Genomic DNA, 46,721 nt, shown 5'->3' with positions numbered 1-46,721 from the left:
GGATGAGTCGGTGCTGATCTACAACGGGGAGCGGCCGCACTTATCCCTGAAATACAAAACGCCCGATGCGGTGCATCAGGCGTTTTGAGACTGAAACAGGTGTAAACCTATTTCAGGACTAGACACGTAGGAAAAACGCCAGCGGACTATCAGGTTATGCCTTGAAATGCCGGCGGGAGGAACGCGCCATGCCCGCTTTGCCACTGATGGGCCAGGGCCCACGAGGCTAACCAATCAAAGGGGCGGGTTATGTGGAATTCAGGGGTATCAGGGTTTGCTGGCGCACGTGCGGGCGTTACCCCGGGGGGAGCGCGTGGCGAGACGCCTGCGGTGGTGCCGGTGGCCGAGGTGGCGGCGCTCAAGCAGTTGCTGAATGAACTCTTCGATGCACAGCAGGACGGCAAAAGCCAGACGGTCAGGGAGACGCGCGACAAGCTCAATGCGTTGCGCGAGAAGATAGGCGATGAGCCGTTCAAGAACCTCCTCAAAAAATTGATTGAGGACGCGGATCGCAAGTTTCTTCAATTTCTCAAGCAGTTACTGAGCGGATGGTTTCCTGAGGACGATGCGGCCTTGCCTTCACTGCCGTTGCCGGGAGGCGGCGGCTCGGGCCCGCGCGTCAGGCCTGAAAATTTCGGTTCCGTAGAATCCATGAGCAACAAGCCCTTCACCCAAGGGGCGCGTTTTACCCATTACACACCCGACAAAAGCAATCCGGGTAAAAAGCCTGGGATGGGCAGAGAGCCTGGCAATATCTGGTCCGGGTTCAGGCAAGGGCCGGATGGGAACTGCGTAACAGTTTCAGCCATAAAAAGCGCGATGATGAAGTTCGGTCAGAAGCCCACCGATATTTTCCGCGACGTGAAAGCGGCTGGCGATGGTTGGGATGTTCAGATGCGAGATGGTTTCCAGCTCCACTTGAGCAAGGGCGAATTGCAGCAGGCCGCCCAGCAGGCCCGCTTCCTGGGCGATGACCCGGCGATGATGACCGACGCCAACTTTCTGTATGCCGCGAGTGCCAAACGGGCGCAGATGGAAGGCAACAATGGCTTTGGCGAGGGCAATGATCACAATGCCCGCAGGAGCTACCTGGATGCCCTGGTAAGCCTGAACGACGGTGAACATGCCAGCGAAGGCCTGGATCGTTTGGGGCTCAAGGGGCTTTACCGGCAATCGTCGCGTGATGAGCTCGCCAGCGGCGCGTTGGGCGTTGTGAACTACGGCGGCCATTCGATGGCGGTCATTGGCGGGCAGGTGGAGTTATGGGGGGGACGAGGTGGGCGCCCACAACAGGAGCAGCGCGGTGAAGCGTACGCCTTTGTGTAGAGTGGGCGAGGCATGAAAAAAGCCCGTCAACCTTTCGGTTGACGGGCTTCGAGTGACGCGCTCAGCTTATTGGCAAGCTTCGCAATCCGGCTCATCAATGGCGCAAGCCTTTGGCACTGGCGCCGGACCGGCTGGAGCAGCCAGCACCGAATCATCACCGTGGTTGCCGCTGGAAACCGCGTTGAGCTTACCGGTGTTGATGGTCGACTTCTCGGTGCTGGTCGCGGCCAGGGCACGGAGGTAGTAAGTGGTTTTCAGGCCACGGTACCAGGCCATGCGGTAGGTCACGTCGAGCTTCTTGCCCGAAGCGCCGGCGATGTACAGGTTCAGCGACTGCGCCTGATCGATCCACTTCTGACGACGGCTGGCGGCGTCAACGATCCACTTGGTGTCCACTTCGAAGGCGGTCGCGTAGAGCTCTTTGAGCTCCTGCGGGATGCGCTCGATCTGCTGCACCGAACCGTCGTAGTACTTCAGGTCGTTGATCATGACCGAGTCCCACAGGCCGCGGGCTTTCAGGTCGCGCACCAGGTACGGGTTGATCACGGTGAATTCGCCCGACAGGTTCGATTTCACATACAGGTTCTGGTAGGTCGGTTCGATCGACTGCGACACGCCAGTGATATTGGCGATGGTTGCGGTCGGTGCGATGGCCATGATGTTGGAGTTACGAATGCCTTTTTGCACACGGGCACGTACCGGCGCCCAGTCCAGGGATTCGTTCAGGTCAACGTCGATGTACTTCTGGCCACGTTGCTCGATCAGGATCTGTTGCGAATCCAGCGGCAGGATGCCCTTGGACCACAGCGAACCCTGGAACGTCTCGTAGGCGCCGCGCTCGTCGGCCAGGTCGCAGGAAGCCTGGATCGCGTAGTAGCTGACCGCTTCCATGGACTTGTCGGCGAACTCGACCGCGGCATCCGAACCGTAAGGAATGTGCTGCAGGTACAGCGCGTCCTGGAAGCCCATGATGCCCAGACCGACCGGACGGTGCTTGAAGTTGGAGTTCTGCGCCTGTGGCACCGAGTAGTAGTTGATGTCGATCACGTTATCGAGCATGCGCACTGCGGTGTTGACGGTGCGTTCCAGCTTGGCGGTGTCCAGCTTGCCGTTGACGATGTGGTTCGGCAGGTTGATCGAGCCCAGGTTGCAAACGGCGATCTCGTCCTTGTTGGTGTTCAAGGTGATCTCGGTGCACAGGTTCGAGCTGTGGACCACGCCCACGTGCTGCTGCGGGCTGCGCAGGTTGCACGGGTCCTTGAAGGTCAGCCATGGGTGGCCGGTTTCGAACAGCATCGACAGCATCTTGCGCCACAGGTCTTTGGCCTGGATGGTCTTGAACAGCTTGATCTTGCCTGGGTACTGGGACAGGGCTTCGTAGTACTCGTAGCGCTCTTCGAAGGCCTTGCCGGTCAGGTCGTGCAGGTCCGGCACTTCGGACGGCGAGAACAGGGTCCACTGGCCGTCATCGAAGACGCGCTTCATGAACAGGTCCGGAATCCAGTTGGCGGTGTTCATGTCGTGGGTACGACGGCGATCATCACCGGTGTTCTTGCGCAGCTCGATGAACTCTTCAATGTCCATGTGCCAGGTTTCCAGGTAGGCACACACCGCGCCTTTGCGCTTGCCACCCTGGTTGACCGCTACGGCGGTATCGTTCACGACTTTCAGGAACGGCACCACGCCCTGGGACTTGCCGTTGGTGCCCTTGATGTACGAACCCAGTGCGCGCACCGGAGTCCAGTCGTTGCCCAGGCCGCCAGCGAATTTGGACAGCATGGCGTTGTCATGGATCGCGTGGTAGATGCCCGACAGGTCATCCGGCACGGTGGTCAGGTAGCAGCTCGACAGCTGTGGACGCAGGGTGCCGGCGTTGAACAGCGTCGGGGTCGACGACATGTAGTCAAAGGACGACAACAGGTTGTAGAACTCGATGGCGCGGTCTTCTTTATGCTTCTCTTCAATCGCCAGGCCCATGGCCACGCGCATGAAGAACACCTGTGGCAGTTCGAAGCGGATACCGTCCTTGTGGATGAAGTAACGGTCGTACAGGGTTTGCAGGCCCAGGTAGGTGAACTGCTGGTCGCGCTCGTGGTTGATCGCCTTGCCGAGTTTTTCCAGGTCGAAGGTGGCCAGGATCGGGTTCAGCAATTCGTATTCGATACCCTTGGCGATGTAGGCCGGCAGGGCCTTGGCGTACAGGTCGGCCATCTCATGGTGAGTGGCGCTGTCGGCCACGCCCAGGAAGCCCAGGCCTTCGGCACGCAGGGTGTCCATCAGCAGGCGCGCGGTCACGAACGAGTAGTTCGGCTCGCGTTCAACCAGGGTACGGGCGGTCATCACCAGGGCGGTGTTGACGTCGGTCAGGGCCACGCCGTCGTACAGGTTTTTCAGGGTTTCGCGCTGGATCAGCTCACCATCGACTTCTTCCAGGCCTTCGCAGGCCTCGGTGATGATGGTGTTCAGGCGGCCCAGGTCCAGTGGTGCAAACGAACCGTCGGCCAGGGTGATGCGGATCGACGGGTGAGCCTGTACCGCGGCGTCTTCGGCCGGGGCGCGCACGGCACGCTCCTTGGCGCGCGAATCGCGATAGATCACGTAGTCGCGGGCGACTTTCTGCTCGCCGGCACGCATCAGGGCCAGTTCAACCTGGTCCTGGATTTCTTCGATGTGGATGGTGCCGCCCGACGGCATGCGACGCTTGAAAGTCGCGGTGACCTGTTCGGTCAGGCGGGCAACGGTGTCGTGGATGCGCGACGAGGCGGCAGCATTGCCGCCTTCAACTGCAAGAAACGCTTTGGTGATGGCGACGGTGATCTTGTCATCGGTGTAAGGAACGACAGTGCCATTACGCTTGATCACGCGCAGTTGGCCAGGTGCGGTGGCGGACAGATCCAGGTTCGAATCAGCGGCCTGCGGCACGGAGCCCTGCGGGTTCTCGCGAGTTGTGTCGGTTTGCATGGGGGGGTTGTCTCCACGTTCTATATTTGATTGCGAGTGCCAGGCTTTTGCCTGCAACACCCGTACCGTTTTCCATATCGGGATGGAGAACAGCTGCCATCCGCTTAAGCGATTTGGTCTACTGAAAAAAATCGTTGGTTCTACGCTGCACACGCCATAAAAAACTTGAATCAGGGACTGCTTCTGTGGTTGGGCAAATTGGGCGAAAACCCCACATGTAGGGTCTACCTTGCTGCCGAGCTACAAGATAATGCGTTTTGGAGGGGTTAGCAACGCAGTAACCTGTGGATAACTCGTGGGTAAAATGTGTAAGAAAGGTTCAGTGCCGGTGTAGGCCGCATTACTGCTGCATCTGACCGTTTGTCGTTGAACATTCAGCTCGCAATGCAGGCCGTGCAATTTCGAAGGGCGCGAACCCTACCATAAAAAAAAGCGATCACCGAATGCACTTCCTGTCTTGTGTCAGAGGGCTGGCCCATGGCTACAATCGGCCTCACTTATGCCCCCAAAATATGACAAAGACGCTATGGCCTGCGCACATTCAAATGTGGGAGGGGGTGGTGTCCGCCGGAGGGCGTTTCATAACAACGAGGATCACCCGTGGAGCAAGCACCCTGGCACTTGTTGATCGTCGAGGACGACGAGCGATTGGCCGAGCTGACCCGTGAGTACCTGCAGAGCAACGGCCTGCGGGTGTCGGTGGAAAGTAACGGTGCGCTGGCCGCGGCGCGCATCATTGCCGAGCAGCCGGACCTGGTGATCCTCGATCTGATGCTGCCCGGCGAGGACGGCCTGAGTATCTGCCGCAAGGTGCGCGCGCGGTATGACGGCGTGATCCTGATGCTCACCGCGCGCACCGACGACATGGACCAGATACAGGGCCTGGACCTGGGCGCCGACGACTATGTGTGCAAGCCGGTGCGCCCGCGCCTTTTATTGGCGCGCATCCAGGCATTGTTGCGGCGCAGCGAACCGGCAGAACCGACCAGCGCCCCTCACCAGCGCCGCCTGCAGTTCGGTCCGCTGGTGGTCGACAGTGCGCTGCGCGAAGCCTGGCTGCACGCTGGCGCTATCGAACTGACCAGCGCCGAATTCGACCTGCTCTGGCTGCTGGTGGCGAACGCCGGGCGCATTCTGTCCCGCGAGGAAATCTTCATCGCTCTGCGCGGCATCGGCTATGACGGCCAGGACCGCTCCATCGATGTGCGCATCTCACGCATTCGCCCCAAGATCGGCGACGACCCGATCCACCCGCGCCTGATCAAGACCATCCGCAGCAAAGGCTATCTGTTCGTCGCCCAAGCCGCTGCGGATACGTCGCTGTGAACTCGATCTTCCTGCGCATCTACGGCGGCATGTGCGCCGCCCTGGTCCTGGTGGCGCTGCTCGGCGTGCTGGCCCTGCACCTGCTCAACGGAGTGCGCAGCGACCAGTACCGCGAGCGCCTGGCCCACGGCACATTTGCGCTGATGGGCGACAACCTGCAAACCATGAACACCATCGAGCGTCAACGGGCCTTGGCCATGTGGGAACGTCTGCTGGGCATCCCCCTGCAACTGCGCCCACTGGCCGACGCCCGGTTGGACCTCGGCCAGCGCAGTCGCCTGCAGCGCGGCCAGGTACTGGTGGAGCAGACCGGGCCCCATGCCGCACGGGTGCTGCGCCTGGTCAGCGAACGGGAGCAACTGCTACTGACGGGCGACGTGCAGCAGATCAGCGAGCAACTGGCCCGTGCGACGATTTACCTGCTGGCCGACGAATTGGTGCGTTTCCCCGTGGCCGAGCAGCCGCAGCGCCTGGCCGCTCTGAAAGAGGCCAAGGGTTTTGGCTTTGATATGCACCTGTTGGCCCTCGACCAGGCGGATATGGACGACGACCAGCGCCGCCGCGTGACGGAAGGCGATACGGTGATGGCGCTGGGCAAGGGCGGTGACTCGATCCGCGTGTTTGCCGGCATGGCGGGCACGCCCTGGGTGCTGGAAATCGGTCCGCTGTATCAAATGAATCCGTATCCGGTGCAATGGCTGGTGCTGATTGCGCTGGCAGGCCTGACCCTGATCGGCTTGATCGTTTATTTCCTGGTGCGCCAGCTGGAGCGGCGCCTCAAAGGCCTGGAAGCTGCCGCCACGCGGATCGCCGAGGGTAATCTGCAAGTGCGTGTGCCGGCACGCGGTGCCGATTCGGTGGGTCGCCTGGCCGCTGCCTTTAATGGCATGGCCGAGCACCTGCAGCAATTGCTGGCGATTCAGCGCGAGCTGGTGCGTGCGGTGTCCCACGAATTGCGCACGCCGGTGGCACGTCTGCGTTTCGGCCTGGAAATGCTTGGCGACGCGGCCACGCCCGAAGCGCGACGCAAATACCTGGACGGGATGGACGGCGATATCCAGGACCTTGATGGCCTGGTCGACGAAATGCTCACCTACGCCCGGCTGGAGCAGGGCGCACCGGCGCTGAATTTTCAGCGGGTCGACCTCGATGCACTGCTCGATCAGGTCATCGGCGAGTTATCGCCACTGCGTCGCGAAGTCACCGTCAGTCGAGGTGACTGCCTGTCATCAGCGCAAGGGGATGACGCCTGGGTCGATGCCGAACCGCGCTACCTGCACCGCGCCCTGCAAAACCTGGTAAGCAATGCCATGCGCCACGCCCAGGCACATGTGTTGATCAGCTATCAGGTGGGCGCGTCGCAGTGCCGTATCGACGTTGAGGACGACGGACCGGGCGTGCCGCAAAGCGCCTGGGAACGCATCTTCACGCCGTTCCTGCGTCTGGACGACAGCCGCACCCGTGCCTCCGGTGGGCATGGCCTGGGCCTGTCGATCGTGCGGCGGATTATTTACTGGCATGGCGGACGGGCATTGATCGCCAAGAGCCATAACCTGGGCGGGGCGTGTTTCAGCCTGAGCTGGCCGAGGGTGCAAGGTAAGCCCTGAGACCGCTATCGGGAGCAAGCCCCCTTCCATGTTTGGAATGCGTTCCCCTGTGGGAGGGGGCTTGCTCCCGATAGCGGTGTATCAGCCGCTGACAGCCACCAGACTCAACAATTGCCCGTCATTCACCACAAACTGCCCCTCCAGCTCCTTGCCATCGCACCACTCACTGGAAAGGTCCGTCAGCAACCGCAGCCGCACGTGACCTGTGTCCGACCAGTCCAGCACCTCGGCATGCTCAAAGTAGAAGCGCTTTTGCACAATCGGATACAAGGCCTTGAACAGGCTTTCTTTCACCGAAAACGTCAGCGTCACCACCTGTGCAATCTGTGCCTGCGGCAACAGGGCCAGGCGCTGCAACTCATCGGCCGTCAGAATCTCTGCGGCCAGACGCTGCGCCCGCTCCAGCGTGAGCATGTTCTCCACATCCATCCCCAGCCCGCGCCACTGCGCCTTGTGGCCGACAATCGCCGCCGCATGCCCGGTGCTGTGGGTGATGGAGCCGCTGATATGCCCCGGCCACACCGGCGCGCGATCGTCGCCAATCGCCGGGGTGTAGTCCAAATGATCAAGGCATTGCAGGGCGGCGCGGGCACACACGCGGCCGGCGAGGAACTCCGCCTGGCGCTTGGCCACCGAGCGCTGGATGCTCGCTGGCGGCGGCACTGCGCAGCGCTGAAAATCGCCGTTGTCCAACCGCGCCGGATCAAAGCGGGTGCTGAAGAACACCGTGCCGGGCAGGGGCGCGGGCAGGGGCCAGTGGCTGTCGAGTGGGGTGCAGCATGTGGGTAGGGGCGTCATGCGCGGTATTTTGCCGAGTTGGCGCGTCAGTGGATACCCCGCAGTGGTTCAGGCCAGGTTCAGAGCTTGTTCAGGGGGAGTTCAGGGGCACGTGCGTAGTCTGCATGGGACCAGCCGTCGGGGTTCTGGGCTGTGCAGGCGGGTTACCGCCTCAGCGGCCAGTGCAACGGGATTAAAATACGCCAGCAAGACCTGCAGGGCCGCTATGATATCCCTCTGTCGGACAGTTGAATTGCCTTGGAGAGCCTTATGAAATTGCTGGTGGTGGAAGATGAGGCGCTGCTGCGTCATCACCTGTTGACCCGCCTGACCGACAGCGGGCACGTGGTCGAAGCCGTGGCCAATGCCGAAGAAGCCCTGTATCAGACCGGGCAGTTCAATCACGACCTGGCCATCATCGACCTGGGCCTGCCCGGCATGGGCGGCCTGGACCTGATCCGTAAACTGCGCAGCGACGCCAAGACGTTCCCGATCCTGATCCTCACTGCCCGTGGCAATTGGCAGGACAAGGTCGAAGGCCTGGCCTCCGGCGCCGACGACTATGTGGTCAAGCCGTTCCAGTTTGAAGAGCTGGAAGCGCGCATGAACGCCTTGCTGCGCCGCTCCAGCGGGTTCACCCAGTCGACCATCGTCGCAGGTCCCTTGCTGCTCGACCTCAATCGCAAGCAAGCCTCGCTCGATGAGCAGCCGCTGGCGCTGACCGCCTACGAATACCGGATCCTCGAGTACCTGATGCGCCACCATCAGCAGGTGGTCGCCAAGGACCGCTTGATGGAACAGCTCTACCCCGACGACGACGAGCGCGACCCGAACGTCATCGAAGTGCTGGTCGGGCGTCTGCGCCGCAAGCTGGAAGGCCCGGCCGGGTTCAAGCCGATCGACACCGTGCGTGGCCTGGGCTACCTGTTCAATGAGCGCTGCCTTTGATTCGCTCGCTTCGCGTACGCCTGATGCTGGCGGCCGCCACCCTCGCCGTGCTGTTCATGCTGGGTTTGTTGCCGGCCATGCAGGGCGCGTTCAGCCTGGCGTTGCAGGATTCCATCGAGCAGCGGCTGGCGTCGGACGTGACGACCCTGATCTCGGCGGCGCGGGTTGAAAACAACCGCCTGCTGATGCCAGCGCAGTTGCCGGACGAGCGCTTCAACCTCACCGACAGCCGCCTGCTCGGCTATATCTACGACCGTGAGGGCCATCTGGTGTGGCGCTCGCGGGCGACCCAGGAAGAAAACATCAACTACAAGCCGCGCTATGACGGGCGCGGCAATGAGTTTGCGCGGATTCGCGAGGCCAACGGCCAGGAATTCTTCGTGTACGACGTGGAGGTCAAGCTGCTCGGTGGCAAGAGCGCCGCGTTCAGTATTGTCGCCCTGCAACCGGTGCGCGAATACCTGCTGACCCTCGAAGGCCTGCGCGAAAATCTCTACCTGGGCTTCGGCGCCGCGTTGCTGGTGCTGCTCACCCTGCTGTGGCTGGGCCTGACCTGGGGCCTGCAAGCCCTGCGACGGTTGAGTCAGGAGCTCGACCAGATCGAGGGCGGCACCCGCGAAAGCCTCAGCGAGCAACACCCGCGCGAATTGCTGCGCCTGACCGGCTCTCTCAACCGCCTGCTGCACGGTGAGCGCGAGCAACGCGCACGCTATCGCGATTCCCTCGACGATCTGGCACACAGCCTGAAAACCCCGCTGGCGGTGTTGCAGGGCGTGAGCGAAGACATGGCGCTGCGCCCGGCAGACCGCGATCAGGCCTGGGTGCTGCAATCGCAGATCGAGCGCATGAGTCAGCAGATCGGCTATCAGTTGCAACGCGCCAGCTTGCGCAAAAGCGGCCTGGTGCGCCATCAGGTGCGGCTTGAGCCGGTGCTGCAAAGCCTGTGCGACACGCTGGACAAGGTGTACCGCGACAAGCGCGTGGCTGTGTCCTTCGACTTGCCGGATGAATGCTATGTGCCGATCGAGAAGGGTGCCTTGCTCGAACTGCTCGGCAATCTGCTGGAAAACGCCTACCGCCTGTGTGTGAGGGAGGTGCGTATCAGCCTGCTGGAAAACCTCGAAGGCGCCGAGCTGTGCATCGAGGACGACGGCCCCGGCGTACCTCCCGACCAGCGCGCGCGGATTCTGCAGCGCGGCGAACGGCTGGACCGTCAGCACCCGGGGCAGGGCATTGGCCTGGCGGTGGTCAAGGACATTATTGAAAGCTACGGCGCACGCTTGACCCTGGGCGATTCGCCATTGGGTGGCGCGGCGTTCAAGATTCATTTCCCGGCTGTTTGATCTTCATTGGCTACACTCGCCCTATTGCAGGCAAGCCAGCGCCCACACTTTGATTGGTGAATCCAGTCAACTGTGGGCGCTGGCTTGCCTGCGAGAGCGTCCGCCCAGGCGCCACTTCCCGCAAACTTATCTCACCAAGGCGGATATCCGCCACATTGTAGGACGATAGAGGTCGGTCCGGCGGAAATCCGCCACATTGTCTGACCCGGCCGGCCATGCCTGTCCATCGCTATCCCTGGCGTCTAAAGGCCTGACGGAAATTTCCGCAAAGTGGCACGGCGTTTGCGATCAAGATTACAGCGCAGGTGTGTTTCTACAGGCCTCGCAAACAACAAATCCCTCCAGTGCAGGAGGGTTCGCAATTCAAGTGTCGTGGGCAATGGCGGATATTTGCCACACGGGACGATTGAGGAACTTTGCAATGACGACTCGTCAGCCACTCTACAAATCCCTGTATTTCCAGGTGATCGTCGCAATCGTTATCGGTATTTTGCTCGGCCACTTCTACCCGGAGACCGGCGTGGCCCTCAAACCACTGGGTGACGGCTTTATCAAGCTGATCAAAATGGTCATTGCCCCGATCATCTTCTGCACCGTTGTCAGCGGCATCGCTGGCATGCAAAGCATGAAATCGGTGGGAAAAACCGGCGGCTACGCGCTGCTGTACTTCGAAGTCGTTTCCACCATCGCCCTGCTGATCGGCCTGATCGTGGTGAACGTCGTGCAGCCGGGCGCCGGCATGCACATCGACGTCGCGACCCTGGATGCCTCCAAAGTCGCAGCGTACGTCACCGCCGGTAAAGACCAGAGCATCGTCGGCTTTATCCTCAATGTGATCCCGAACACCATCGTCGGCGCGTTCGCCAACGGCGATATCCTGCAAGTGCTGATGTTCTCGGTGATCTTCGGTTTCGCCCTGCATCGCCTGGGTGCCTACGGCAAGCCGGTGCTGGACTTCATCGATCGCTTCGCCCACGTGATGTTCAACATCATCAACATGATCATGAAGCTCGCGCCACTCGGTGCCCTGGGCGCCATGGCGTTTACCATCGGTGCCTACGGTGTGGGTTCGCTGGTGCAACTGGGCCAGTTGATGATCTGCTTCTACATCACCTGCCTGCTGTTCGTGCTGGTGGTGCTGGGCGGTATCTGCCGCGCCCACGGTTTCAGTGTGATCAAGCTGATCCGCTACATCCGTGAAGAGCTGCTGATCGTGCTGGGTACGTCCTCTTCCGAGTCGGCCCTGCCACGCATGCTGATCAAGATGGAGCGTCTGGGCGCGAAGAAATCCGTGGTGGGTCTGGTGATCCCGACCGGCTACTCGTTCAACCTCGACGGTACATCCATCTACCTGACCATGGCTGCCGTGTTCATCGCCCAGGCGACTGACACCCACATGGACATCACCCACCAGATCACCCTGCTGCTGGTGCTGCTGCTGTCCTCCAAAGGCGCTGCAGGCGTGACCGGTAGCGGCTTTATCGTGCTGGCCGCGACCCTGTCGGCTGTCGGCCACCTGCCGGTTGCCGGCTTGGCGCTGATCCTGGGTATCGACCGCTTCATGTCCGAAGCCCGTGCGCTGACCAACCTGGTGGGTAACGCCGTTGCCACCATCGTTGTGGCCAAGTGGGTCAAGGAGCTGGACACCGACAAGCTGCAAAGCGAGTTGGCTTCCGGCGGCACCGGTATCTCGGAAACCCGCGAAGTCGACGACCTGGGCGTGGCCGAAGGCCCGACTCCGGTGGTCAAGTAAACCGCTGATGGCGTGAACTGACGCCAAGGCAACCCGCAAACGCCCCGACCTGTTCGGGGCGTTTGCGTTTGTACGCACGCCCTTTTGGAATTTTTTGCTTTAGAGTCAATCGATACCTCATCAACAAACGCTCACAGGAGGGTAGATGGACAGTGTGGATCTGAACGTCCTGCGTAGCGTATTGGCGTGGCGCCAGGCCGGGCATCGCGTGGTGCTGTACAGCGTGGTGCAGACCTGGGGCAGTGCGCCGCGTCCGCCTGGGGCGATGCTGGCCCTGCGCGGCGATGGCGTGGTGATTGGCTCGGTTTCCGGCGGCTGCATCGAGGATGACCTGATCGCGCGCCTGCAGGATGGCCGTCTGGCCGCTGACGGCCCGCCGGTGCAGATGGTGACCTATGGCGTTACCCGCGACGAGGCGGCGCGCTTTGGCCTGCCGTGCGGCGGCACCCTGCGCCTGACCGAGGAGCGGGTGGTGGAGTGGGAGTGGGTCGCGCAGCTGCTGGCACGCTGTGAGGATCACCAGATCGTTGCCCGCGAGCTGAACCTGGCCACGGGAGAGGTGACCCTCAGCGATGCCAGCAAGACCGATGTGGTGAGCGTTGACGACCAGCGTCTGCGGGCCATCTATGGTCCGCGCTGGCGGTTGTTGCTGATCGGCGCCGGGCAACTGTCGCGGTACGTGGCGGAAATGGCGCGGCTGCTGGATTTCGAAGTGCTGATCTGCGACCCGCGCGAGGAATTTGTCTACGGCTGGGAAGAGCAGCACGGTCGCTTTGTGCCGGGCATGCCGGACGAAGCGGTGCTGAATATCCAGACCGACGAACGCACGGCCATCGTCTGCCTGACCCATGACCCTCGGTTGGACGACATGGCGTTGCTGACCGCGTTGAATTCCAGCGCGTTCTATATCGGCGCGCTGGGCTCGCGGGTCAACAGCCAGAAGCGCCGGGAAAACCTCGCAGAACTGGGCCTGTCGAATGAGGCCATTGCACGTTTGCATGGGCCGATCGGTTTGCACATCGGCAGCCACACCCCGGCGGAAATTGCGCTGTCGCTGATGGCGGAAATTGTCGCGATCAAGAATGGCGTGGCGCCGATGCAGAAAAAGCCGCTGGCGGCGGTGGCTGAGTGACGCTGACCGCGATTGTGCTGGCGGCGGGGCAGGGCAGTCGCTTTCGCGCCGAAACGGGCGAGGATAAGTTGCTGGCTCAATGTAGCGGCCGGGACGGCGTAACGCGGCCGGTGATCGAGCATGTTTTGCTGAACTTGCCTGAGCAGCTCGTCTCGCGGCTGTTGGTGACGTCGCCGGAACGTTCGGACGTCATTCGGTTGGCCAGGGCATATGGCTGCGAGGTCCTGCTGCTGCAATCGGCGGGGATGGGCGACAGCATCGCGGCGGCGATTGCGGCCAGTGCGTCTGCTGACGGTTGGTTGGTGGTGCTGGGGGATATGCCGTTTGTCCTGCCCGCGACTATCGAGCGTGTGATCGATGATCTGCAAAGCATCAATGTGCCAGTGCATGCCGGGCAGCGTGGGCATCCGGTTGCTTTCGGTCGGGCATTTGGCCCTTCGTTAATGGCGCTGACGGGGGATCGCGGCGCAAAGCCTCTGTTTGCTCAGGCTGCCGTGAAGCAAGTGCCAGTGAATGATGCCGGCGTACTCTGGGATGTGGATGTGCCGCAAGGGCTGAGTTTCAACGCAGACTAAAATGAGGGAGGCTCCATTACCTCTGTGGCGAGCGGGCAAGCCCTAATGCCGTTCAGTCAAGCGCAGATTCCCTGTGGCGAGCAGGCTTGTCCTGCGTTGGGCTGCGCAGCAGCCCCAAAGCCAGGCGCTGAGCCGTATCAGGTACACCGCGTTTTGCTTGATTGGGGGCGCTTCGCACCCCAACGCGGGGCAAGCCCGCTCGCCACAATAAGCCCACAAATTTTCCGTTCAGTTAAGCGCAGATTCCCTGTGGCGAGCAGGCTTGTCCTGCGTTGGGCTGCGCAGCAGCCCCAAAGCCAGGCGCTGAGCCGTATCAGGTACACCGCATTTTGCTTGATGGGGGGCGCTTCGCACCCCAACGCGGGGCAAGCCCGCTCGCCACAGGGATGTGGCTGCCTGAAGTTTCGACCTTTAAAAATCAACACGTTATTTGGTATTTGATAAGCGTCTGCTGGTTAAGGCTTTTGGACTGACAAAAAAAGCCCCGCCTGATCACTCAGGCGGGGCTTTTTAGTGGCTGATGGAATCAGGCGAGAGGTTTAGGCTCGTGCTCTTCTTCCTGGGCCTTTGAAGCCTGGGCAGCGGCGGCTGCCTCGGCTTCCTTGCGGCGGCGACGCACTTCACGTGGGTCGTTCGGCGCACGGCCGTTTTCAGTCAGGGCGCTGGCAGGTGCGGCTTCAACCACAGGGGCCGCCACTTCAGCTGCCACCGGCGCTTCAACTACTGGCGCGGGCTCGACGACCGGAGTCGGCTCAACCACCGGGGCAGGCTCGACGACGGCGACCTCGGCAACCGCGGCTGGCGCTTCTTCCACTACAGGGGCAGGTGCCTCAACCGCAGCGGCCGGTTCGGCAGTCCACTGGAAGGCGGTCTGTTCTTCACGAACTTCACGCACTGCCGGGGCGGCTTCTTCGACAACCGGTGTTTCGACAGCCGGCGCCTCAACAGCTGCTTCAACCACGGGCTGAGGTTCGACCACTGGCGCAGGCTCTACGGCAACCACTTCGGTTTGCGGCTGGGCGTCACGCTCCAGTGCAACTTCCACTTCCGGAACCTCGGGGGTTTCGATCGGGGTAGTCGCTTCGACGACTGGCGCTTCAACCACTGCGGTTTCGGCGACAGGCGCTTCTGCAGCAGGGGTTTCTTCGACAGCAGCGGTGGCGCGTTCAGCCTGCTCGTGAGCCTGGGCTTCAGCCGGGGCACTGATGACCGAGCTGGCAACGGCAGCGGTAACGGCCAGGCCGGCGGCCAGTTCGTTGCCTGTTACTTCGGTGCCTGTCGCTTCGTTATTGGAGCCTTCAGCGTTTTCGCCGGTCTCTTCCGAGCCTTCGATCACATTGCCGTTGGCATCACGCTGACGCTCACGGCGGTTGCTGCGACGACGCTGGCCACGGGAGCGGCGGCGTGGACGATCGCCTTCGGCGTTGTCCTGGCCATCTTCCTGCAGTTGCTCTTCGCCGGTCAGCACTTCTTCTTCGCTGCTGTCTTGAGCGTGCTCGGCACGTGGCTGACGCTCTTCACGCGGCTGGCGCGGTTGGCGCTCTTCACGTGGCGCGCGTTCTTCACGCGGCTGGCGAGCCGGGCGTTCTTCGGTGCTGGCGGCAGCGACGGCCGCAACGGCTGGCGAAGCGTCCAGTGGCTCGCGCAGTTCACGCACACGCTCTTCACGCTCGCCGCGGGGCTTGCGATCTTCGCGCGGTGCACGTGCGGTGCGAGGGGCGCGCTCTTCGCGTGGTGCGCGCTCTTCACGGGCTACGGTCGGGGTGTCCTCGCGGGCTTCACGGGGGGCACGCTCTTCACGCGGTGCGCGTTCTTCACGAGGCTTGCGCTCTTCGTCGCGACGACCATTGCGGTTACGGCTCTGCTGGCGGCCGTTACGGCGTTCTTCATTGCGCGCAGGGCGCTCGGCAGCAGGCTTTTCAGCCACAACCGGCGCAGCCGGCTCTTCCTTGGTGGCGAACAGGCTGACCAGCGACTTCACCAGGCCCTTGAACAGGCTTGGCTCAGGCAGGGCGGCCGGTGCGGCAACCGGTGCGGCGGCTTCAACCGGAACCGGCGCATTGGCACGTGCCGGTGCGGTCTTGACGGCGGCTTCCTGGCGAACCAGGGTGCGGGTCGCAGCGGCTGGCTGGACTTCTTCCACTTCGGCAGCGGCCGCGGCGATTTCGTAGCTGGATTGGCCGCTGTGGGCTTCCGGGCTGTCATCACGCAGGCGTTGCACTTCGAAGTGCGGCGTCTCGAGGTGATCGTTCGGCAGGATGACGATGCGGGCACGGGTACGCAGTTCGATCTTGGTGATCGAGTTGCGTTTTTCGTTGAGCAGGAACGCGGCCACCGGGATCGGCACTTGTGCGCGGACTTCGGCGGTGCGGTCTTTCAGGGCTTCTTCTTCGATCAGGCGCAGGATCGCCAGGGACAGCGATTCGACGTCACGGATGATGCCGGTGCCGTTGCAGCGCGGGCAGACGATGCCGCTGCTTTCGCCCAGGGATGGACGCAGGCGCTGACGGGACATCTCCAGCAGGCCGAAGCGCGAGATGCGGCCCACTTGTACGCGGGCGCGGTCGGCTTCCAGGCACTCGCGGACTTTTTCTTCCACGGCGCGCTGGTTCTTGGCCGGGGTCATGTCGATGAAGTCGATCACGATCAGGCCGCCGATGTCACGCAGGCGCAGCTGGCGGGCGATTTCTTCAGCCGCTTCCAGGTTGGTCTGCAGGGCGGTTTCTTCGATGTCGCTGCCTTTGGTGGCGCGCGCCGAGTTGATGTCGATGGACACCAGGGCTTCGGTCGGGTCGATCACGATGGAGCCGCCGGAAGGCAGTTCGACCACACGCTGGAAGGCGGTCTCGATCTGGCTTTCGATCTGGAAACGGTTGAACAGCGGCACGCTGTCTTCGTACAGCTTGATCTTGCTGGCGTACTGCGGCATTACCTGGCGGATGAAGGTCAGGGCTTCGTCCTGGGCTTCAACGCTGTCGATCAGCACTTCGCCGATGTCCTGGCGCAGGTAGTCGCGGATGGCGCGGATGATCACGTTGCTTTCCTGGTAGATCAGGAACGGCGCGGAGCGATCCAGCGAAGCTTCTTTGATGGCGGTCCACAGTTGCAGCAGGTAGTCTAGGTCCCACTGCATTTCTTCGCTGCTGCGGCCAAGGCCGGCAGTGCGCACGATCAGGCCCATGTCGGCCGGAGCGATGAGGCCGTTGAGCGCTTCACGCAGTTCGTTGCGTTCTTCGCCTTCGATGCGACGGGAGATGCCGCCGGCACGCGGGTTGTTCGGCATCAGCACGAGGTAACGGCCGGCCAGGGAGATGAAGGTGGTCAGGGCGGCGCCCTTGTTGCCACGTTCTTCTTTCTCGACCTGAACGATAACTTCCTGGCCTTCGCTCAGGACGTCCTTGATGTTCACGCGGCCTTCGGGGGCTTTCTTGAAGTATTCGCGGGAGATTTCTTTGAGGGGCAGGAAGCCGTGGCGCTCGGAGCCGAAATCGACAAAGGCAGCCTCAAGGCTGGGTTCGATGCGAGTAATACGGCCTTTATAGATGTTGGCCTTCTTTTGCTCGCGCGCACCGGATTCGATGTCCAGGTCGTAGAGGCGCTGGCCATCTACCAGTGCAACACGCAACTCTTCGGGTTGAGTTGCGTTAATCAGCATTCTTTTCATGTTGTACCGTCGGTTTCCGGGCTGCCGGAAACGGCGTTCGGCACACACGACTTCTCACGGTCGGTGTCAGGTGCGTCAAGAGTGGTTGGCCACTCCAGTGTCCAGCAATACCTGCCAATTGGGCGGGCATCGCGACGGACGCGTCCTGCTTGTTAGCGGTGGTGACAAAGGCACCACTTCAACAAAAGCTAAGGTCAGGAGGAGGAATCAACCGGCGACTGTGGACGAGATGAAGCGTCTAAATATAAGCCTAGTGCTACACGGTCCGACGGTTGTGCATCTCCACCCTACACGTATCCCTGATAATTCGGGTGCTGCCGCGCGCAGAATCCGCAGCGGGTTGGCATTTACCGTGGGCTCCAATGGGGAGTCCACGCTCATGGCTAAACAAGACTCAATGTGGGCGACTGCGCTCACATCCAGCTCTTAACAGGCGTTGTTTCCGAAGCATTCGCCGTGGTCCGGCACAAGACTGACTGCACTTTGTGAACTGGCCGTAAATATCGGCGCAAAACGCGAGTATTCACTCTGCTTTCTGCACTCGCTTCAGGCCTCATGTCACCTGCGCTTGTTACAATCCTGAGCCTTCCAGGGTGGCAAACGCCCCGTAGGACGGCCTCGCGTCCTGATGAATTGCGATGGTCAGGGCCGGCAGTTTGCCGAAAGTCCTCTGTCCAGGCCGCTTTTGGCGGCGTTCGCGACTATAGCAGCAATGATTAAGTGCTTCAATTCCATAAAAAATTGTTATCATCGCCGCCATGACGACTACCGCCCCCCCGACCCCCAGCGTCCAGCTGCTTGAGGTCTCGCCGGAATATGCCGGCCAACGCATCGACAATTTTCTCCTGGCCAGGCTCAAGGGCGTGCCCAAGACCTTGATCTACCGCATTTTGCGTAAAGGCGAAGTGCGCGTGAACAAGGGCCGGATCAAGCCCGAATACAAGCTGCAGGCCGGCGATATCGTGCGGGTGCCGCCGGTACGTGTGCCTGAGCGTGACGAGCCGGTGCCGTTGGCACAAGGCCTGCTGCAGCGCCTCGAAGCCTCCATCGTGTTCGAAGATAACAAACTGATCGTAATCAACAAGCCCTGCGGCATTGCGGTGCACGGCGGCAGCGGCCTGAATTACGGCGTGATCGAGGCCTTTCGTCAGTTGCGCCCGGACGCCAAGGAACTGGAGCTGGTGCATCGCCTGGACCGGGACACGTCCGGCCTGCTGATGATCGCCAAAAAGCGCAGCATGCTGCGCCACCTGCACACCGCCCTGCGTGGCGACGGCGTGGATAAACGCTACATGGCACTGGTGCGTGGCAACTGGGCCAGCTCGATCAAGAGCGTGCGTGCACCGTTGCAGAAGAGCAACCTGCGCTCCGGCGAGCGCATGGTCGAAGTGGACGAGGAGGGCAAAGAAGCCCTGACCCTGTTCAAGGTGCTGCGGCGTTTCGGCGATTTTGCGACCATGGTCGAAGCCAAGCCGGTCACCGGACGTACTCATCAGATTCGCGTGCACACCCTGCATGCGGGCCACTGCATTGCCGGCGATACCAAGTATGGCGATGAGGGGTTCTCCAGGGAAATTCGCGATCTGGGTGGCAAGCGCCTGTTCCTGCACGCCTACATGCTCACGGTGCCGCTGCCCGATGGCGGTGAGTTGAAGTTGCAGGCGCCGGTCGACGAGATGTGGGCCAAGACCGTGGAGCGCCTGAGTGTCGCACCTTGACTACAAGCTGCTGATTTTTGATTGGGACGGTACGCTGGCCAACTCCATTGGCCGGATCGTTGAGTCGATGCACATGGCGTCGACCCGCTCGGGCTTTGAGCTGTGTTCGGATTTTGCGATCAAGGGCATCATCGGTCTGGGCCTGCCTGAAGCGATCCGCGCTTTGTACCCCGAGATCGGCGACGCCGAGTTGGTCGCGTTCCGCAACCATTACGCCGACCACTACATCGCGCTGGAAGCCGAGCCTTCGCCGCTGTTCGAGGGCGTGGTGCAGTCGCTGGATGCGTTTCGCGCCGAGGGTTATCACTTGGCGGTTGCCACCGGCAAGGCGCGTCGCGGCCTTGACCGCGTACTCAAGGCCCATGGCTGGGAAGATTACTTCGACATCACCCGTGCCGCCGACGAGACTGCCAGCAAGCCCCATCCGCTGATGCTGGAGCAGATACTCGCTCATTGTGGCGTGTCGCCGCGTCAGGCCTTGATGGTGGGCGATGCCTCCTTCGACCTGATCATGGCGCGCAACGCCGGCATGGACAGTGTGGCGGTCAGCTACGGCGCCCAATCCGCCCAGGCCCTGCAGCAATACGAGCCCAGGCTGACCATTGATCATTTTTCGCAATTGCAGGCCTGGCTTGGCCAGGCCCAATAAGTTTTTGCCGGGGTTAAGCGTATGAGTGACGAGTGGAAAGCGCCTGAAAAGGCCGAAAGCGGTGATGACAAAAGCTGGAAGCTGCTGGAAAAGACTCTCCTGGCCAGTGTCCAGGAGCAACGGCGTGCGCGGCGTTGGGGGATTTTCTTCAAGCTGCTGACCTTCACTTACCTGTTGCTGATGCTGGCACTGTTCAGCCCGCTGATGGACTTGGAAAAAAGCGCCACCCGTGGCGCCTACTACACTGCCTTGATCGAAGTGCGCGGGGTGATTGCCGACAAGGAACCCGCCAGTGCCGACAATATTGTCGGCAGCCTGCGTGCAGCGTTTGAAGACAGCAAGGTCAAGGGCGTGATCCTGCGCATCAACAGCCCGGGCGGCAGCCCGGTGCAGTCGGGCTATGTCTACGACGAGATTCGCCGCCTGCGTGCCCTGCACCCGGAGACCAAGCTGTACGCGGTGATTTCCGATCTGGGTGCTTCAGGGGCCTACTATATTGCCAGCGCCGCCGACCAGATCTATGCCGACAAGGCCAGCCTAGTGGGCTCCATTGGTGTGACGGCGGCCGGTTACGGTTTTGTCGGCACCATGGAAAAGCTCGGTGTGGAGCGGCGCACCTACACGTCGGGTGAGCACAAGGCGTTCCTGGACCCGTTCCAGCCGCAGAAGGCCGATGAAACCCAGTTCTGGCAGAGCGTGCTGGACACCACCCATCGCCAGTTCATCGCCAGTGTGAAGCAGGGTCGTGGTGATCGGCTGAAGGACAAGGACCATCCAGAGCTGTTTTCCGGGCTGGTGTGGTCGGGCGAGCAAGCCCTGCCGTTGGGCTTGATCGACGGCCTGGGCAGTGCCAGTTCGGTGGCACGGGATGTGATCGGCGAGAAGGAGTTGGTTGACTTCACGGTAGAGGAATCGCCGTTTGACCGCTTCTCCAAGAAGCTCGGTGCCAGCGTGGCGGAGAAGCTGGCCTTGTACATGGGCTTTCAGGGGCCGGCGCTGCGCTGATCTCTCAAGGCCGATGTGATTCATAGGGGTGAGGGGGCTTACTCCCGATAGCGGTGCATCAGTCAGCTTATCTACAAGCTGGCCCGCCGCAATCGGGAGCAAGCCCCTTCCCACATTTGGTTGTGTGTGGCTTCAGGGGATTTGCACGCCTTCGGCCAGCAGCATGTCCACCAGTCGAATCAGCGGCAGGCCCACCAGGCTAGTGGCGTCTGGCCCTTCGGTACTCTGGAACAAGCTCACACCCAGTCCTTCAGCCTTGAAGCTGCCCGCGCAATCATAAGGTTGCTCGGTATGCAGGTAGCGTTCGATACGTTCAGCATTCAATTCACGCATCTGCACGGTAAACGTCACGCAGTCCACCTGGCAGCGCCCGGTCTGGCTGTTCAGCAGTGCCAGCCCGGTCAGGAAATTCACACGCTTGCCGCTCGCCGCCAGTAACTGTTCGCGGGCGTTTTCGAAGGTGTGCGGCTTGCCGATAATCCGGCCTTCCAGCGCGGCAACCTGATCGGAGCCGATAATCAAGTGTCCGGGATGGCTGCCGGCCAGGGCGCGAGCCTTGCCTTCGGCCAGGCGCTTGACCAGCTCGACCGCGGACTCATTCTGGCGATGGCTTTCGTCGATATCCGGCGAGCTGCACGTGAACGGCAGGTGCAGGCGGCTGAGCAATTGCCGGCGGTAAACCGAGCTGGATGCGAGTAATAAAGGCAGCATGGGCGTCTCCTCAAGGCAGCGGCCGATTCTAGCGGCGTGACCGGCTGACGCACAGGGCTGAATTTCCTTTGACATGGCCGGGTGCATCCCTATAATGCTGCGCCTATGTTGAATGACCCGATTCCACCTCACGTTGACCCGCGCAAATTGGCTGATCGTGGCACTTCCCTTCAAGGTGAAGTACTGCTGGCCGATTTGGAGAGACTCTGCGACCCGCTTTCCGACACTGTCGGTACGGTCCAGGCCAAATTCGTTTTTGAACGAGATGAACGTAAAGCTGTGGTCATTCACAGCGTTATCGACACCGAAGTCAAAATGGTTTGCCAGCGTTGTCTTGAGCTGGTCACCCTGCCAATCCACAGCGAGTGCAGTTATGCCGTGGTGAAGGAGGGTGCGAATACCCAGTCGTTGCCGAAAGGTTATGACGTGCTGGAACTGGGCGAAGATCCTTTGGATCTGCATGCACTGATCGAGGAAGAGCTTCTGCTCGCCTTGCCCATTGTGCCTGCTCATCATCCGGAAGAATGCCAGCAGCCGGAGGGGCTCGATGACGAGCCCGAACCGAGCGAGGACGAGGTAACGCGGTCCAACCCGTTCAGTGTATTGGCGCAGTTAAAGCGTGACCCAAACGTTTAGGAGTTAATCAATTATGGCTGTTCAGCAGAACAAAAAATCCCGCTCCGCCCGTGACATGCGTCGTTCCCACGATGCTCTCGAGGCTAGCACCCTGTCTGTAGAAAAAACCACCGGTGAAGTTCACCTGCGTCACCACGTATCGCCAGAAGGCGTATACCGTGGCCGTAAAGTGATCGACAAGGGCGCTGACGAGTAATCACTTGTCTGCTCAAGTCATCGCGATTGACGCAATGGGCGGGGACTTCGGTCCCCGCAGCATTGTTCAGGCCTGCATTGCCAGCCTGTCTGCCACGCCCTCGCTGCACCTGACCCTCGTCGGTCAACTCTCCCTACTTGAAGAATTGATTGCCAGCCATCCGGCGGTGGATCGCGCGCGCCTGACGATTACGCCGGCCAGCGAAACCATCGGTATGGATGAAAAGCCATCGATGGCCCTGCGCGGCAAGCCCGATTCTTCCATGCGGGTGGCCCTTGAGTTGTTGCGCGATGGCAAGGTGCAGGCCTGTGTCAGCGCCGGCAACACGGGGGCGTTGATGGCATTGTCGCGGCATGTGCTCAAGACGCTGCCGGGGATTGATCGGCCGGCAATGGTGGCGGCAATCCCGACGCAGAAAGGCTATTGCCAGCTGCTGGACCTGGGGGCCAACGTCGATTGCAGTGCCGAGCACCTGTTCCAGTTCGCGGTAATGGGCTCGGTGGCCGCCGAGGCGCTGGGCGTTTCCCGGCCGCGGGTAGCCCTGCTGAATATCGGCACCGAAGACATCAAGGGCAATCAGCAGGTCAAGCTTGCCGCTGGCTTGTTGCAAGGTGCGCGGGGCTTGAATTACATCGGCTTTGTCGAGGGCGACGGCTTGTACCGGGGCGCAGCCGATGTGGTGGTGTGCGACGGGTTTGTCGGCAATATACTGCTCAAGTCCAGCGAAGGCCTGGCGACCATGATTGCCGCGCGGATCGAAGCGTTGTTCAGGCAGAACCTGCTGTCGCGCATGGTCGGTGCGCTGGCGTTGCCCTTGATGCGTCGCTTGCAGGCTGACCTGGCACCGGCCCGGCATAACGGTGCAAGCTTTCTGGGTTTGCAGGGCATTGTGATCAAAAGCCACGGTTCAGCGGGTGTGCAGGGCTTTCAGAGTGCGATTGCGCGGGCCGTGATCGAGATCCAGGAAAACCTGCCGCAACGCCTGCACGGCCGTCTCGAGGACCTGTTGCCTTAGGCGAATCGACCCGGGAATGCTTAAATGTGACCGGCCAGTTCAATTGACCATCCAATCTGTCAGTTTCGTGCGCTCCCATCGTAGGGGTGAGCATTTTTCTACGACCAGATCATTAGGGGCTTGTTACATGTCTACATCCCTCGCATTCGTCTTTCCAGGGCAGGGTTCGCAGTCCCTCGGCATGTTGGCCGAGCTGGGCGCGCAATTTCCGCTGATCCTGGACACCTTCAAGGAAGCTTCCGACGCCCTGGGTTACGACCTCTGGGCACTGACCCAGCAAGGGCCGGAAGAGCAACTCAATCAAACCGATAAAACCCAGCCGGCCATCCTGACCGCCTCGATCGCCCTGTGGCGCGTGTGGCTGGCCGAAGGCGGCGCGCATCCGGCATTTGTCGCCGGTCACAGCCTCGGCGAATACAGCGCCCTGGTAGCGGCCGGCAGCCTGACCCTTGCTGAGGCGGTCAAGCTGGTCGAGCGTCGTGGCCAGTTGATGCAGGAAGCCGTCCCGGCCGGGCAGGGCGGCATGGCCGCTATCCTCGGTCTGGACGACGCGGTAGTGATTCAGGCCTGTGCTGAGGCGGCTCAGGGTGAGGTGGTGAGCGCGGTAAACTTCAACTCCCCTGGCCAGGTGGTCATCGCCGGCGCCAAGGCTGCGGTCGAGCGCGCCATGGAAGGCTGCAAGGCACTTGGCGCCAAGCGTGCCTTGCCGTTGCCGGTGAGCGTGCCGTCGCATTGCGAGCTGATGCGCCCGGCAGCCGAGCGGTTTGCCGAGTCCATCGCCGCCATCGACTGGCAGGCGCCGCAGATCCCGCTGGTGCAGAACGTCAGTGCGGCCGTTGCCGCCGATCTCGATACCCTCAAGCGTGACCTGCTGGAGCAGTTGTACAAGCCGGTCCGTTGGGTTGAATCGGTGCAGACCCTGGCCACCAATGGCGCTACGCAGTTGGTCGAGTGCGGCCCGGGCAAAGTCCTGGCTGGCCTCAACAAACGCTGCGCCGACGGCGTGTCGACTGCCAACCTCAATACTCCGGATGCCTTTGCTGCCGCACTCGCGGCGCAGGCTTGACCCGATTTCGAACTTAGGAGAAGCCTGCATGAGTCTGCAAGGTAAAGTTGCACTGGTTACCGGCGCCAGCCGAGGCATTGGCCAGGCGATTGCCCTGGAACTGGGCCGTCAGGGCGCCGTTGTGATCGGTACCGCCACCTCCGCGCCGGGCGCCGAGCGCATTGCGGCGACCCTCAAGGAGCATGGCGTGCAGGGTACCGGTATGGAACTGAATGTGACCAGTGATGAGTCCGTCACGGCCGTACTGGCCGAGATCACGGCACAATTCGGCGCACCGGCTATTCTGGTCAACAATGCTGGCATCACCCGCGATAACCTGGTGATGCGCATGAAAGACGACGAGTGGTACGACGTGGTCGATACCAACCTGAACAGTCTGTTTCGCCTGTCCAAGGGCGTTTTGCGCGGCATGACCAAGGCGCGTTGGGGACGAATTATCAATATTGGCTCCGTAGTGGGTGCCATGGGCAACGCAGGCCAAGTAAACTATGCCTCCGCCAAGGCCGGCCTGGAAGGTTTCAGCCGTGCACTGGCGCGTGAAGTCGGCTCGCGTGCGATTACGGTCAACTCGGTGGCCCCTGGGTTCATCGACACCGATATGACCCGCGAACTGCCGCAAGCACAGCGTGACACCTTGCTTGCACAGATTCCGCTGGGCCGTCTGGGCCAGGCTCAAGAGATCGCGAATGTGGTCACTTTTCTGGCATCCGACGGTGCGGCATACGTGACTGGGGCTACAATCCCAGTGAACGGCGGGATGTACATGAGTTAAATTGTGACGGATCGCTTCAAAAAAATGTCATACGAGCTGTCTAAAATCCGTTATAAAGCTGCAACTTAATTTATAGGCAGGTGGCCGACCGGGTACAGGGTGAAGCTTTCAGTTGAAAAGCTGAAATGGCTTTCTATACACTTACCCACTGGCCAGCTGCCTGAATTTGTCCATTAGGAGTTAAACAAGGTATGAGCACCATCGAAGAGCGCGTCAAGAAAATCGTTGCCGAGCAACTGGGCGTTAAGGAAGAAGAAGTGGTCAACACTGCCTCCTTCGTAGAAGACCTGGGTGCCGATTCCCTTGACACCGTTGAGCTGGTGATGGCTCTGGAAGAGGAATTCGAGACCGAAATCCCGGACGAAGAAGCTGAAAAAATCACTACTGTTCAAGCTGCTATCGACTACGTTACCAGCCACCAGGCGTAATAGTTTGTAGTCGTCGCTTGCTGTCAGGGAAAAACCGCACTGCTGTAACGGCGTGCGGTTTTTTCTTTAGCGCTGATGAAAAGTGTCGTCATCAAGAAAAAGGAGAGTGCTGTGTCGCGTAGACGCGTCGTAGTCACCGGTATGGGTATGTTGTCGCCACTGGGTACGGATGTGCCGAGCAGTTGGCAGGGCATTCTGGCTGGCCGCAGTGGTATCGGTCTGATCGAACATACGGACCTTTCTGCCTATTCCACCCGTTTTGGCGGCTCGGTAAAGGGCTTCAATGTCGAGGAATATCTCTCGATCAAAGAGTCCCGCAAGCTCGACCTGTTCATTCAATACGGCCTGGCCGCCGGTTTTCAGGCGGTGCGTAACGCAGGCCTGGAAGTCACCGACGCCAACCGTGAGCGTATCGGTGTGGCCATGGGCTCGGGTATTGGCGGTTTGACCAATATCGAAGAAACCAGCCGCATCCTGCACGATTCCGGCCCGCGTCGAATTTCACCGTTCTTCGTACCGGGCTCGATCATCAATATGATTTCCGGTTTCCTGTCCATCCACCTGGGTGCACAGGGCCCCAACTATGCCATTGCCACGGCGTGCACCACGGGCACCCATTGCATCGGCATGGCGGCGCGCAATATCGCCTACGACGAAGCTGACGTGATGATCGCCGGTGGCGCCGAGATGGCCGCCTGCGGGCTGGGTATGGGCGGCTTCGGTGCGTCCCGTGCGCTGTCGACCCGCAACGACGAGCCCACCCGTGCCAGTCGTCCGTGGGACAAGGGCCGCGATGGTTTCGTGCTGTCCGATGGCGCCGGTGCGTTGGTGCTCGAAGAACTGGAGCATGCCAGGGCGCGTGGCGCCACCATCTACGCCGAGCTGATCGGCTTTGGCATGAGCGGCGACGCCTTCCACATGACCTCGCCACCGGCCGACGGTGCCGGTGCTGCGCGGTGCATCACCAATGCCCTGCGCGATGCCAAGGTCAATGCCGACCAGGTGCAGTACATCAATGCCCACGGCACCTCGACGCCGACCGGCGACCTGGCGGAAGCCGAAGCCATCAAATCGGTGTTCGGCGAGCACGCCTACAAGCTGGCGGTCAGCTCCACCAAGTCCATGACCGGCCACTTGCTGGGTGCGGCGGGTGCGGTCGAGGCGATCTTCAGCGTGATGGCCATCAAGGACCAGGTCGCTCCGCCGACCATCAACCTCGATGAGCCGGACGAAGGCTGCGACCTGAACTTCGTGCCCCACGAAGCCCAGCCGATGCCGATCGACGTGGCAATTTCCAACTCTTTCGGTTTTGGTGGCACCAACGGTTCCCTGGTGTTCCGCCGGTTCGCCGAGTGATGCACAGTTGGGTCGACGGTCAGCCAGCGGGCAGCGTGCCCCTGAAAGATCGCGGCCTGGCCTACGGTGACGGCCTGTTCGAGACCCTTGCGGTCAAGAGCGGGCGGCCGGTGCTGCTTGAGCGTCACCTGCAGCGTCTCGAAGAAGGTTGCAGGCGCCTTGCCCTGGCGGCGGATCACGGGTTGATCCGCAGTGAAGTACAGGCCTTTGCCGCCGCCCTGGGTGACGGCGTGCTCAAACTGATCCTCACCCGCGGCGACAGCCTGCGCGGCTATGGCATCAACCCCGGCGCCCCGCTGCGTCGAATTCTGCAAGGCTCTGCGCCTGCGACCTATCCCTTGGCCCATGAGACGTTCGGCATCCGCCTGTTTCCCTGCGCCACCCGTTTGGCCGAGCAGCCGCTGCTGGCCGGCCTCAAACACCTTAACCGTCTCGAACAAGTGATCGCCCGCGCGGAATGGCAGGACGCCGAGCATGCCGAAGGCCTGATGCTGGATATGTCCGGTCGCGTCATCGAAGGCGTGTTCAGCAACCTGTTTCTGGTGCGCGACGGCATGTTGCTGACCGCTGATCTGAATCGTTGCGGAGTGGCCGGGGTGATGCGCGCCGAGATCCTAGCCCAGGCACAGGCGCGGGGCATCCCGGTGGCCGTGGCTGACATCAGCCTGGAGCACCTGCAGCAGGCCGATGAAGTCTTCGTCTGCAACAGCGTTTATGGCATTTGGCCGGTGCGCGGCTGTGCTGCGATGAGCTGGTCGGTTGGGCCGCTCACCCGTAAACTGCAAGGCATCGTTCGCGCGCTATTGGATATTTGAGTTGATACGAAAACTGATTGTACTGCTGCTGATCGGCCTGTTCTCGGCAGCGTTGCTGGTGGGGGTTGGCGCCTGGAAATACGAGTCTGCCTTCAAGCAGCCGTTGAAATTGTCCCAGGAGCAATTACTCGACGTACCGGCCGGGGCCACCCCGACCGGCACGTTCAACCGCCTGGAAAACGAAGGCGTGATCGACGGTGCCTTCTGGTTGCGTCTGTACTGGCGTTTCAACCTCGACGGCCAGCCGCTGCACAGCGGCGAATACCGCATGACCCCAGGCATGACGGCCCAGGACCTGATTGGTCTGTGGCAGCGCGGCGAAGTGGTGCAATACAGCCTGACCCTGGTCGAAGGCTGGAATTTCCGCCAGGTGCGGTCCGCGCTGGCCAGGCACGACAAGATCGTGCAATCCCTTTCCGGTCTCAGCGACAGTGAAGTGATGGACAAGCTCGGTCATCCCGGCGTGTTCCCCGAGGGGCGCTTCTTCCCGGATACCTACCGCTTCGTGCGTGGCATGAGCGATGTCGAACTCCTGAAAAAAGCCTACAACCGCCTGGACGACGTACTCGCCCAGGAGTGGAGCAAGCGCGCCGCCGATGTGCCGTATACCGACCCTTACCAGGCGCTGATCATGGCGTCCCTGGTAGAGAAGGAAACCGGTGTGCCGGAAGAGCGCGCGCAGATCGCCGGGGTGTTTGTGCGCCGCCTGAAGATCGGCATGCAGTTGCAGACCGATCCCACCGTGATCTACGGCCTGGGTGAGCGCTACAACGGCAAGTTGACCCGCGCTCACCTCAAGGAAGCCAACCCCTATAACACCTACATGATTGCCGGCCTGCCGCCGACACCGATTGCCATGGTCGGCCGCGAGGCGATCCATGCCGCGTTGAACCCGGCGCCGGGCAGCAGCCTGTATTTCGTTGCCCGTGGCGATGGCAGTCATATCTTCTCCGACGACCTGGATGCGCATAATGCCGCCGTGCGCGAGTTCCAGCTCAAGCGCCGTGCCGATTACCGCTCCAGCCCGGCGCCGGCGGTGAAGCCGCTGGACGAAGTGACGCCGCCGGCCGACGCCCCAGTCGAGCCCGCGCCGGATACGGCCGCGCCGCAAAGCCCGCAATGACTATGACTAAGGACCGCCTGTGACTGGCCTGTTTATTACCCTGGAAGGCCCGGAAGGCGCCGGCAAGAGCACCAACCGCGATTATTTGGCCGAGCGCCTGCGTGCGCAGGGTATCGAAGTGGTATTGACCCGCGAACCTGGCGGCACGCCCCTGGCTGAGCGCATCCGCGACGTACTGCTGGCCCCGGCGGATGAGCCGATGAACCCCGACACCGAGCTGCTGCTGGTGTTCGCTGCCCGTGCCCAGCACCTGGCCGAAGTGATTCGCCCGGCCCTGGCGCGCGGTGCGGTGGTGATCTGCGACCGGTTTACCGATTCCACCTACGCCTATCAAGGCGGTGGCCGGGGCCTGTGCCTTGAGCGCATCGCCAGCCTGGAAACGTTCGTGCAGGGCGATTTGCGTCCCGACCTGACGCTGCTGTTCGACCTGCCGGTGGACGTGGGCATGGCCCGCGCGAGTGCCCGTGGCCGCCTGGACCGGTTCGAGCTGGAAGGCCATGGCTTCTTCGATGCCGTACGCAGCGCCTTTATTCGCCGCGCCGAGGCCGAGCCTGCGCGTTATCACCTGCTGGACGCCGCCCAGCCGCTGGCCCGGGTGCAACAGAATATCGACGCCTTGCTGCCCACTTTGCTGGAGCGCGCCCGTGGCTGAAGCCTACCCGTGGCAGGACGGCCTTTGGCAGCAACTGGCCGGCCGTGCCCAGCACGCCCATGCCTATCTGCTGCACGGGCCGATCGGCATCGGCAAACGCGCCCTGGCCGAGCGCCTGATGGCCAGCCTGCTGTGCCAGCGCCCGGTCAACCTGCACGCTTGCGGTGAGTGCAAGTCCTGCCTGCTGCTCAAGGCCGGCAGCCACCCGGACAACTACCTCCTGGAACCTGAGGAAGCGGACAAGGCGATCAAGGTCGACCAGGTGCGCGATCTTGTCAGTTTCGTGGTGCAAACCGCGCAGATGGGCGGGCGCAAGGTGGTGCTGATCGAGCCGGTGGAAGCGATGAACATCAACGCCGCCAACGCCCTGCTCAAAAGTCTGGAAGAACCGTCCGGCGACACCGTACTGCTGCTGGTGAGCCACCAGTCCAGCCGTCTGTTACCGACCATTCGCAGCCGCTGCGTGCAGCAGGCATGCCCGTTACCCAGTGAGGCCATGAGCCTGCAATGGCTGGCGCAGGCGCTGCCGGACTGCGGCGAAGAAGAACGCGTGGAGCTGCTGACCCTGGCCGCCGGTTCACCCTTGGCCGCCGTGAAGCTGCAGGCTCAGGGCGTTCGCGAACAGCGCGCGCTGGTGGTGGACGGTGTGAAGAAGCTGCTCAAGCAAGAATTGTCCGCCACGCAACTGGCCGAAACCGCATGGAAGGATATTCCACTGTTGCTGTTGTTCGATTGGTTCTGCGACTGGTCGAGCCTGATCCTGCGCTATCAGTTGACCCAGGACGAAAGCGGCCTGGGTTTGCCGGATATGCGCAAGGTGGTGCAATACCTTGCGCAGAAAAGTGCGCAGGACAAAGTGCTGGCGATCCAGGACTGGATCCTCGCCCAGCGCCAGAAGGTACTCGGCAAGGCCAACCTCAATCGCGTGCTGTTGCTTGAAGCGCTGCTGGTGCAATGGGTCGGCCTGCTCGGCCGCCGTTAATTTCCACGGCCGACGGGTGTACCGTTGGCCCGCCACTCCTGAAGTCGTGATTTCCTATGCTCGTAGACTCCCATTGCCACCTCGACCGTCTTGACCTCGCCCAGCACGGCGGCTCCCTCGATGCCGCCCTGGAAGCGGCACGCCAGCGCGGGGTAGGGCACTTTCTGTGCATTGGCGTCAGCGCCGAGAACGCCGCCGACGTCAAGGCGCTGGCTGAGCGCTATGCCGATGTGGATTGCTCGGTGGGCATCCACCCGCTCGACCTCAAGCCCGGGGAGGCCCCGGCCCTCGACTGGCTGCTCGGCGAACTCGACCATCCGCGCGTGGTGGCCATCGGTGAAACCGGCCTGGACTACCATTACGAGCCCGAAGCCGCCGAGGTGCAGCAGGCCTCGTTCCGCCTTCACCTGCAAGCGGCCGGGCAGACCGGCAAACCGGTGATCGTCCACACCCGTGGCGCCCGCGCCGACACCCTGACCCTGCTGCGCGAAGCCGCGCTGCCACAGGCGGGCGTACTGCACTGCTTCACCGAAGATTGGGACATGGCCAAGGCCGCTCTGGACCTGGGCTTCTACATTTCACTGTCGGGCATCGTCACCTTCCGCAACGCCGATGCACTGCGCGATGTGGCCCGCCAGGTACCCGCCGACCGTTTGCTGGTGGAGACCGACTCGCCGTACCTGGCGCCGATCCCCCATCGCGGCAAGCCGAACCTGCCGGAATACGTGCGCGACGTGGCGGATTACCTGGCGATGCTGCGCGGGGAGTCTTACGAGCGTTTTGCCGAGCAGACGACCGAGAACTTCAAGCGCTTATTCCCCCTGGCACACGTCGCCGGCTGACCCGCTCAAATCGCAGGCAAAAAAAACCCGGGTTCTGGGGGGGTGAATCCGGGTTAAGACCATTAGGAGTTAACAAGGGCACTCAGTCCGTCGGTGCCCAGGTCGCCGCGTCACTTGGGGGAGATGCCGCGCCGACAGTTGAAGTATTGATCAGTATTGGATTCAGTCCAGTCGCGACTGATCGTTTTTTAAACAGATTTGGAATACGCGCGCTTCCCTTGAGTTCTCATTGGGCAGGCACCGGGGCGGATTTCGCGTATTGTTTTTGACTGGTACGGGTAAAAACGTTGGCGTATTGAAGGTAAAGTGCCGGACGGGTTCACATAGGCGTTGCTCAACGACCGTTCAGTCGGGATAATCCCTCGCACCGGGTAAATCGTATCGCCGCGTATCCGTGGCCCTGCGCGAACCCTCCCATTCCGACCTTTGCAGAACTCTTCCTCATGCACAAAGAACCCCGTAAGGTCCGTGAGTTTCGCCGCCGTGAGCAGGAAATTCTCGACACCGCACTCAAGTTGTTTCTCGACCAGGGTGAAGACAGCGTCACCGTCGAGATGATCGCGGATGCCGTGGGTATCGGCAAAGGCACCATCTACAAGCACTTCAAGTCCAAGGCCGAGATCTACCTGCGCCTGATGCTCGACTACGAGCGTGATTTGAACGCGCTGCTGCACTCGGCCGACGTCGACAAGGACAAGGAAGCCCTGTCGCGGGCCTACTTCGAGTTCCGCATGCGGGACCCGCAGCGCTACCGCCTGTTCGATCGTCTGGAAGAGAAGGTGGTCAAAGGCCATCAAGTGCCGGAAATGGTCGAGGAACTGCACAAGATCCGCGCTTCCAACTTCGAACGCCTGACCTTGTTAATCAAAGGTCGCATCAGCGAAGGCAAGCTCGAAGACGTGCCGCCATACTTCCACTACTGCGCGGCCTGGGCTTTGGTGCATGGCGCCGTGGCGCTGTATCACTCGCCGTTCTGGAGCAATGTATTGGAAGACCAGGAAGGCTTTTTCCAGTTCCTGATGGACATCGGTGTGCGCATGGGCAACAAGCGCAAGCACAGCAGCGACCAGCCCGCCGCGGAGCCGAAAACCGGCGAGACCCCGGCCACGTGAGTCATTCGCCACGGTGATGGCGTGATGATTTACTGCCGGGCGCATTACCCCAGGAATATACTCAGGCATGGACCTTGCTAAAAGCTGAGTTATAAGTCAGTTTTCAGTGCGCCCGAATTATCCGCTGCCGGAGTGATCCATGATCGTTGATCGTCAAGGCAGGCGTTTTCGCAATTTGCGAATCAGCCTGACCTCAGCCTGCAATTACGCGTGTACCTACTGCGTGCCCGATGGCAAGCGGCTGGTGGCTGCCCAGGACGAACTCTCGGCCCAGGCCATGGCCCGTGGCGTGGCGTACCTGATCGAAGCGGCCGGTATCGACCGTCTGCGCATCACCGGCGGCGAGCCGCTGGTGAGCCCCAAGCTGGAAGCCTTCATGGGCGCCGTGGGGCAGATGGGGCTCAGTGATATCAGCCTGACCACCAATGGCCAGTTGCTCGCACGCAAACTGCCGCTGCTGGTGGACGCCGGTATTCGGCGCATCAATGTCTCTCTCGACACCCTGGACGCCGACGCTTTTCGCAGCATCGCCCGTGGCGGCGACCTGGCCACCGTCCTCGACGGCATGGACCAGGCCCGCGCCGCCGGCATCAAGATCAAGGTCAACATGGTGCCGCTGCGCGGGCAGAACCTCGACCAGGTCATGCCGCTGCTCGACTACTGCCTGGAGCGCGGCTATGAATTGCGCTTTATCGAATTGATGCGCATGGGCCATCTGGCCAGGGATTCCAACGCGTTCCTGCAGCAATTCGTCAGCCTGCAGCAACTGCTCAGCCTGATCGGCGAGCATCACGAATACCTGCAGGCCAACGCTCCCGTGGATGCCACGGCGGTACGTTATGAAGTGCCGGGCAAAGGCTTTTTCGGGGTGATCGCCAACGAAAGTGTGCCGTTCTGCCGTACCTGTTCGCGATTGCGGCTGTCGTCCACCGGTTGGTTGCACGGTTGCCTGTCGTCGAGTAACCGTCACTACGTCGGCGACCTGCTGGACAAGCCGCGCCATCAGGCACTGCCGGCCCTGCAAGGTCTGCTGATGAAGGCCTTGGGCGACAAACAGGAAGTAGCCTTTTCGGGCGGGGCAACAATCATGAAAATCATCGGCGGCTAACGCTATCCCGTGATTTCACAGCATCCATGTGGGAGGGGGCTTGCTCCCACATTTGATTTGGTTTCCCTGGAGCTGGCGCAGAATCTGCATCTCGTGCCCATTCGCCGGTTTTCCGTCACCGGCTTCTGGAGAATTGGGATGCGTAGTCTGGTTTTGTTGCTGGCGTCGTTGGCGCTGGGTGGTTGCATGACCGTCAGCGATATGGCCGAAGGCACTCGCTATCAAATGAGCGATGCCGGGTTACTCGACCATAGCGACACTCGCCGGACAGCCTCCGTGCGCATACAACCGGATTCCTTCGTCTTTATTGCCCAGGGCAGCTTCGTGCCCCCAGGCAGCGCCTACCCGCGCCCGAATGTGGTGGCCGAAGAAGCCTTCAACGGTTTCGTCGAGTATTTCCCCATGGTGCGCCGCGCCCGTAAACCCGAAGGTCTCGAACAGGCGATGTCCGAGGCCCGTGCGGCCGGTGCCCACTACCTGTTGTACTGCCGCTTTGCCGCCGCCGATGACCGTATCGGCAACGCCGACGAATGGTCGGATCAGGAGGCGCTTGACCGGGTAGGGCTGGACAGCGGCGTGATCCAGATCATGCTGATCGAGACCAGCACCCAGTATTTGATTGATACTGCACGTATTCGCAGTCGTGGCGGTTTACTGACGTTCCACGACAACAGGCCACAGGACCTGATTGCCCGCCCGCTCGCGCAATACGCGCGCAGCCTGCTGGGCATGAGCAATCAGTAACAACAAGGAGACCCCCATGACCGATTCCGCCAAGGCCAACGATCTGTTGGCGCAACTGCCCAAGGGCAAAGGGCCGGCGCCGGTGCATCTGTGGAACCCGGATTTCTGCGGCAACATCGACATGCGCATCGCCCGCGACGGCACCTGGTTCTATCAAGGCACGCCGATCGGGCGCAAGCCGATGGTCAAGCTGTTCTCCAACATCATCCGCCGCGACGGCGATGATTACTTTCTGATTACACCCGTGGAAAAGGTCGGCATCAGCGTGGATGACGCGCCGTTTGTGGCCGTTACCCTCGAGGTGCAAGGGCAGGGCGAAAGCCAGGTGCTGCGCTTTACCACCCACGTTGATGACGTTGTCGAGGCCGGCCAGGAACACCCGCTGCGGGTGGTCACCGACCCCGTCACCCAGCAACCTTCGCCTTATTTGCGCGTGCGCACCAACCTCGAAGCCCTGGTCCATCGCAATGTGTTCTACCAATTGGTGGAGCTTGCGGTGAGCCGTCCGATCAACGGCAGTCACTGGCTTGGGGTATGGAGCGGCGGGGTATTTTTCCCCATCGGCCTGGAGCCCTGAGGCCGCGATTTTCATCTCCCTGAAATAATTCGCTTGCTGCGACCCTGCGCTTTCGGTTATCAATTTGTACATGATTAGACATGTTCGATTTGATAAGAAAAAACGCGTCGTCGACGAGCTCATCCGCCGTATCGAAGCCGGGGTGATGGTCGACGGTTTCCTGCTGCCGGGCGAGCACCAGTTGGCGGAGGAGTTCGCGGTCAGCCGCGGCACCCTGCGTGAAGCGCTGGCCGAACTCAAGCGCCGCAATTACATCGCGACCCAGAGCGGCGTCGGCTCCATCGTCACCTTTGACGGCATGGTGCTGGACCAGCACAGCGGCTGGGCCCAGGCCCTGGCGGACACTGGCGCACGGGTCAACACCGATATCCTGCGCCTTGAAGCCGTGACCCGCAGCGACTTGCTCAGCCGCTTCGGCAGTGACCAGTTCATTGCCCTCGACCGGCGTCGGCGCACCACCGAAGGCACCGCCGTGTCCCTGGAGCGCTCGCTGATGCCCGCGTCCGGTGGCCTGGAAAGCCTGCCCCGCGTCGGCCTGATCGACAACTCCCTGACCATCACCCTGGCCGCCTACGGTTTCATTGGCGCCGCCGGCGACCAATGGATAGGCGCCGAGCCCCTGAACGATGAAGACGCCCGCTTGCTGGGCCGCGCCACGGGCACGGTGTTTCTCAAGGCTTCGCGCACCACATACGATCGGCGCGAGCGTTTCATGGAGTACGTCGAAAGCCTGCTCGACCCCGTGCACTTTCGCCTGCACCTGCAGTTTGGAGCTTCAAAATGACCCAAGAAAATCGCGCACTCGCCGCGTTCCAGGGCCTGGCCCTGGGCGATGCGCTCGGCATGCCCACGCAGTCCCTGAGCCGCGAACAGGTGCAGCAGCGCTTCGGCGCGATCACCGCCCTTGAAGCGGCCGGGCCCGACCAGCCCATCGCACCGAACATGCCCGCCGGCTCCATCACCGATGACACCGAGCAGGCGATCCTGGTGGGCCAATTGCTGGTGGAGGGTCGGGGCAACATCGAGCCCACCGTGCTCGCCCAGCGCCTGATCGACTGGGAAGCGGCGATGCGCGCCAAGGGCTCCCAGGACCTGCTGGGCCCGTCCACCAAACGCGCCATCGACATGATCCTGGCCGGCCATACGCCGGAAGAATCAGGGCGCTACGGCACCACCAACGGCGCGGCCATGCGCATCACGCCGGTGGGGATTGCCGCCGATATCAGCGACCCGGCGCGCTTCATCCAGGCGGTGATCCAGGCGTGCCAGGTCACCCACAACACCAGCCTGGGCATCTCCAGCGCGGCGGCAGTGGCGGCGGTGGTGTCGGCCGGCATCAATGGTGCGGACCTGGGCGAAGCCCTGAACATCGGCGTGCAGATCGCGCAAAAGGCCGAAGGCCACGGCCACTGGATCGCCGGCGGACGTATCTCCACGCGCATCAGTTGGGCACGCACCTTGAGCGTCGGCAGCGGCGATAAAGCCCTGTTCGCCGACTTGCTCTACGAACTGATCGGCACGTCCGTCGCTTCGCAGGAGTCGGTGGTGGTGTCATTTGCCCTGGCCCAACAGGTGGCGGTCGGCGCGATGAACGCGTTTGAAGCCGTGTGCCTGGCCGCGAGCCTGGGCGGTGACACCGATACCATCGCCGCCATTCTCGGCGCCATGCTCGGCGCGAGCCTGGGTATGCAGTGCTGGCCGCAGGCATTGATTGAACAGGTCAAGAGCGTGAATGACCTGGACTTGCAGCCGTTGGTCCAGGGGCTGCTCGCATTGCGGTAACGCCACAGATCAAAAAAATCGCATTGAGTCAGGACCGCTGACTACAGCTTCAACTTGAAGATTTGCCACAACCACAACAATACAGGCACCAGGAGCACCCCCATGAGCACCCCTTCTTCCGGCCAAAGCGCCGGGCAATTGGAAACACGCGGCATCGAACCGGTCCCGGAAGGCGAGTGCAACGGCCATCCGCTGCAGCTGTTCTGGGTGTGGTTCGCTGCCAACATCAGCATCCTCGGCTTGCCGCTCGGCGCCACGCTGGTGGCGTTTCGTGGCCTGGCCATCTGGCAGGCGATCATCGTCGCGATTCTCGGCGCCGCTGGCTCCTTTGCGGTGGTGGGGATCATTTCCATCGCCGGCCGTCGTGGCCGTGCGCCCAGCCTGACCCTGTCGCGCGCGATTTTCGGTGTGCGTGGCAATATCGGCCCGACGCTGGTGTCGCTGATGTCGCGCCTGGGCTGGGAAACCGTCAACACCACCACAGCCGCCTTTGTGCTGCTGTCGCTGTGTTCGATCCTGTTCGGCTCGCCGGTCGAGGCCAAGAGTGCACCTGTGCTCACGCTGATCTTCATCGGCATCTTCGTGCTGCTGACCCTGGCGGTCTCCGGTCTGGGCCATGCCACCCTGCTGGTGATCCAGAAGTGGGCCACCTACGTGTTCGGCGCCTTGAACATCCTGGTGGGCGGCTTCCTCTGTGCCACCATCGACTGGAGCGCGGTATTCAACGCCACCCCGGCACCCCTGAGCGCGATGATCATCGGCGTCGGCACCATGGCAGCCGGCACCGGCATCGGCTGGGCCAACGCCGGTGCCGACATGTCGCGCTACCAGCACCGCAGCGTCAAGGCGGTGCGTCTGGTGGCGTCCGCCGCGTTCGGTGCAGGCATCCCGCTGGTGCTGCTGATCACCCTCGGTGGCCTGCTGTCGGTGGGCAACAACGACCTGGCCTCGGCCACCGACCCGATCATCGCGATCCGCGACATGCTGCCCACCTGGATGGCCGTGCCGTACCTGATCACTGCGTTCGGCGGGCTGCTGCTGTCGAATAACCTGTCGGTGTACTCGGCCGGTCTCACCACCTTGACCCTCGGCCTGAAGGTCAAGCGCGTGCACGCAGTGATCGTCGATATCGTGGCGATCTTCGCCGGCTCCATCTACTTCATGCTGATCGCCGACAGCTTCTACGGCCCCTTCATCACCTTCATCTCGCTGCTGGCAGTGCCGATCACCGCGTGGGTCGGGATCTTCGTGGTCGACCTGATCCATCGTCATTACTACAGCCCCAAGGACCTGCTGGACGTGAGCCCGAGCAGCGCCTACTGGTATCGCGGCGGCGTGGAGTGGCGTGCCTTCGGCGCCTGGGCCGTGGCCATTGTGCTGGGCTTCAGTTTCACCACCATCGGCACCACCGCCGAAAACATCTGGTTCGCCGGGCCGTTGTCCGACTCCTGGCTGGGCCACAACGGCCTCGGCTGGATCGTGACCTTCCTGGTGGCCGGCGGGATCTATGCGGTATTGGGCGGGGCGACTGACCGGCGTCCGGCGTTGGTCGAGCATGCCCATGTCTAGATTGCTGCACACCGGCCAGGTCATCGTCGACCTGGTCATGGCCCTCGACACCCTGCCTGCCAGCGGCGGTGACGTGCTGGCGCAAACGGCCAGTTTCGCAACCGGCGGCGGCTTCAACGTCATGGCGGCCGCGCGCCGTAATGGTCTGTCGGTGGTGTACCTCGGCCGCCACGGTAACGGCCGCTTTGGCGACCTGGCCCGCGCGGCGATGCAGGCCGAGGGCATCGAGATGGCCCTGCCGGCCAGCAGCGCCAAGGACACCGGTTTGTGCGTGGCGCTGACCGAAGCCAGCACCGAGCGCACGTTCATTTCGCACATGGGCGCCGAAGGGGAATTGAGTGCCGAGGACCTGGCCGGCGTGGTGCCCGCTGCCGACGACTATGTGTATGTCAGCGGCTACAGCCTGTTGCTCGACGGCAAGGCGCAGCCGTTGATCGACTGGCTGCTGGCATTGCCCCGGCAGATCGTGGTGGTGTTCGACCCGGGGCCACTGGTCAAGGCGCCGGAGTCGGCGCTAATGCGCACACTGTTGCCGCGCATCGACATCTGGACCAGCAACGGGCCGGAAGTCCTGGCATTCACTGGCGCGGCGGATATCGCCACGGCGTTGCCATCGCTCAAGCGGCACCTGAGCGCAGACACTCTATTGGTGGTGCGAGATGGCCCGAACGGTTGCTGGGTTGGGCGAGGCTCGGCGATTGAACATGTGCCGGGCTTCAAGGTGCAGGCAGTAGACAGCAATGGCGCGGGGGATGCGCATGCGGGTGTGTTCATCGCAGGTTTGGCCAAAGGCTTGCCGCCCGCAGAGGCCGCACGCCATGCCAACGCCGCCGCGGCGCTGGCCGTCACACGCTGGGGCCCGGCCACATCACCTGGCACCGTCGAACTCAACGCCTTCCTCGGCGGCTAAACACAAACCCAATGTGGGAGGGGGCTTGCCCCCGATAGCGGTGTATCAGAGCTGGATCAGCCAACTGACACACCGCCATCGGGGGCAAGCCCCCTCCCACATTTACATCATTTACATCAGCCGGACCCGCAATGGATCACTGAGTGCTTTCACCATCAAGCTTGCGCGCTTCATCCACGCCCGAGGCGGTCAGCTTGATGGGCAGGTTCAGCGAATATTCGCCGGCGTCGTCGGTGGTCACATGTCCATCCTTGATGAACCCACGGTCCTGGAGAAACGCCAGCACACTGGCAACCTCCTTTTCGCCGCGGTAGTTATCCAGCACCTCCTTGCCCAGACCTTGCGGGTGAGCGTGCAACAGGCGGGTGAGGACTTCTTTCTCAAGGTTTCTATCGACGTTCATGCGTACCTCTTCACTGGGAAATGATCGGCTGTTCGTCTTGCTCTCGATGCATCAAGGCGCGGGTTGTTTTGGCGCGCCTGGCACGTTCGAGTCGTTACCGGTATTGATTTTCGGCTCGTTGACCGACGGACCCATCTTGCCATTGCCCACGGCGGCCGGTGCCTTGCGGTCGGTGTCGTGGCCCTTGGTGTGCGGGTCGGCGGCGTTGCTGTTGTCGATAACCGCGCCCCCGTTGGTGTCCAGGCCCGTGCCCATGGATTTCTGCGACTCGGTGGTGGCGTTCGGCGTCGGGTCGGTCGGGCCGGTGGTGGCGGTGGCCGCCATGGCGCTCAGCGAGGCAGCGGACAGCAGGCCGGTGAGGGCGAGGGCAGCAAACTTGGAATTCTTCATGAGGGTGTCTCCATATGATTAATGTCCTTACCCCTTATTGGTCAGCCCCCCTTTGCGGTTCGTGCCTTGATGCCGACGAACGGTCTTAGGGCACCTGTAAGATTTTGTGTACCGCACGTGCAGTCGTTCAACCGCCGTACAGCTGGCCTTTGCGATAGTCCTCTGGCGTTGTTCAGGTCTTCGGGTATCTGTCGCATTCCAGACAGAACCCAGGGGGGCCATTCGCCCAGGTGTGTATCGAGGGTGATACCAAGTGGACACGCAACATTACGTATCGGCGCCTTAACCGGATGGCCCCCACACAGCGAACACTGCCGCCATGACTACCGTGAGCTTGCTGAAAGACCCCGTAAACACGCGCCCTGACGAGGTGTTGTACGGTCCCCTCCAGCCTGAACTGTTGCGTGACGAGGTGCTCGCCGACCTGCTCGAGGCCACCGCTAAACGTGATCCCCAGCAGGTAGCGCTGATCGACGGCGAGCGCCAGCTCAGCTACGGCGAGTTGGATCGCCAGGCCGCCTGTGTGGCTTCGCGGCTGATCGAGGCGGGGGTGCGGCCGGGGCAGATCGTCGGCCTGTGGATGCCGCGCGGCATGCAGCTATTGGTGATGCAGGCCGGCATCGCCAAGGCCGGCGCTGCCTGGCTGCCGATGGACGAGGACACGCCGCTCGAACGCCTGCAAGTGTGCATGGAGGATGCCCAGGCGGTCGGCGTTGTTTGCGCACACGGCAGCGCACCGGCGCTGGCTGAGGTGGGACTTGTCGCCTGGTGCGCAGACGATCTGCTCGCGCCGCTGCAAGGTGCGTTGCAACGCCGCAGCGGTGCCCGGCCCGAAGATCCGGCCTACGTCATCTATACCTCTGGCTCCACCGGCAAACCCAAGGGCATCCTGATTTCCCAGGGCAGCATCTGCCACTTCCTGCGCAGCGAGAACGCGATTCTCGGCATCCAGGCCAGCGACCGCGTCTACCAGGGTTTTTCCGTGGCCTTCGACATGTCGTTCGAGGAAATCTGGATTGCCTACCTGGTGGGCGCCACCCTGTGGCTTGGCCCCAAGGACATCACCGGCGACCCCGAAGCCCTGCCGCGCATGCTCACCCGCCAGCGCATCAGCGTGCTGCACGCGGTGCCCACCTTGCTGGCGCTGTTCAGTGAAGACGTGCCGAGCCTGCGCCTGATCAACCTCGGCGGCGAAATGTGCCCCGAATCGCTGGTGGAGCGTTGGAGTCGACCCGGTCGGCAAATTTTCAACACCTATGGCCCCACCGAAGCCACCGTTTCCGCCAGCCTGGCGCGGTTGCAGCCTGGCACTGCGGTGACCATCGGCACGCCGCTGCCCAACTACGGATTGCTGGTGATCGAAACCGACCTGGCCCCGGGCGCTACGCCGACCCTGCTGGCGCGCGGGCAGACCGGCGAGCTGTGCATCATCGGCCCGGGCCTGGCGGCGGGCTACCTGGGGCGCCCGGACCTGACCCGCGAAAAGTTCATCGACAACCCTTGGGCCAGCGGCTACCACGACGAGCGCCTGTACCGCACCGGCGACCTCGCGCGCATCGACGCCGACGGGCAGGTGGTGTGCCTGGGGCGCGCCGATGATCAGGTGAAGATCAGGGGATTTCGCGTTGAACTGGGCGAAATCGAAGCCTTGCTTGCCCAGCAGCCAGGCGTGGGCACGGTTGCGGTGCTGTTGCGCAACGACGCCGGCATGGATCAGTTGATTGCCTACCTGGTGGCGGAGGGCGGCGTGCCGGTCGAAGGCCTGCCGGCGCAGTTGCGCAAAGCCTTGCAGGCGCGCCTGCCGGCGTACATGGTGCCCAGCCGCTTCGAACTGCTCGACAGCATGCCGCGCCTCACTTCCGGCAAGATCGACCGCAAAACCCTCAAGGCACGTCCGCTCGGCGTCGACACCAGCGGCGCGAGCCTGGAGTCGGACAGCCCGGAAACCCCCGGCGAAAGCGCGCTGTTCGCCGCCCTGCACACACTCTTCCCCGGCCAGCCGATTCGTCGCGAGGCCGACTTTTTCAGCGACCTGGGCGGCCACTCGTTTTTCGCCGCGCGACTGGCCTCTGCGTTGCGCGCCGACCCACGCTTCGCCCACATCACCGTGCGCGATATCTATCAGCAGCGCCGCGTCGGCGCGATTGCGCAGGTGTTGCAAGCCATGCCGCAACCGGCTGCGCAACAAGCCGCCTGGACCCCGCCGTCGACGCTGGCGCGCTGGCGCTGCGGGTTGGCCCAGGCCGCGCTGCTGCCGGCGATGGTGTGCCTGCGCATGAGCCAGTGGCTGGCGCCGTTTTTCACCTATCACTACCTCACCGGCGGTCCCGGCGACTCGGTGGCCTTGGCCACGGCGGCGTCCATCGGCGTATTCCTGCTGGCGACGCTGGTGCAGTTCGTGCTGGCCATCGCCGGCAAATGGCTGATCGCCGGGCGGCTGAAACCGGGCGTCTACCCGTTGTGGGGGCTGACCTATTTTCGCTGGTGGGCCGCGTCGCGCATGATCGAGTCGGCGCCGGTCTACCTGCTCAGCGGCTCTTCGCTGTACAGCCTGTGGCTGCGGGCGCTCGGCGCCAGGGTTGGGCGTGAGGTCAATATCGGCTCCCTCGGCGTGCGCGTTCCCGACCTGTTGCACATCGGCGATGAGGTCAGCATCGGCAACGGTGTGAGCCTGGAAAACGCCCGCGTCGAGCGCGGCCAACTGCATCTTGGGCAGGTCACGCTCGACAACAATGCCTGCCTGGGCTCCTACACAATTCTGGAAGGCAACACGGCGCTCGGCCGCAGCGCCCACCTGCAAGGGCAATCGGCGCTGGCCGACGGTGCGAGTGTGCCGGCCGAGCGCATCTGGAGCGGGTCACCTGCCGTCGATATCGGCGCGTTCGACCCGGCCAGCCTGCCGCCCAGGCCGGTGGTGGGGCGTGGGCAATTGCTGCTGGAAAACCTGTTCTACGGGGTCGGCATCCTGCTGATCGCCACGCTGTTTTTCATCCCGGTGTTCCCGACGTTTTTCCTTATCGATTGGTTCGATGAGCAGCAGATCCTGCCCTGGCTGCAGGCGCAAAACGTGGGCGTACAACTGCTGCGTTACTTTGCCCTGGCCCTGCCGGCTGCTGCCGTGCTGATCGTGGCCATGGTGCTGATTTCGGCAGCGCTGCGCTGGGCCGTGCTGCCGCGCCTAAAGCCGGGCAACTACCCGGTGCACAGCCGGGTGTATTGCAGCAAGTGGCTGGTGAGCCATATTCAGGAAGCCAGCCTCAACGTGTTGTCCGGCCTGTATGCGACGGTTTACGCGCCACTGTGGTATCGCCTGCTGGGCGCGAAGGTGGGCCGCGATGCGGAAATATCCACCGCTCAGGGCGTGATCCCCGACATGCTGACCCTGGGCGATGAAACCTTTATCGCCGACGCCGTGATGCTCGGCGATGAACAGGTCGACGGCGGCTGGATGCGCATTCAGCCGACCGTGGTGTCGCACCGCAGCTTCGTCGGCAACGGCAGCTACATTCCCGACGGCACGACGTTGCCCGAGAATGTGCTGATCGGTGTGCATTCCCGCGCGCCGCACAACGCCGAGATTGCCAGCGGCGACACCTGGCTCGGCTCGCCGCCGATCAACCTGCCGGCGCGCGAACAGGTCAGTGGCTACCCGGACCACCTGACGTTCCGCCCCTCGCCGTGGCGTCGTCTGGCCCGTGGCAGCATCGAGGGCCTGCGCATCGTGTTGCCCCACGCCACGGTGATCGCCGTGGGCTACACGGTCATGATCGACCTGATGCCAGTGGCGCAGGACGAACGCTGGGGCGCGGTGTTCGGTTACCTGGCGCTGATCGGCCTGGCCTACAGCCTGGGCAACTACCTGTTGGTGGCAGCGTTGAAATGGCTGGTGCTGGGCCGCTATCGCAAGCGCTGCGAAGCGATGTGGACGCCTTTTGTGTGGCTGTCCGAAGGCATCACCAGCCTTTACGAAGGCATGGCCGCGCCCAATTTCATGAGCTACCTGCGCGGCACGCCGTGGCTGCCGCTGGCGTTTCGCGGCCTCGGCTGCAGGATCGGCCGTGGCGTGTACATGGACACCACCGACATCACCGAATTTGATTGCGTGAGCATCGGCGACCACAGCGAATTGAACGCCGGCGCCTGCCCGCAGACACACCTGTTCGAAGACCGCGTGATGAAAATCGACCGTGTGCTGATCGGTGCACGGGTGTACATGGGGCCGCGCAGTGCGGTGCTCTACAGCGCCGAGGTCGGCGACGGCGCGCGGCTGGGGCCGCTGACCCTGGTGATGAAGGGCGAGAGCATCCCGGCGTGCAGCAGCTGGGTGGGCTGCCCTGCGGCACCGGCACGCGCCTGATGCCGGTGCCCGTGTGCCTGTGGCCGGATGCGGTGCCGCGTTGGCAGGCCGGCATTCTGCTGCTTGGCTTGCGGCACATGCTCGGCACCACGCGCGATGCGGCGCGCACGCGCGTGCGTGAGGTGCTCCTGCAACTGCTGGAAGTGCCGGGCTGCAGCATCGAAGCGTCCGCCGGGGCCGGGCAGGCACCGCAGATTCTGGTGCCAGGGCATGCGCGTGCCGGGCTGTCCATCAGTCACGACGGCGATTTTTCAGTAGCGGCGGTGCATCTGCATGGCCCGGTGGGTGTGGATGTAATGGCCGTGCAGGAGACTGCGGACTGGCGCGGTGTTGCCAGCGATTACCTGGGCCCGCAGGTGCTGGCGCGATTGTGCGCGGCGAACCAGGCGCAGCGGGCGCGTCTGTTTGCCCGCGCCTGGTGCGAGCGCGAGGCGCGGCTCAAATGTGCGGGGCTGGGCTTGAGCGAATGGTCGGCAGAGTCGCAGCCGCCGGCCCGCACCCTGGAGCTGGCGTTGCCGGCGGGGCTGGTCGGCGCATTGGCGCTGCCGGTATGAATTGCGCTGCATTCAGTCATGAAACGGCCTTAGTATGTGTGTTTTGAAACTGCCAAGGCTCACCCATGACCATCGAGATTCGCCCCGCCGTGCCCAGCGATGCTGCGCAGATCCTGACTTTCATCACCGAGCTTGCCGAATATGAGAAGGCCCGGCATGAAGTGATCGCCAGCGTGGTGGATATCGAACGCAGCCTGTTCAGCGAGGGTGCCACCGCCCATGGCCTGATCTGCCTGCGCGACGGTTTGCCGATTGGGTTCGCGGTGTTCTTTTTCAGTTATTCCACGTGGCTGGGCAGCAACTGCCTGTACCTGGAAGACCTCTACATCAACCCGGAACAGCGCGGCGGCGGCGCGGGCAAGAAGTTGCTGCGCCACCTGGCCAAAATCGCCTGCGACAATGGCTGCGGGCGTTTCGAGTGGAGCGTGCTGGACTGGAACGAGCCGGCGATTGCCTTCTACAAGTCCATCGGTGCCCAGCCTCAGGAAGAGTGGGTGCGCTACCGCATGGAAGGCGACGCGTTGCGCGACTTTGCCCTTGGCTGACGTACATCTCTGAAAACACTGAAGATCAACGGTGGGAGGGGGCTTGCTCGCGATTGCTGAGTGTCAGTCAGTACATCTGAAGCTGACACACCGCTATCGGGAGCAAGCCCCCTCCCACAGTGCTTGTGTCTTTTCTCACTATGTGGGATGTAAATTTATATATTGAGATATTTCAGGCTCCGGGTTTATAGTCGCCTGCATCAGCACTCACTGCCAAAAATAAAACAGGTGAAGCGATGCAGGCACAACCGTTGTCACTCCCCGCCGTGCCCGAGCCGGTTTACGGCGAGCGGCTGAAGAACAAGGTGGTGATCATCACCGGTGCCGCCCAGGGCATTGGCGAGGCCATCGTGGCCTGTTTCCAGGCCCAGCAGGCGCGCCTGGTGATCGCCGATATCCAGGCCGACAAGGTCGAGAAGGTCGCTGCCCATTGGCGCGAACGCGGCGCCGAAATTTACGCGCAAGCGGTCGACATCACCTGCAAAGCGCAATGGCAGGCGCTGGTCGACATGGCCATCGAGCGCTTCGGTCGCGTCGATGTGCTGGTCAACTGTGCCGGGGTCAACGTATTCCGCGACCCGCTGGAGATGACCGACGACGACTGGCGCCGCTGCTTTGCCATCGACCTGGACGGCGCCTGGTACGGCTGCCGCAGTGTGTTGCCGCACATGATCGAGCAGGGCATCGGCAACATCATCAACATCGCGTCCACCCATTCCAGCCACATCATTCCCGGCTGCTTCCCGTACCCCGTTGCCAAGCATGGCCTGCTCGGCCTGACCCGCGCCCTGGGCATCGAGTACGCGCCCAAGGGCATCCGCGTGAATGCGATTGCGCCGGGCTATATCGAAACCCAGCTCAACGTCGATTACTGGAACGCCTTTCCCGATCCCCACGCCGAACGCCAGCGCGCGTTCGACCTGCACCCGCCCAAGCGCATCGGCCAGCCCATCGAGGTGGCGATGACCGCGCTGTTCCTGGCGACCGACGAGGCGCCCTTTATCAATGCCACCTGCCTGATGATCGATGGCGGGCGGTCTGTGATGTACCACGACTGAAACGTTGCTCAATAACAAGAATGAGGTGGTTCATGCTGGTTAAAAACAGGCTTAAGAAAACCCTGGGCGCCGTGGCGTTTGCATTGGCCTTCAGTGGGACTGTTTGCGCTGAAGAAGTAAAAATCGGCTTCCTGGTCAAACAGGCCGAAGAGCCCTGGTTCCAGACCGAATGGGCCTTCGCCGAAAAAGCCGGCAAGGAACACGGTTTCACCGTGATCAAGATCGCCGTGCCCG

Annotated in this window: 41 protein-coding genes and 1 pseudogene; 36 read left to right on the top strand and 6 right to left on the bottom strand. The window is 62.3% G+C overall.

Going from position 1 to position 46,721, the window contains the following annotated elements; genetic code table 11:
* Window positions 1–339: 339 nt before the first annotated feature.
* Window positions 340–1,326: a hypothetical protein gene (locus tag LUB09_RS23000; RefSeq protein ID WP_231423784.1), complete on the top strand. Its 987-nt coding sequence runs from the start codon at window positions 340–342 to the stop codon at window positions 1,324–1,326.
* A 66-nt stretch (window positions 1,327–1,392) separates the two neighbouring features.
* Here the strand turns inward: LUB09_RS23000 and LUB09_RS22995 are convergent, their stop codons facing one another.
* The gene (locus tag LUB09_RS22995) at window positions 1,393–4,287 is read right to left on the bottom strand and encodes a ribonucleoside-diphosphate reductase subunit alpha (protein WP_209983977.1); all 2,895 of its coding nucleotides are present in this window, start codon (window positions 4,285–4,287) and stop codon (window positions 1,393–1,395) included.
* A gap of 600 nt (window positions 4,288–4,887) precedes the next feature.
* Between LUB09_RS22995 and LUB09_RS22990 the strand changes: the two genes are divergently transcribed.
* Together LUB09_RS22990 and LUB09_RS22985 are read left to right on the top strand one after the other, a co-directional pair.
* Window positions 4,888–5,613 carry a response regulator gene (locus tag LUB09_RS22990; RefSeq protein ID WP_231423783.1) on the top strand — a complete coding sequence of 242 codons (726 nt, stop codon included), beginning with the start codon at window positions 4,888–4,890 and terminating at the stop codon, window positions 5,611–5,613.
* Window positions 5,610–7,220, top strand: a complete 1,611-nt coding sequence (locus tag LUB09_RS22985) for an ATP-binding protein (RefSeq protein WP_231423782.1) — start codon at window positions 5,610–5,612, stop codon at window positions 7,218–7,220. Before LUB09_RS22990 ends, LUB09_RS22985 begins: the two co-directional genes overlap by 4 nt.
* An 81-nt stretch (window positions 7,221–7,301) precedes the next feature.
* On the opposite strand, the gene LUB09_RS22980 is transcribed toward LUB09_RS22985, so the two are convergent.
* Window positions 7,302–8,018, bottom strand: coding sequence for a 4'-phosphopantetheinyl transferase family protein (locus LUB09_RS22980; RefSeq protein WP_231423781.1), 717 nt, complete (start codon window positions 8,016–8,018; stop codon window positions 7,302–7,304).
* Between the two features lie 249 nt (window positions 8,019–8,267).
* On the opposite strand from LUB09_RS22980, the gene LUB09_RS22975 reads away from it, so the two are divergent.
* From LUB09_RS22975 to LUB09_RS22955, 5 genes are all read left to right on the top strand, one after another.
* Window positions 8,268–8,945 (top strand): response regulator, encoded by a 678-nt coding sequence (locus tag LUB09_RS22975; RefSeq protein ID WP_003233491.1) that lies wholly within the window; start codon window positions 8,268–8,270, stop codon window positions 8,943–8,945.
* The gene (locus LUB09_RS22970) at window positions 8,942–10,288 is read left to right on the top strand and encodes an ATP-binding protein (protein ID WP_209983967.1); all 1,347 of its coding nucleotides are present in this window, start codon (window positions 8,942–8,944) and stop codon (window positions 10,286–10,288) included. The genes LUB09_RS22975 and LUB09_RS22970 overlap by 4 nt, the downstream gene beginning before the upstream one ends.
* A 421-nt stretch (window positions 10,289–10,709) precedes the next feature.
* Complete coding sequence (locus tag LUB09_RS22965) at window positions 10,710–12,041, top strand: dicarboxylate/amino acid:cation symporter (RefSeq protein ID WP_209983965.1); 1,332 nt, start codon at window positions 10,710–10,712, stop codon at window positions 12,039–12,041.
* Between the two features lie 145 nt (window positions 12,042–12,186).
* Window positions 12,187–13,173 carry an XdhC family protein gene (locus tag LUB09_RS22960; protein ID WP_209983963.1) on the top strand — a complete coding sequence of 329 codons (987 nt, stop codon included), beginning with the start codon at window positions 12,187–12,189 and terminating at the stop codon, window positions 13,171–13,173.
* Entirely contained in the window at window positions 13,170–13,748 is a 579-nt protein-coding gene (locus LUB09_RS22955; RefSeq protein WP_209983961.1) for a nucleotidyltransferase family protein, read from the top strand. Before LUB09_RS22960 ends, LUB09_RS22955 begins: the two co-directional genes overlap by 4 nt.
* A 526-nt stretch (window positions 13,749–14,274) precedes the next feature.
* On the opposite strand, the gene rne is transcribed toward LUB09_RS22955, so the two are convergent.
* A complete protein-coding gene (gene rne, locus LUB09_RS22950; protein WP_231423780.1) occupies window positions 14,275–17,412 on the bottom strand; it encodes a ribonuclease E in 3,138 nt (1,045 codons plus the stop codon).
* 758 nt (window positions 17,413–18,170) lie between these two features.
* Here rne and rluC point away from each other — a divergent pair.
* The 3 genes from rluC to LUB09_RS22935 are packed head-to-tail and all read left to right on the top strand — an operon-like array spanning window position 18,171 to window position 20,784.
* Entirely contained in the window at window positions 18,171–19,130 is a 960-nt protein-coding gene (gene rluC / locus LUB09_RS22945; RefSeq protein WP_209983957.1) for a 23S rRNA pseudouridine(955/2504/2580) synthase RluC, read from the top strand.
* Window positions 19,117–19,779 carry an HAD-IA family hydrolase gene (locus tag LUB09_RS22940; RefSeq protein WP_231423779.1) on the top strand — a complete coding sequence of 221 codons (663 nt, stop codon included), beginning with the start codon at window positions 19,117–19,119 and terminating at the stop codon, window positions 19,777–19,779. Before rluC ends, LUB09_RS22940 begins: the two co-directional genes overlap by 14 nt.
* A 21-nt stretch (window positions 19,780–19,800) precedes the next feature.
* Window positions 19,801–20,784, top strand: coding sequence for a S49 family peptidase (locus LUB09_RS22935; RefSeq protein ID WP_231423778.1), 984 nt, complete (start codon window positions 19,801–19,803; stop codon window positions 20,782–20,784).
* A gap of 132 nt (window positions 20,785–20,916) precedes the next feature.
* Here the strand turns inward: LUB09_RS22935 and LUB09_RS22930 are convergent, their stop codons facing one another.
* Entirely contained in the window at window positions 20,917–21,495 is a 579-nt protein-coding gene (locus LUB09_RS22930) for a Maf family protein (protein ID WP_209983951.1), read from the bottom strand.
* Between the two features lie 105 nt (window positions 21,496–21,600).
* On the opposite strand from LUB09_RS22930, the gene LUB09_RS22925 reads away from it, so the two are divergent.
* From LUB09_RS22925 to LUB09_RS22830, 20 genes are all read left to right on the top strand, one after another.
* On the top strand, window positions 21,601–22,131 hold the full coding sequence (locus LUB09_RS22925; RefSeq protein ID WP_003233480.1) for a YceD family protein: 531 nt from the start codon (window positions 21,601–21,603) through the stop codon (window positions 22,129–22,131).
* Window positions 22,132–22,144: 13 nt separating this feature from the next.
* On the top strand, window positions 22,145–22,327 hold the full coding sequence (rpmF, locus tag LUB09_RS22920; RefSeq protein ID WP_003179396.1) for a 50S ribosomal protein L32: 183 nt from the start codon (window positions 22,145–22,147) through the stop codon (window positions 22,325–22,327).
* Between the two features lie 4 nt (window positions 22,328–22,331).
* Window positions 22,332–23,342 (top strand): phosphate acyltransferase PlsX, encoded by a 1,011-nt coding sequence (plsX, locus tag LUB09_RS22915; RefSeq protein WP_231423777.1) that lies wholly within the window; start codon window positions 22,332–22,334, stop codon window positions 23,340–23,342.
* 127 nt (window positions 23,343–23,469) lie between these two features.
* Window positions 23,470–24,408: an ACP S-malonyltransferase gene (gene fabD / locus LUB09_RS22910; RefSeq protein WP_231423776.1), complete on the top strand. Its 939-nt coding sequence runs from the start codon at window positions 23,470–23,472 to the stop codon at window positions 24,406–24,408.
* A 28-nt stretch (window positions 24,409–24,436) separates the two neighbouring features.
* On the top strand, window positions 24,437–25,180 hold the full coding sequence (gene fabG, locus LUB09_RS22905) for a 3-oxoacyl-ACP reductase FabG (RefSeq protein WP_209983944.1): 744 nt from the start codon (window positions 24,437–24,439) through the stop codon (window positions 25,178–25,180).
* Window positions 25,181–25,371: 191 nt separating this feature from the next.
* Window positions 25,372–25,608, top strand: a complete 237-nt coding sequence (gene acpP, locus LUB09_RS22900; protein WP_003175607.1) for an acyl carrier protein — start codon at window positions 25,372–25,374, stop codon at window positions 25,606–25,608.
* A 111-nt stretch (window positions 25,609–25,719) separates the two neighbouring features.
* On the top strand, window positions 25,720–26,964 hold the full coding sequence (fabF, locus tag LUB09_RS22895; protein ID WP_057010090.1) for a beta-ketoacyl-ACP synthase II: 1,245 nt from the start codon (window positions 25,720–25,722) through the stop codon (window positions 26,962–26,964).
* Window positions 26,964–27,779, top strand: coding sequence for an aminodeoxychorismate lyase (pabC, locus tag LUB09_RS22890; protein WP_231423775.1), 816 nt, complete (start codon window positions 26,964–26,966; stop codon window positions 27,777–27,779). The genes fabF and pabC overlap by 1 nt, the downstream gene beginning before the upstream one ends.
* A gap of 1 nt (window position 27,780) precedes the next feature.
* Window positions 27,781–28,902, top strand: a complete 1,122-nt coding sequence (gene mltG / locus LUB09_RS22885) for an endolytic transglycosylase MltG (RefSeq protein WP_231423774.1) — start codon at window positions 27,781–27,783, stop codon at window positions 28,900–28,902.
* 19 nt (window positions 28,903–28,921) lie between these two features.
* Window positions 28,922–29,554 (top strand): dTMP kinase, encoded by a 633-nt coding sequence (gene tmk, locus LUB09_RS22880; RefSeq protein ID WP_231423773.1) that lies wholly within the window; start codon window positions 28,922–28,924, stop codon window positions 29,552–29,554.
* Window positions 29,547–30,536, top strand: coding sequence for a DNA polymerase III subunit delta' (locus LUB09_RS22875; RefSeq protein ID WP_015372760.1), 990 nt, complete (start codon window positions 29,547–29,549; stop codon window positions 30,534–30,536). Before tmk ends, LUB09_RS22875 begins: the two co-directional genes overlap by 8 nt.
* A 56-nt stretch (window positions 30,537–30,592) precedes the next feature.
* Window positions 30,593–31,378 (top strand): TatD family hydrolase, encoded by a 786-nt coding sequence (locus LUB09_RS22870; protein ID WP_209983934.1) that lies wholly within the window; start codon window positions 30,593–30,595, stop codon window positions 31,376–31,378.
* Between the two features lie 443 nt (window positions 31,379–31,821).
* Window positions 31,822–32,490 (top strand): TetR/AcrR family transcriptional regulator, encoded by a 669-nt coding sequence (locus tag LUB09_RS22865; RefSeq protein ID WP_209983933.1) that lies wholly within the window; start codon window positions 31,822–31,824, stop codon window positions 32,488–32,490.
* 139 nt (window positions 32,491–32,629) lie between these two features.
* Window positions 32,630–33,598: a GTP 3',8-cyclase MoaA gene (locus LUB09_RS22860; protein WP_209983931.1), complete on the top strand. Its 969-nt coding sequence runs from the start codon at window positions 32,630–32,632 to the stop codon at window positions 33,596–33,598.
* Window positions 33,599–33,736: 138 nt separating this feature from the next.
* Entirely contained in the window at window positions 33,737–34,342 is a 606-nt protein-coding gene (locus tag LUB09_RS22855) for a DUF4823 domain-containing protein (protein WP_003233456.1), read from the top strand.
* A gap of 16 nt (window positions 34,343–34,358) precedes the next feature.
* Complete coding sequence (locus tag LUB09_RS22850; RefSeq protein ID WP_209983928.1) at window positions 34,359–34,919, top strand: DUF1285 domain-containing protein; 561 nt, start codon at window positions 34,359–34,361, stop codon at window positions 34,917–34,919.
* A 70-nt stretch (window positions 34,920–34,989) separates the two neighbouring features.
* Window positions 34,990–35,703: a GntR family transcriptional regulator gene (locus tag LUB09_RS22845; protein WP_231423772.1), complete on the top strand. Its 714-nt coding sequence runs from the start codon at window positions 34,990–34,992 to the stop codon at window positions 35,701–35,703.
* Window positions 35,700–36,701 (top strand): ADP-ribosylglycohydrolase family protein, encoded by a 1,002-nt coding sequence (locus LUB09_RS22840; protein ID WP_231423771.1) that lies wholly within the window; start codon window positions 35,700–35,702, stop codon window positions 36,699–36,701. Before LUB09_RS22845 ends, LUB09_RS22840 begins: the two co-directional genes overlap by 4 nt.
* A gap of 102 nt (window positions 36,702–36,803) precedes the next feature.
* On the top strand, window positions 36,804–38,270 hold the full coding sequence (locus LUB09_RS22835; protein ID WP_209983921.1) for a purine-cytosine permease family protein: 1,467 nt from the start codon (window positions 36,804–36,806) through the stop codon (window positions 38,268–38,270).
* Window positions 38,263–39,180, top strand: a complete 918-nt coding sequence (locus LUB09_RS22830) for a PfkB family carbohydrate kinase (protein WP_231423770.1) — start codon at window positions 38,263–38,265, stop codon at window positions 39,178–39,180. The genes LUB09_RS22835 and LUB09_RS22830 overlap by 8 nt, the downstream gene beginning before the upstream one ends.
* Before the next feature lie 136 nt (window positions 39,181–39,316).
* On the opposite strand, the gene LUB09_RS22825 is transcribed toward LUB09_RS22830, so the two are convergent.
* Both LUB09_RS22825 and LUB09_RS22820 read right to left on the bottom strand, forming a co-directional pair.
* Window positions 39,317–39,583, bottom strand: coding sequence for a hypothetical protein (locus LUB09_RS22825; protein WP_057010104.1), 267 nt, complete (start codon window positions 39,581–39,583; stop codon window positions 39,317–39,319).
* A gap of 51 nt (window positions 39,584–39,634) precedes the next feature.
* Entirely contained in the window at window positions 39,635–39,973 is a 339-nt protein-coding gene (locus LUB09_RS22820) for a hypothetical protein (protein WP_209983918.1), read from the bottom strand.
* A 319-nt stretch (window positions 39,974–40,292) separates the two neighbouring features.
* Between LUB09_RS22820 and LUB09_RS22815 the strand changes: the two genes are divergently transcribed.
* From LUB09_RS22815 to LUB09_RS22795, 5 genes and pseudogenes are all read left to right on the top strand, one after another.
* The gene (locus tag LUB09_RS22815; protein ID WP_231423769.1) at window positions 40,293–44,330 is read left to right on the top strand and encodes a Pls/PosA family non-ribosomal peptide synthetase; all 4,038 of its coding nucleotides are present in this window, start codon (window positions 40,293–40,295) and stop codon (window positions 44,328–44,330) included.
* Complete coding sequence (locus LUB09_RS22810) at window positions 44,285–44,884, top strand: 4'-phosphopantetheinyl transferase family protein (RefSeq protein ID WP_231423768.1); 600 nt, start codon at window positions 44,285–44,287, stop codon at window positions 44,882–44,884. Before LUB09_RS22815 ends, LUB09_RS22810 begins: the two co-directional genes overlap by 46 nt.
* Window positions 44,885–44,949: 65 nt before the next feature.
* Window positions 44,950–45,429, top strand: a complete 480-nt coding sequence (locus tag LUB09_RS22805; RefSeq protein WP_003193496.1) for a GNAT family N-acetyltransferase — start codon at window positions 44,950–44,952, stop codon at window positions 45,427–45,429.
* 236 nt (window positions 45,430–45,665) lie between these two features.
* On the top strand, window positions 45,666–46,487 hold the full coding sequence (locus tag LUB09_RS22800) for an SDR family oxidoreductase (protein ID WP_209983914.1): 822 nt from the start codon (window positions 45,666–45,668) through the stop codon (window positions 46,485–46,487).
* Window positions 46,488–46,519: 32 nt separating this feature from the next.
* A pseudogene (locus LUB09_RS22795) lies at window positions 46,520–46,721 on the top strand (arabinose ABC transporter substrate-binding protein); the annotation flags it as partial.

The sequence above is a fragment of the Pseudomonas sp. Leaf59 genome (genome assembly GCF_920984685.1).
Taxonomy (GTDB): domain Bacteria; phylum Pseudomonadota; class Gammaproteobacteria; order Pseudomonadales; family Pseudomonadaceae; genus Aquipseudomonas.
The sequence above is the reverse complement of the archived record's forward strand: the minus strand, read 5'-3'. Positions and strand labels throughout refer to the sequence as shown.

Excerpts from the sequence above, each read along its gene's own strand:
- LUB09_RS22845 (WP_231423772.1), top strand. The coding sequence starts at position 34,990 with ATGATTAGACATGTTCGATTTGATAAGAAAAAACGCGTCGTCGACGAG.
- LUB09_RS22835 (WP_209983921.1), top strand. The coding sequence starts at position 36,804 with ATGAGCACCCCTTCTTCCGGCCAAAGCGCCGGGCAATTGGAAACACGC.
- LUB09_RS22840 (WP_231423771.1), top strand. The coding sequence starts at position 35,700 with ATGACCCAAGAAAATCGCGCACTCGCCGCGTTCCAGGGCCTGGCCCTG.
- fabD (WP_231423776.1), top strand. The coding sequence starts at position 23,470 with ATGTCTACATCCCTCGCATTCGTCTTTCCAGGGCAGGGTTCGCAGTCC.
- LUB09_RS22935 (WP_231423778.1), top strand. The coding sequence starts at position 19,801 with ATGAGTGACGAGTGGAAAGCGCCTGAAAAGGCCGAAAGCGGTGATGAC.
- rne (WP_231423780.1), bottom strand. The coding sequence starts at position 17,412 with ATGAAAAGAATGCTGATTAACGCAACTCAACCCGAAGAGTTGCGTGTT.
- LUB09_RS22825 (WP_057010104.1), bottom strand. The coding sequence starts at position 39,583 with ATGAACGTCGATAGAAACCTTGAGAAAGAAGTCCTCACCCGCCTGTTG.
- pabC (WP_231423775.1), top strand. The coding sequence starts at position 26,964 with ATGCACAGTTGGGTCGACGGTCAGCCAGCGGGCAGCGTGCCCCTGAAA.
- LUB09_RS22865 (WP_209983933.1), top strand. The coding sequence starts at position 31,822 with ATGCACAAAGAACCCCGTAAGGTCCGTGAGTTTCGCCGCCGTGAGCAG.
- LUB09_RS22860 (WP_209983931.1), top strand. The coding sequence starts at position 32,630 with ATGATCGTTGATCGTCAAGGCAGGCGTTTTCGCAATTTGCGAATCAGC.
- LUB09_RS22805 (WP_003193496.1), top strand. The coding sequence starts at position 44,950 with ATGACCATCGAGATTCGCCCCGCCGTGCCCAGCGATGCTGCGCAGATC.
- LUB09_RS22820 (WP_209983918.1), bottom strand. The coding sequence starts at position 39,973 with ATGAAGAATTCCAAGTTTGCTGCCCTCGCCCTCACCGGCCTGCTGTCC.
- LUB09_RS22800 (WP_209983914.1), top strand. The coding sequence starts at position 45,666 with ATGCAGGCACAACCGTTGTCACTCCCCGCCGTGCCCGAGCCGGTTTAC.
- LUB09_RS22830 (WP_231423770.1), top strand. The coding sequence starts at position 38,263 with ATGTCTAGATTGCTGCACACCGGCCAGGTCATCGTCGACCTGGTCATG.
- LUB09_RS22930 (WP_209983951.1), bottom strand. The coding sequence starts at position 21,495 with ATGCTGCCTTTATTACTCGCATCCAGCTCGGTTTACCGCCGGCAATTG.
- fabG (WP_209983944.1), top strand. The coding sequence starts at position 24,437 with ATGAGTCTGCAAGGTAAAGTTGCACTGGTTACCGGCGCCAGCCGAGGC.
- LUB09_RS22980 (WP_231423781.1), bottom strand. The coding sequence starts at position 8,018 with ATGACGCCCCTACCCACATGCTGCACCCCACTCGACAGCCACTGGCCC.
- rpmF (WP_003179396.1), top strand. The coding sequence starts at position 22,145 with ATGGCTGTTCAGCAGAACAAAAAATCCCGCTCCGCCCGTGACATGCGT.
- LUB09_RS22925 (WP_003233480.1), top strand. The coding sequence starts at position 21,601 with ATGTTGAATGACCCGATTCCACCTCACGTTGACCCGCGCAAATTGGCT.
- LUB09_RS22995 (WP_209983977.1), bottom strand. The coding sequence starts at position 4,287 with ATGCAAACCGACACAACTCGCGAGAACCCGCAGGGCTCCGTGCCGCAG.
- LUB09_RS22965 (WP_209983965.1), top strand. The coding sequence starts at position 10,710 with ATGACGACTCGTCAGCCACTCTACAAATCCCTGTATTTCCAGGTGATC.
- LUB09_RS22975 (WP_003233491.1), top strand. The coding sequence starts at position 8,268 with ATGAAATTGCTGGTGGTGGAAGATGAGGCGCTGCTGCGTCATCACCTG.
- LUB09_RS22850 (WP_209983928.1), top strand. The coding sequence starts at position 34,359 with ATGACCGATTCCGCCAAGGCCAACGATCTGTTGGCGCAACTGCCCAAG.
- acpP (WP_003175607.1), top strand. The coding sequence starts at position 25,372 with ATGAGCACCATCGAAGAGCGCGTCAAGAAAATCGTTGCCGAGCAACTG.
- rluC (WP_209983957.1), top strand. The coding sequence starts at position 18,171 with ATGACGACTACCGCCCCCCCGACCCCCAGCGTCCAGCTGCTTGAGGTC.
- LUB09_RS22815 (WP_231423769.1), top strand. The coding sequence starts at position 40,293 with ATGACTACCGTGAGCTTGCTGAAAGACCCCGTAAACACGCGCCCTGAC.
- LUB09_RS22960 (WP_209983963.1), top strand. The coding sequence starts at position 12,187 with ATGGACAGTGTGGATCTGAACGTCCTGCGTAGCGTATTGGCGTGGCGC.
- LUB09_RS22870 (WP_209983934.1), top strand. The coding sequence starts at position 30,593 with ATGCTCGTAGACTCCCATTGCCACCTCGACCGTCTTGACCTCGCCCAG.
- LUB09_RS22855 (WP_003233456.1), top strand. The coding sequence starts at position 33,737 with ATGCGTAGTCTGGTTTTGTTGCTGGCGTCGTTGGCGCTGGGTGGTTGC.